Raw genomic sequence first — 57,447 nt, forward strand, 5'->3', positions numbered from 1 at the left:
GCCGTGGACTTCTGCGAGCGCCGCGGCATCCGCACCGGCACCGTCGAGCAGGTCCTCGAGCTGTGGGGCCGCACGCTGGACTCGATCGAGTCCGAGGACCTCGACCGGATCGGCACCGAGATCGACTGGGTGATGAAGTACAAGCTCATCGAGCGGTACCGCGCCAAGCACAACATGACGATGTCGCATCCGCGGGTCGCGCAGATAGACCTCGCGTATCACGACATCCACCGTCGTCGAGGGCTGTACTACCTGCTGGAGAAGAAGGGGCAGGCCGCCCGGATCTGCAATGACCTGAAGATCTTCGAGGGCAAGTCCGTGCCGCCGCAGACCACCCGGGCGCGGTTGCGCGGCGACTTCATCCGGCGGGCGCAGGAGCAGCGGCGGGACTTCACCGTCGACTGGGTCCATCTCAAGCTGAACGACCAGGCGCAGCGCACGGTGTTGTGCAAGGACCCGTTCCGTTCCGTCGACGATCGAGTGGAGAAGCTCATCGCCGGAATGTGAGCTGTCAGTTCCGGACGTTTTTGCGGAACGCAACACAGGGCGCCGTACGTTCTTCGTACGGCGCCCTGCTCACGCCGTAGAGTTGCGCGCACGCCAACCGCAAGATCGACCGATACGAGGCCCCCACCGTGCGCCGACGCTCACTTCTGATTGCCGCTCCTGCCGGACTGCTCACGCTCGCCGGCTGCGGTGGCGACGACACGGCCGACAAGGACAAGGCCAGCAGCAGTACGTCCCCCTCGGCGTCTCCGTCGGCCAGTGCGCCCCCACCGCCGAAGCTCGTCGACGGGCCGCTGCCGGCCGTCACCGCCGGTGCCAAGTTCGGCGAGAAGCCGACCGTGGCCAAGGGCAGCGGTGATCCTTCGAAGGACCTCGCGGTCAAGACGGTCGTCGCGGGCAACGGCAAGACGCTGGCCGAGGGCGACTTTGTCAAGGTGAACTATCTGGCTCAGGTCTGGACGACGGCGAAGGTCTTCGACAACTCCTACGACCGTAAGACGCCCATCGTCATCCAGCTCGCCCAGGGCCAGGTCATGGACGGCTGGCGCTACGCCCTGATGGGCAAGAAGGCCGGCAGCCGCGTTCTGATGGCCGTGCCGCCGGCCTGGGGCTTCGGTGAGCAGGGGAACGCCCAGGCGGGCGTCAAGGGCACCGACACGCTGGTCTGTGTCCTCGACGCCGAGGACACGTTCAACGCGAAGAGCTCCGCCAAGGGCTCCGAGGTCGCGCAGGACAACATCGATCTGCCCAAGGTCGGCACCAACACCGACGGCAAGGCTCCCTCCATCGAGGTGCCGAAGGGGGACCCGCCGACGAAGCTCGTCGCGAACTACATCCTGGAGGGGGACGGCGAGGAGGTCGCGGCGAGCGACAGCGTCCTCGTGCAGTACAAGGGGGTGCTCTGGGCCGACGGCAAGGAGTTCGACTCCACGTACAGCAGGCAGCAGCTCACCTCGTTCTCGCTGCAGCAGGTCGTCAAGGGCTGGGCGCAGGGCCTGACCGGGAAGAAGGTCGGCAGCCGCGTACTCATCGTCGTCCCGCCGAAGCTCGGGTACGGCGACAGCCCGCCGCAGGGCAGCACCATCAAGAAGGACTCGGTGCTGGTGTTCACGGTCGACATCCTCGCGAAGATGTGAGGCGTGCGGGGATGTAAGACTGTCGGGGTTGTCCCAGTTGCCTTTCGCACACAGCAGGAGCCGAACGTGAGCATCGAGAAGCCGGAGATCGACTTCCCCGAAGGCCCGCCGCCCGCGGACCTCGAGATCAAGGAGATCTGGGAGGGCGAGGGGCCGGTCGCGAAGGCCGGCGACTTCGTGAAGGTCCACTATGTGGGCGTGGCCTACTCCAGCGGCGAGGAGTTCGACGCCTCCTGGAACCGTGGTACGCCGCTGGAGTTCCAGCTCGGCGTCGGCCAGGTCATCTCCGGCTGGGACCAGGGTGTGCAGGGCATGAAGGTCGGCGGGCGCCGTCAGCTGACGATCCCCGCCCACCTCGCGTACGGCGACCGCGGTGCCGGCGGTGGCCGTATCGCGCCGGGCGAGACGCTGATCTTCGTCTGCGACCTGGTCGCGGTCTGATCTTCGCGGGGTCCGTCCGCGAGTGACTCGCGACCCGGTCTTCGTACGCCGTGTGATCTGGTCCGACCGGACCCGATCAGCTGGGGCCCATGCCTGTCGGGCATGGGCCCTCGGCTTTTGCCACGACACTGCGGAGCGGTACGGTCATCGATCGGAAGCACCATAGGGAAGGGCGTCGATGGCCATTGCCAAGGCCGAGCGGCTGATGAACCTGGCGCTGTGTCTGCTCGGGACGCGGCGGCCGCTCAGCAAGCGCGAGCTGCGCGACTCCATCGAGGCTTACGTCGAGGCCTTCAGGCCGGGAAGTGGTGCAGTCGGCTCGGACGATTCCTTCAACCGGATGTTCGAGCGCGACAAGGACGATCTGCGCGAGCTCGGCCTGGTCATCGAGACGGTGGAGAGTCTGGACGGCGAGGTCGGCTATCTCGCCCGCCGGGACAGCAACCGTCTACCGCCCATCGCGCTCGACGCCGAGGAGGCCGCCGCCCTGGGCCTGGTCGCCAAGGTCTGGCAGCAGGCCCGCCTCGCGGGCGCGGCGAGCGGCGCCCTGCAGAAGCTGCGCGCGGCCGGACTGCCCGAGGACGTCGACCCGTACGAGGCCCATGGCGCCCTGGAGCCGCACATCCCCGTGCACGAGGCGGCCTTCGAACCGCTGATGCTCGCCTGCCGTGACCGCCGCCCCGTCGCCTTCGACTACCGCAAGGCCACCGCCGCCCACCCCGAGCCCCGCATCGTGGAGCCCTGGGCGCTGGAGTGCTGGCGCGGCCACTGGTACCTGGCCGGCTGGGACCGCGACCGGGGCGCCGAGCGGGTGTTCAGGCTGTCGCGGATCACCGGCAAGGTCCGTACCCGGAGCGGGAAGTTCACGGCCGAGGTGCCCGATGTCGTCACCGTGCGGGAGACCGTCGCGAGCTGGGCCGGAGAGACCGCCGACCGCTCCGCGCTGATACGGCTGCGCACCGGGGCGGGCTATCCACTGCGCGCCAAGGCCGTGTCCGTACAGGAACTGGGCGACGGTTGGGACGAGTTGGAGATTCCGTACGGACATGGCCTGGACGCCTGGCTCGTCGAGTTCGGGCCCGATGTGGTGGTCCTGGAGCCCGCCGAGCTGCGGGCCGATGTCGTGGACCGGCTGCGCGCCGTGGCCAAGGGCTGAGGGGGCGTAGGAGAAGTGGCGGGAAAACCGGTCAGGCCCGTGAGTGCCATCGACCAGACGCGGCGGATGCTGTCCCTGGTGACGTATCTGCGGGAGCGCCCCGGTGCGCGCGTCAGTGATGTCGCGCGGGCCTTCGGGATCACCGAGGACGAGCTGATCTCCGACCTCGATGTGCTGCCGCTGTGCGGGACCAGTTTCCGCGGCGGCGATCTGCTGGACATCGACACCGACGGCGACCGGATCTGGTGGCGCAACCCGGGCGCCCTTGGTGCGGAGGCGGCCGAGCCGCTGCGGATCGCCGCCGACGAGGCGACCGCGCTGCTGGTGGCAGCCAGGGCCGTGGCGACGCTGCCGGGGCTGCGTGAGGGCGACCGGCAGGCGCTTCTGCGGGCCACCGCCAAGGTGGAGGCCGCGGCGGGCGAGGCGGCGGGTGCCAGTGCCCGGCTGTCGGTGACGTTCGAGTCGGAGGGCGGGGTCTTCGCGGACGTCGACCGGGCGATCTCCGAGCGGCGCCGACTGTGGATCCGCTACTACTCGCCCGGCCGTGACGAGCTCACCGAGCGCGAGATCGACCCGATCCGCCTGGTCAGCGTCGGCCACACCTACGTGGAGGCCTGGTGCCGCCGCTCCGAGGCGCGGCGCACCTTCCGGCTCGACCGGGTCGCGGAGATCCGCATCCTGGACGAGCCGTCCGCGCCGCCCGAGGTCGAACTGCGCGACCTCTCCGAAGGGCTGGTGCAGCCCGCCGCCGAGGATCCCGAGGTGGTCGTCGAGGTCGCCCCGGGCGGGCGCTGGGTCGCCGAGTACTACCCGCACGACAGCGCCGATGAACTGCCCGACGGCGGGCTGCGTATCACCCTGCGTGCCCCCGATCCCGCCTCGCTGCGCCGCCTCGCGCTGCGGCTCGGGCGGGACGGCCGGATCGTCTCACCGCGGGAGGTCGCGGACAGCGCCCGGCAGGCGGCACGCGAGGCGCTCGCGGCGTACGACGTGCCACAGGGCGATGGGGGTCCCCCCGCTCGAGCGGAGCCGAGAGTGGGGGAGGGTCTCCCCGAGGAGCCGCGCGGAGTTCAGGACGGGCTGTACGGCAGGCAGGAGCAAGGGCTGTGAGCAGGTCGGCGATGTCTGGTACGCAGGGAATGTCCGTGACATCCGCTTTCTCGGGCATGACGAGAGTGGATCCCGTGGTTTTCAAGGCCGCCTGCCCCGACTGCCGCGCCCACTTCGAACTCTCCGCGAACGCCCTCCGCCTGGCGATCGGCGCCACCCCGCGGACGACCTTCTATTCCTTCACCTGCCCGGAGTGCGAGGCGGCGGTGCGCAAGCCGGCCGGTGAGCGGATCGTGGAGCTTCTCACCGGCGGGGGAGTGCGGACCCTGCGGCTGCACTCCACCGTCTAGGGGCGGCGCATGTTCTGGCCGATGCTCGCGATCGCTGTGGGTTTCCTGGGAATCGCCGTGCTCGGCGTCCTCGCCGTCAGGGTCTTCCTCGAAGCCGAGCGCCTGGGCAGGCAGGTCACGGACTCCGCACGTCGGATCAGTCGCGCGGCAGAAGACCTGGAGCGGGCCTCCGAGGCCGCGGCGCGCTCTGTGGATGTGCTGTGAGCCGTCCCCGCCGGGCGGTTTGAGTCACTCTGACCTGTCAGCTTCCCAGCATCGCCAGGTACGCTGCTGGACGCGGCCCCGAGAACGAGGCGCGGGCCGCAGACCGGGAGTACGCACAGGGATTGCCTCGCGTTCACCCCTGCGCGTTACGATCGCTGTCAGCACGATCCTCGGACAGGTGTCCGACGGGTCGGACGGCAACCCCGCCCCAGCCGCCTCGGTGAGAAGGTAAAGACATATGTTCGGAAGGCTCGGAGCTCCCGAGATCATTCTCATCCTCGTCGTCATCATCCTGCTGTTCGGCGCGAAGAAGCTTCCGGACATGGCTCGCTCCCTGGGCAAGTCCGCCCGCATCCTCAAGAGCGAGGCCAAGGCGATGAAGACCGAGGGCAAGGACGACAGCGCCACTCCGGCAGGTCCGCCGCACGACGACCAGCAGCCCCCGGCCCAGCGCACCATCCAGGCCGCGCCCGGCGATGTGACCAGCTCCCGCCCGGTCACCGAGCCGACGGACACGACCAAGCGCTGACGCAGGGCCGGTGACCTCCGGCCCGCTGCACGAGATGGGAACGTGGGTTGCTCAAGTCTGCCCGCAAGAAGGAAGAGAAGGATCCCGAGGGGCGGATGCCCCTCGCGGAGCACCTTCGTGAGCTCCGCAACCGGCTCGCGAAGGCGATGCTGGCCATCGTCCTCGTCACGGTCGTCGCCGCCTTCTTCTACAACGACATCATCAACTTTTTCACCGAGCCCATCCTCAAAGAGGTCGGCTGCTCGAAGTCCTTCGAGGAACTGGCGCAGGCGTCCGACGACAGCAACCCCTGCGCGCGGATCACCATCAACGGCCTGATCACGCCCTTCACCCTGGCGCTGAAGGTGTCCCTCATGGCCGGCGTCGTCCTCGCCTCGCCGGTCTGGCTCTACCAGCTCTGGGCGTTCATCGCGCCCGGCCTGCACAAGGGTGAGAAGAAGTACGCCTACGCGTTCGTCGGCTCCGGTGTCCCGCTGTTCCTCATCGGCGCCTTCTTCGCGTACAAGGTGCTCCCCACCACGGCGAAGGTCCTGATCGAGTTCACGCCCTTCGGTGTGGACAACCTGCTGCCGCTGGACGATCTGCTCGACCTCGTCACGCGCATGGTGGTCGTCTTCGGGCTCTCCTTCGAGCTGCCGCTGCTCCTGGTGATGCTCAACATGACCGGGGCGATCTCCGGCAAGCGCATGGCCGGCTGGTGGCGCGGCATGATCATGGGCATCACGCTGTTCGCCGCGATCGCAACGCCCAGCACGGACCCGCTGACGATGATGGCGCTGGCCGCCCCGATCTGGATCCTGTACTTCTTGGCGACCGGATTCTCGCTGCTGAACGACCGTCGCAGGGCCCGCCGCGAGGCCATGGGCCCGGACGACGACGAGGCCTCCGAACTCGACCTGACGCCCGAGGACATCGGCGAGATCGAATCCGTCTCGGCCAGCCGCGCGCTGCCGGCGCAGACGGACACCGACCGCCAGCGCGATCCCGACCGGGTCAACGGCTACGACGACGTGACCTGACAGACGCGCACCGGGACCGGCCCCGCATACCTGAGCTGGGTGGATTCCCGGTGTGCGGGGCCGGATCCGGATATTGATCGTCCTGTTGTCAGTGGCTGACGGTACGCTCGAAAGCACGATGACAGAGGATCTCTCACCGGCCGAGCGGTACGAGGCAGCGCGGCGGCGCGCTGCCGAGCAGGCCACCGCGCTCGCGTCCTTCCGCGAGATGTACGACTTCGGCCTCGACCCCTTCCAGATCGAGGCCTGCCAGGCACTCGAAGCGGGCAAGGGTGTGCTGGTGGCCGCGCCCACCGGCTCGGGCAAGACGATCGTGGGCGAGTTCGCCGTCCACCTCGCCCTCCAGCAGGGCAAGAAGTGCTTCTACACCACGCCCATCAAGGCGCTGTCGAACCAGAAGTACACCGATCTGGCACGGCGTTACGGCGCTGAGAAGGTCGGCCTGCTCACCGGCGACAACAGCGTCAACGCCGATGCCCCGGTGGTCGTGATGACCACTGAGGTCCTGCGCAACATGCTCTACGCGGGCTCGCAGACCCTCCTCGGCCTCGGTTACGTCGTCATGGACGAGGTGCACTACCTCTCCGACCGCTTCCGCGGCGCCGTCTGGGAGGAAGTGATCATCCACCTCCCCGAGTCGGTGACCCTGGTGTCGCTCTCGGCGACGGTGTCGAACGCCGAGGAGTTCGGCGACTGGCTCGACACCGTCCGCGGCGACACCGAAGTGATCGTCGCCGAGCACCGGCCTGTCCCGCTGTTCCAGCACGTACTGGCCGGACGCCGCATCTACGACCTCTTCGAGGAGGGCGAGGGCCACAAGAAGGCCGTCAACCCCGACCTCACCCGCCTGGCCCGTATGGAGGCGACCCGGCCCTCGTACCAGGACCGCAGACGGGGCCGCAATATGCGAGAGGCCGACCGCGAGCGCGAGCGGCGGCAGAGATCGCGCGTGTGGACACCGGGCCGTCCCGAAGTCATCGAACGGCTCGACGCCGAGGGACTGCTGCCCGCCATCACGTTCATCTTCAGCCGCGCCGCCTGCGAGGCCGCCGTCCAGCAGTGCCTGTACGCGGGCCTGAGACTGAACGACGACGAGGCACGCCACAAGGTCCGCGCCCTCGTCGAGGGACGTACGTCCTCGATCCCGGCCGAGGACCTGCACGTCCTGGGCTACTACGAGTGGCTGGAAGGCCTGGAGCGCGGCATCGCGGCCCACCACGCGGGCATGCTGCCGACATTCAAGGAGGTCGTCGAGGAGCTGTTCGTACGCGGCCTGGTCAAGGCTGTGTTCGCCACCGAGACCCTCGCCCTCGGCATCAACATGCCTGCCCGCTCGGTGGTGTTGGAGAAGCTCGTCAAGTGGAACGGCGAGCAGCACGCCGACATCACCCCCGGCGAGTACACGCAGCTGACCGGCCGCGCAGGGCGACGCGGCATCGATGTCGAGGGTCACGCCGTCGTGCTGTGGCAGCGCGGCATGAGCCCGGAGCACCTCGCGGGCCTCGCGGGTACGCGCACGTACCCGCTGCGCTCCAGCTTCAAGCCGTCGTACAACATGGCGGTGAACCTCGTCGAGCAGTTCGGCCGGCACCGCTCGCGCGAACTCCTGGAGACGTCCTTCGCACAGTTCCAGGCCGACAAGTCGGTCGTCGGGATCTCCCGCCAGGTGCAGCGCAACGAAGAGGGCCTTGAGGGCTACAAGGCCTCCATGACCTGCCACCTGGGCGACTTCGAGGAGTACGCGCGACTGCGTCGCGAACTCAAGGACCGCGAGACCGAGCTGGCCAAGCAGGGCGCGGCGCAGCGGCGTGCGGAAGCGGCCGTGGCGCTGGAGAAGCTCAAGCCCGGCGATGTGATCCACGTGCCGACGGGCAAGTTCGCGGGACTTGCTCTGGTGCTGGACCCCGGGCTGCCCGCCGGGCGGTCCAACGGCCACCGCGGCTTCGAGCACCACGACGGGCCGCGGCCCCTCGTCCTCACCGCCGAGCGGCAGGTCAAGCGCCTCGCGTCGATCGACTTCCCGGTGCCCGTCGAGGCGCTGGAACGGATGCGCATCCCGAAGTCGTTCAACGCGCGCTCGCCGCAGTCGCGCCGCGATCTCGCGTCCGCGCTGCGGACGAAGGCCGGGCACATCGTTCCCGACCGGCACCGCAAGCGGCGCTCCGATGCCGTCGACGACCGGGAGATCGCCCGGCTGCGCACCGCCCTGCGCGCCCACCCCTGCCATGGGTGCAACGACCGCGAGGACCACGCCCGTTGGGCCGAGCGCTACCACCGGCTGGTGCGCGACACCTCGCAGCTGGAGCGGCGCATCGAAGGGCGGACGAACACCATCGCCCGTACCTTCGACCGCATCGTCAAGCTCCTGACCGAGCTCGACTATCTGCGCGGCGACGAGGTCACCGAGCACGGCAAGCGGCTTGCCCGGCTCTACGGAGAGCTGGACCTGCTCGCCAGCGAATGCCTGCGCGCCGGCGTCTGGGAGGGCCTCGCCCCGGCCGAACTGGCCGCATGCGTCTCGGCGTTGGTGTACGAGGCCCGCGTCGGCGACGACGCGCTGGCACCGAAGCTGCCGTCCGGCAAGGCCAAGGCCGCACTCGGTGAGATGGTCCGCATCTGGGGCCGCCTGGACGCCCTGGAGGAGGAGTTCCGGATCAGCCAGACCGAGGGCGTCGGCCAGCGCGAGCCGGACCTGGGCTTCGCCTGGGCCGCGTACGAATGGGCCTCCGGCAAGGGACTCGACGAGGTCCTCCGCGAGGCGGAGATGCCCGCCGGTGACTTTGTGCGCTGGTGCAAGCAGGTCATCGACGTACTCGGCCAGATATCGGCGGCGGCGCCGGTGTCCGGCACCAAGGACTCCACCGTGGCGAAGAACGCGCGGAAGGCTGTGGACGGGCTGCTGAGGGGGGTCGTCGCCTACTCGTCGGTGGGGTGAGCGGGCGTTCGTCTGAGGGCGCCGGCCTCTCTCGTGTCAGTCACTGAGCGACTTCAGGTACGCGCGCCAGCCCCCGTACTCCGTGATGTCCCGTGCATCGTCGAGCGCGCCCGGCTCGCACAGGAATCCCGGTACGTCGCTGCCGTCGGCCAGCGTCACCCGGCCCAGCGTCATCGGCCGGGGCAGCTCGGCGATGAGGCGGCCGAGACCCTCGGCGGGCAGTCGCCAGACCTCGGCCTCGATCGCGGCTCCGTTCGCGCCGACGTGGACCAGGCCCGGCTTGGGCGGGTCGGTGGTCAGGGCATGCAGCCGGTAGACGGGGGCGGTTCGGGTCGTACGCTCCAACCGGGCGCCCAACGCGAGAAGTTGGCCGTTCAGGGGCTGGTCCGACAGGTGCGCGCCGAGCACGGCGAGCCGGACGGGCGGCACTTCCAGGGTTCTGGCGATGCGAGCGAGACGTTCGTCGGTGAACGCGGGGCCGATCAGCATGACGCCGAAGGGAAGCCCCGCCACCTCGCCCGCCGGGACGGCGACTGCCGCAAGGTCGAAGAGGTTGGTGGAGTTGGTGAAGCGCCCGAGGCGGGCGTTCGTGCCCAGTGGGTCGGCGGCTACCTCGGCGAGGGTGGGATGGCCGGGCGTGGTCGGCAGAAGCAGGGCGTCCGCGTCGCCGAGTGACTCCAGCGCGCGGGTGCGCAGGGCTGCCAGGCGGTCCTGGTCGGCGAAGAGCTGGTGCGCCGGGAGGTCCCGGGCCCGGGTGATGATTCCGGCGACCGTGGGATCGAGGCCGTCGCCGCCCTCGGAGAGCAACTTGTCGACGAAGCTCCCCACGGCTGTGTAGCGCTCGGCCACGAAGGCGCCTTCGTACAGCATCGTGGCGGCCTCCGTGAAGGCGGCGAGGTCCATGGTGCGCAACTCGGCGCCTGCGGCACTCAGTCGGGTCACGGCTGCCTCGTATGCCCTGAGCCAGCCCTCGTCCATTTCGCCGAGCTGGTCCCGGGGAGGGACGGCTATGCGCCAGGGGCCCGGGGCGCGCTGGGGGAGTGCGGGGAGTTCTCGGGCGGGTGGAGAGGTCATGTGGGTGAGGGCCTCCTCCGCCTCCGGGAGGGTGCGGGCGAAGACCGTTACGCAGTCCAGGGAGGCGCAGGCCGGGACCACGCCTTGCGCGGGGACGAGGCCTCGGGTGGGTTTCAGGCCGACGATTCCGTTGAATGCGGCGGGGACGCGTCCGCTGCCCGCGGTGTCCGTGCCCAGCGCGAAGTCGACGATGCCGCACGCCACCGCTACGGCTGAGCCGGAGCTGGAGCCGCCGCTGATTCTCTGCGGATCGATGGCGTTACGCACGGCGCCGTGGGGAGAGCGGGTGCCGACGAGGCCTGTGGCGAACTGGTCCAGGTTCGTGGTGCCGAGGGCGATCGCGCCTGCCGCGCGGAGGCGGGCGACTGCCGGGGCGTCGGCCTCCGGCCGGTACGCGTAGGAAGGGCAGCCGGCGGTTGTGGGCAGGCCCGCTACGTCGATGTTGCCCTTCGCTGCGAACAGTCGCCCTGCGAGGGGGAGGTGTTCGCCTGCGGCCACCCGTGCGTCGATCGCGCGGGCCTCCGTCTCGACCTCCGCCTTTGGGCGCAGGTCGATCCAGACCTCGGGGCGGTCCACGGCCTCTATGCGGGCGTAGGCCATCTGGACTCGGGTCAGGGTCAGGGTCTGGGACCGGGGCGACATCGGTGCTCCTTGCGCTGGGGTTTCGTAGTCGGGTGCGGCCTGGTGGCCGTCTGTGCCCACCCGTTCCGCCCTGCGGAACGCCTGCCCACAGACGGGCGGGACGCCTGCCCGCAGACAGCTGGCCGGAGTCAGCTCGGCGGTGCGAGCACCATCAGCGCCGTGCCCGGTTCCACCTGGGCGCCCGGTCTGGTGAGGATCTGCGCCACGACGCCGTTCATCGGTGCGTGCACCCTTGACTCCATCTTCATGGCTTCCAGGGCGAGGAGGGGCTGGCCGGTGGTGACCTCGTCGCCCTGGGCGACGTTCAGCTGCCAGACCGACGCGGCGAATTCGGCCTCGACCAGGTGGCCGCCCGGTGGGACCGTCGCCGCCGGTGCTGCTGGTGCCGGAGCCGAGGCCGTCTCCGCCCTGGTGAACTCGCCCGATGCCTCCCAGGCGTCCCGTTCCGCCGCGAAGGCGGCGCCCTGGCGGGTCCTGAACTCGGCGATCGAGTCGGCGTTCTCGGTCAGGAACGCCTCATGCTCTGCGAATGAGAAGACGCCCTCCTCGATCTGGGGAACGAAACGGCCCGAGATGATGTCGGCCCGTAGCTCCAGCAGTTCGTCCGGGGTCACCGGATACCACTTGATGCGGTCGAAGAAGCGCAGCAGCCAGGGGGAGCCGGGTTCGAAGGCGCCGCGTTGCTGCCAGCCGGACCAGACCTGGGTCGTGCGGCCGACGAACTGGTATCCGCCGGGGCCCTCCATGCCGTAGACGCAGAGGTACGCGCCGCCGATGCCGACCGAGTTCTCGGCGGTCCAGGTGCGGGCCGGGTTGTACTTCGTCGTGACCAGGCGGTGGCGGGGGTCCAGGGGTGTGGCCACCGGGGCGCCCAGGTACACATCGCCCAGGCCGAGGACCAGGTACTCGGCGTCGAAGACCGTCCGGTACACGTCCTCCACCGAGTCCAGGCCGTTGACCCGGCGGATGAACTCGATGTTCCAGGGGCACCAGGGCGCGTCGTCCCGGACACCCGCCATATAGCGGGCGATCGCCTCGCGGGTCGCCGGGTCGTCCCAGGAGAGGGGGAGGTGGACGGTGCGGGACGGCACGACCAGCTGGTCCGTCGAGGGCAGCGTGGCCACCAACGACCGTACCGCCGTGAGGAGTTGGTGCTGGGGGAGGCGGCCCGGATCCGTCTGGATCTGGAGGGAACGGATGCCCGGCGTGAGGTCGGTGACTCCGTCGAGGCAGGCCTTTGCCACCGCCTCCATCAGGGCGTGCACCCGCATACGCAGCGCCAGGTCCAGCTGCATGGGACCGAATTCGACCAGCAGATGGTCGTCGCCGCTGCGCCGGTACGTCACGTCACCGTCCCGCGCCAGCACGCCACCGTCCACGATCGCGGGGCGTGCCACACCCTCCCCCACTCTCGGCTTCGCTCGAGCGGGGGGACCCCCATGAGCGGGGGGACCCCCATCGGCCACCGGCATGAAGCGCACCGTATCCCCGGGACGGAGCTGGCCGAGCTTCCAGCGCTCCGCGCTGAGGACGGTCGCCGGGCACACGAACCCGCCGAGCGAGGGGCCGTCGGGACCGAGCAGGACCGGCATGTCGCCCGTGTAGTCGACGGCGCCGACCGAGTACGGGGTGTCGTGGATGTTGGAGGGGTGCAGTCCCGCCTCGCCGCCGTCGGTGCGGGCCCAGCGGGGCTTCGGACCGACCAGCCGTACGCCCGTGCGTGCCGAGTTGAAGTGCACCTTCCAGTCGGCCGCGTAGAAGTCGTGGATGTCCTCCTCGGTGAAGAACTCCGGTGCGGCGTGCGGGCCTTCGAGCGCGCCCACATGCCATACGGCGCCGAACACCGGCCGCTCGCCCTCCGGCACCGCCGCCCCCGAGGACGCGACCGCGCCCCCGTGCAGCACATCCCCCGTCCGCAGCGCCCGCCCGCCGTGCCCGCCGAACCGGCCCAGCGTGAAGGTCGCCGCGCTGCCCAGGAACTCGGGTATGTCCAGACCGCCCATGAAGAGCACGTAGGTGCGCAGGCCGTGCTCACGCGGTGCCCCGATCTCCAGTACGCCCCCTGCCGGAACTGTCACCGGCTCCCACTGCGAGACCGCCCCGCCGTCGACCGTCACCGCCGCCGGAGCACCCGTGACACACACCGTCGTCGCGTGCGTGAACCTCAACGACGGTCCACGCAAGGTGCATTCGAGGCCGGGCGCCCCCTCGTCGTTGCCCAGCGCCCGGTTGGCGAGCCGGAACGACAGGTCGTCCATCGGCCCGCACGGCGGCACACCCACCTGCCAGTAGCCGGTACGCCCCGGCCAGTCCTGGACCGTCGTCAGCGTCCCGCCGGAGACGACCTCGATACGCGGCGTGGGATCGCTCACGCCCGCGAGCGTCGCCGTCGAGTGCGAGGCTGTCCGGAAGTCGTCCGACGCGAGCGCCGCCCGCACCAGCCCCAGATTCGTCTCGATGCCGTCGACGCGGGTCCCGGCCAGCGCCTCGTCCAGCCGTGCCAGCGCCCGAGCACGGTCGGAGCCGTACGCGACGATCTTCGCGAGCATGGGGTCGTACGACGTGGTGACCTCGGTGCCCGTCTCGACCCAGCCGTCCACGCGTACGCCCGGCGGGAATTCGACCCGCGTCAACAGGCCCGCGCTGGGCCGGTGTTCACGCGAGGGATCCTCGGCATACACGCGGGCCTCGACGGCATGACCGCGCGGCGCCCCAGGGTCTCGTACGACATCGAAGTCCCCGCGCGCCAGACGCAGCATCCACGCGACGAGGTCGACGCCATAGATCTCCTCGGTGACCGGATGCTCCACCTGGAGCCGGGTGTTGACCTCCAGGAAGTACGCCTCCTCGTGCACCGCGTCGTACACGAACTCGACGGTTCCGGCGGAGCGGTAGTCGACAGAGGCGCACAAGTTGCGGGCAGTGGTGGCCAGTTGCTCGCGTATGTGCGCGGGGAGCCCGGGTGCGGGTGCCTCCTCCACCACCTTCTGGTTGCGGCGCTGGAGCGAGCAGTCGCGGTCGCCGAAGGTGACGACGCGGCCCGCGCCGTCGCCGAAGATCTGCACCTCGACATGACGGGCGTGCTCGACGAGCCGCTCCAGGAACACCCCGGCCAAGGAGAACGAGGCCGCGGCGACGCGCTGCACCCGGTCCCAGGCCTCGGTCAACTCATCGGCGGAGCGACATGCCGACATACCGATACCGCCCCCGCCCCCCGTCGCCTTGAGCATCACCGGATAGCCGATGCGGTCCGCGGCCACCAGAGCCTCGTCCACCGAGGCAAGCAGGCCCGTGCCCGGAGCGAGCGGCACCCCGGCCGCCTCCGCCGCCGCCCGGGCCGTGTGCTTCGCCCCGAACAACTCCAGCTGCTCCGGCGTCGGGCCCACGAACGCGATTCCGGCGTCCTCGCAGCGTCGCGCGAACGCCGCGTCCTCGGAGAGAAAGCCGTAGCCCGGGTGGATCGCTCCGGCACCCGTGTCCTTCGCCGCCTTCAGGACGAGATCGGCGTCGAGATATGACTCCTTGGCGGGCGCCGGGCCCAGACGGACCGCTTTGTCGGCCAGGCGCACATGGGGTGCCGATCGATCGGCGTCGGAGTACACCGCGACCGTACGCAGGCCCAACTCCCGTGCCGTACGCAGGATCCGGACCGCGATCTCGCCCCGGTTGGCGACGAGGAGCGTGTCGAAGGCCGTTCCCCCGTCACTCATCGATCGCCCGCCTCGGCGATGGTCATCTCCACGGCCGTCGGCTCGAAGCCGTTGCAAGGGTTGTTGATCTGCGGGCAGTTGGAGACCAGGACGAGTACGTCCCGCTCGGCGCGCAGCGTCAGCTTCAGGCCCGGGGCGGAGAGACCGTCGACGATGCCGAGGGTGCCGTCCTTCTCGACCGGCACGTTCATGTACCAGTTGATGTTCGAGACGAGATCGCGCTTGCCGAGGCCGTACTTGGCGCCCTCCGCGAGGAAGTTGTCCACGCACGCGTGCTGGGACCAGGTGTGGTGGCCGTAGCGCAGGGTGTTCGACTCCTTGGAGCAGGCGCCGCCCACCGTGTCGTGCCGGCCGACCTCGTCCTCGACCACGGTCATCAGCGGGGTGTGCTCGTTGGACATGAGCACGCTGCCGGTGGTCAGGAAGATGTTGCCCTGGGCGTGGATCGTGTCGGGCGCGCTGTAGCGGACGGCCGTGTCATGGGCGTCGTACGCGAGGAAGTCGACGGCCTGGTTGCCGTGCAGGTCGGTGATGGTGAGCGTCTCGCCCGTCCGCACCAGGGCGGACCAGGCGGAGCGGGCCGGGACCACGGTCGTGGTGACGGTCATGCGAGCCCCCTCGCGGCAAGGAATTCGGCGGTGTTGAGGAAGGCGCGGCGGCCCTCGGGGGAGGCCTCCCACAGCGGGGCGCCGGGTGGGGTGGCCTCGGCGCGCCAGGCCAGCACCTCCAGCGGGGTGCTCGTGTAGTCGGCGCGCGGGTCGGCCGGGTGGGGCACGTTGGCGAGCAGCACCGTGACGTCCTGCTCGGCCCGGAGCGTCACGCTCGCGCCCGGTCCGGCCGAGCCGGTGAATTCGAGGGCGCCGTCGTCGCGTACCTCCACGCCCTGGAAGAAGGACAGGGACGGAGGGAGATCCCGGGGCGCGAGACCGTTCTTCGCGGCGGCCAGCTTGAACAGCTCGCGGCCGGCCGGGGACGCGGACTGCGGCGTTCCGTCTCCGTACCGCTGCGTGTTCCGTACGAGGGTGGAGGTGCCGCACAGCGCGTCGTGCCGACCGGAGGTGTCGGCGATCACCGAGGCGAGGACCCGGCCCTGGTCGGAGAGGAGCAGCCGGTCCTCGCCGACGTAGGCGTTCCACTGGATCTTGACCGTGTCCGCCACGTTCAGGCGCTCCCACGGGCGGTCGGCGGCGAACAGGAGCAGATGCGCGCAGGCGTCGCCCCTGAGGTCGGTCAGCCGCAGTTCCGTGCCGCGGGCCAGCACCCTGTGCGTGTAGTTGCCGCCCGCCACCGTCTCCGCCCACACCAGATGCCCCGCCGCGCAGGGCGGCGAGGGCCAGGCGCTCGCCGGGACGACCGGCATCGCCTCGGCGCGGGCGCCTTCTTGTGCACGGGCGTGCGCCCGGGCTCCGTACGTGGTCGCTGTCGCCATCGCGGGACCTCCGGCTCGGCAGGGGCGGTCATGTCCGTACGTCATGTACGAACGTCATTTCTGTCGCCCGACAGAAATTAGGAGCCGGGCGGGTCGGCGCCGTTGCCCGCGCGTTGCCGCCCGGTTACCGATGTCTCACCGAGATCGCCGTACGGCCCCGTGTGCGACGATCGAAGGCATGGGCACCAGCGGACGACGAGTGGGCAGGCCACGGGCCGAGCGGCGACCGGACAGCGGTCTCTCGGCGCGTGACGAACTGCTCGCCGCCGCCGCGGAGTTGTTCACGACGCGTGGGTACGCGGCCACGACCACCCGGGCCGTCGCCGAGCGGGCGGGTATGCGCCAGGCGTCCATGTACCACTACGTCTCCGGCAAGGAGGAACTGCTCGCCGAGCTCCTGGAGTCCACCGTCACGCCGTCGCTGGCCTTCGCCCGGGAGCTCCTCGCCGAGGACATGACTCCGGCCCAGGACCGGCTGTGGGACCTGTGCCGCACGGATGTCCAGCTGCTCTGCGGCGGTCCGCACAACCTCGGCGGGCTCTATCTGCTGCCCGAGGTGCGCGCCGAACGCTTTGCCGGCTTCCATGCCGTACGGGCCGAACTCAAGGACACCTACCGGCAGTTGATCGCCGCGACCGAGGCGGGCGGCGCGCTCGCCAAGAGTGAGCTGGATCTGCGCACGGATCTGGTGTTCGGGCTGATCGAGGGCGTCATTCTGGTCCACTGCTCCGACCCCGACCGGCCCGCCTCGGCCTTCGCCGAAGCCACCGCGGATGCGGCGCTGCGAATCGTGGGAATCTGAGCCGGAATTCGCCTCGGCGGGCTGGGTCTCACCCCTTCTGATGGGGGCTTTCGTGCACCCGTGCGCAGTGACACTTGGTGTTCGAATGGTGTCCGAGCGTATAAATGGGGCCGAGCGTACTCCTGCCGCGCGGGCGATTTCAGGCGCTTGCCGAATATGACTTGGCGATGATCCGGTCGGACTAAGCTCGCCCGCGGCGCACCGAGTTGCGGTGTATTCGTGCGCTTGTTCCCCAATGTTCTGAAGATCCCGAGAATTCCCCCCCCAGATCCCCAGCCGATTTGTCTTAGAGGGCATACATGGTGAGTGTTCAATCGCCTCTCGCTGGCCGTGAACTTCCTTACGCCCGCGTGCTGTTGCTGCCGGCCATACTGATGGCCGCGGCATCCGGAGCCGCCGTCGCCGTTGTCACGGAACCGGCCCGGGTCGCCGTCGGCTGGTGCGGAGGCGTCGCGACGCTCCTGGTGATCGCGACCGTGGCCGAAGCCGTCCGCCGCGGGCGCCTCGTTCGAGCCGGCCGCGCCGAACTCGCACGCCGTACGGCCTACTTGGAACAGCGCATCGCCGCCCAGGACGACGAGATCTTCCACCTCGGCAAGGAGCTGCTGCCCGCCGCGCTGTACCGGCTGCGCAGTGGAGATTCCCCCGATGTGGCGATTCGCAAAACCGCCGAGGCGGACCCGGCCGTCCGGGAACTCCCCGAATCCCAGCGCGAGTTGCTGCGGATCCTGCTGCGCATCGTGGACCACGAGGAAGCGATGCGCGACTCCTCGCAGCGCGCCTTCGTCAATATCGCCCGGCGCGTCCAGGCGATCGTCCACCAGCAGAACAAGGAACTGCGCGAGATGGAGGAGGACCACGGGCGCAACCCCGAGGTCTTCGACGACCTGCTGCGCATCGACCACGGCACCGCGCTGATCGGCCGCCTCGCCGACTCCATCGCCGTACTCGGCGGCTCCCGCCCGGGCCGCGTATGGCCCAAGCCCGTACCGCTCTACAGCGTGCTGCGCGGTGCCATGTCCAGGATTCTGGAGTACCGGCGCATCGAGCTGCACTCCATCGCCAAGGTCAACGTCAACGGCCCGTCGGTGGAACCGGTCATCCACGCCGCCGCCGAACTCCTCGACAACGCCACGCGCTACTCGCCGCCGCAGACCAAGGTGCACGTCACCGCCGTCGAGGTGCAGACCGGTGTCGCCATCGAGATCGAGGACGCCGGCGTCAGCCTCAGTGAGGAGGCGCGCCGCCGGGCCGAGGGCATGCTCGAGAAGGCCCAGGTCGGCATCGACCTCAACGACCTCGGCGAGAGCCCGCGGCTCGGCATGGCCGTCGTGGGCCGCCTCACGCAGATGTACAAGATGCAGGTCTCGCTGCGGCAGTCCGCGTACGGCGGTGTCCGCGCCGTGATCGTCGTACCCCGCGACATGCTCACCGAGGAATCCGCCCCCGGCCTCGCCCACGGCATCGGCGCCTCCTCCGTGCCCAAGGTGGACTTCGGCGGTGTCGAGGGACCGGAGCGCAAGCCCAAGCGGCGCCGTCCCACCACCGGCCCCCGCATCCCCGACTCGGTGGCCGCCATGGAGGACGACGTCCCAGAGGTGACCGAGTGGACGGCGAACGGCCTGCCGCAGCGCCGCAGCCGCGTCAAGATCCCGTACAGCCAGCGGATCGCCGAGGCCCGGGCGGCCGAGGCGGAGGCGGAGGCCGCGCGCAAGGAAGGCCGCCCCGTCATCGACTGGTCCCGTTCCTCCACCGCGGCGCAGCCCGAGCCGAAGAAGGACGAACCCGAACCCGGCCTGTGGGTCGAGGCGTTCATGGCCGGACTCAAGGGCGGGCCCGCTGACCAGGACGGCCAGGACAAGACACCAGGTGCGACGAACATTCCGGCCACTGCCGAGGCCGACGACGAGGGGGACCTCAAGTGATCCAGCAGCGAGCCAACTTCGACTGGATGCTCAAGGAGCTGTCCGACGGGGTGCACGGGACCCGGCAGGTCGTCGTGCTCTCTGCCGACGGCCTGCGCATCGCCCGGTACGGGGGTGATCCCGACGCCGCCGACCGCATCGCCGCGGCCTGCGCCGGACTGCAGAGTCTCGCCGCGGCCGTCGCCACCGAGATCCCGGACACCGACGGCCGGATGCGGATGGTGATCATCGAGATCCACGGCGGCTACTTCTACATGATGGCCGCGGGCCCGGGCGCCTATCTCGCCGTCCTCGCCGACGAGACCGTTGACGCCGGGCTCATGAGCAACCGCATGCGCGACCTCGTCGTACGGATCGGTGCCCACCTGACGAGTCCGCCCCGGCGGAACGGGACGGCCGTATGATTCCTCCGCAACGACGACGGCGCTTCCCCAAGGAGCCGCCGGAGCACAGTCCCGAGAAGATCCCGGAGCCGGCAGCAGGAGACGGGCAGGGCGAGGCGAACCCGGGGAGGCTGTACATCCTCACCGGCCAGGTCGAGGACGGCGATCGTGCCGCGCTCGACCTGGTGACCCTGATCGTGGCGAGTGACGACGCGCCGCCGCCCACCGCCCAGCCGGAGCAGTCGGCCCTGCTGCGGCTCTGCAGGACCCCTCTGTCCGTGGCCGAGCTCTCGGCCTATCTCAATCTGCCGTTCAGCGTGGTGACCGTACTGCTGACGGAGTTGCTGACGGCAGAACTGGTACAGGCGCGCGCCCCGATCGTCCGCTCGGAGCTGCCCGACCGTTCCCTTCTCGAAGCGGTGATGCATGGACTTCAAAAGCTCTGACACCATCACGGGCCCTCGCGCCGAGGATCATCTCCCGCACACGGCGCAGGCAGCCGTGAAGATCGTGATCGTGGGTGGTTTCGGCGTCGGCAAGACGACCATGGTGGGCTCCGTCAGCGAGATCAGGCCGCTGACCACGGAAGAGACCATGACGCAGGCCGGCGTCGGAGTCGACGACAACTACGGCTCGGACAGCAAGACGGCCACCACCGTGGCCATGGACTTCGGCCGCATCAGCATCACCGAACAGCTGGTGCTGTACCTGTTCGGCACCCCCGGCCAGGAGCGCTTCTGGTTCCTGTGGAACGGGCTGTTCGAGGGCGCCCTGGGAGCGGTCGTACTGATCGACACCCGGCGCCTGGAAGTCAGCTTCGACGTCATCGGCCGCCTGGAGGAGCGCGGGGTCCCGTTCGTCGTCGCCGTCAACGACTTCCCGGACGCGCCCCGTTACCCCATGGAGGACCTGCGCGCCGCGCTCGACCTTCCCGAGGAGATCCCCATCGTGAAGTGCGACGCGCGCCGCAGGGCGTCCAGCCGTGACGTGCTGATGACTCTGATGCGCTTCCTGCACTCGATCGCCATGGCCTCCGCGTCCGCCTGACGTCCCGTCAACTGACGTGGCAACGGCCCCGCTTCAGCTTGACCCACAGCTTCGAATCGACCCCGGCCTCGAATTCGACCCCAGCTTCGAAAGCGACCACCGTGACGCCTGAATTCCACTCCCGAACCGGTATGGACGACCCCGGTATGCACGACCCCACGCCTGGCCCGCCGCCGGGCTGCCCGGCCCACGGCATGAGCCCCGGCGGACTGCGCCGCCTGTACGGCCCCGAGGCGGAGGACCTGGGAGCCCTGTACGAGAAACTCCGCGCCGAACACGGCAACGTCGCCCCCGCGCTGCTCCACAACGACGTGCCGATCTGGGTGGTGCTCGGCCACACCGAGAACCTGCACATGATCCGCACCCCCTCGCAGTACACCCGCGACACCCGCATCTGGAACCCCCTCCGGGACGGCACAGCAGGCCCGGACCACCCGCTCATGCCCCTCTTCGCCTGGCAGCCCATCTGCGCCATGGCCGAGGGCGACGAACACCTGCGGCTGCGCGGGGCGGTCGTTGGCGCCATGTCGACGATCGACCACCGCGGCATCCGCCGCTACATCAACCGCTCGACGCAGCGTCTGGTCAACCGCTTCTGCGAGGAGGGCAGCGCCGACCTGGTCAGCCAGTTCGCCGAGCACCTCCCGATGGCCGTGCTGTGCGAGATCCTCGGCATGCCCGAGGAGTACAACGACCGCATGGTGCACGCCGCCCGCGACATGATCAGGGGCACTGAGACCGCGATCGCCAGCAACGAGTACGTCATGGGCGCGTTGAACCGGCTCACCATCCGCCGTCGTGCCCAGCCCCAGGACGACTTCACCAGCCACCTCATCAGGCACCCGGCAGGGCTCACCGACGACGAGGTGGCGCAGCACCTGCGCCTCGTACTGATCGCCGCGTACGAGGCGACCACCAACCTCATCGCCAACGTGCTGCGCATGGTGCTCACCGACCCGCGTTTCCGCGCCCAGCTCAACGGCGGCCAGATGACGGTGCCCGAGGCGGTCGAGCAGTCCCTGTGGGACGAGCCGCCGTTCAGCGCCGTCCTGGGCTACTTCGCCAAGCAGGAAACCGAGTTGGGCGGTCAGCGCATCCGCAAGGGCGACGGGCTGCTGCTCGGGATCGCACCGGGCAACGTCGACCCGCGCGTCCGCCCCGACCTCACGGCGAACATGCAGGGCAACCGCTCACACCTCGCCTTCGGCGGCGGCCCGCACGAATGCCCCGGCCAGGACATCGGCCGCGCCATCGCCGACGTCGGCGTCGACGCGCTCCTGATGCGGCTGCCGGACATCCAACTCGCCTGCGAGGAACACGAGTTGCGCTGGACGGCGTCCATCTCCTCCCGGCACCTGGTGGAGCTCCCGGTGACGTTCATGGCGAAGCTGCCGCAGCACGACATGGAACAGCCCGACGCACATTCCGCCGAGCAGCAGCCGAGTGCGGACTGGCAGGTCACCACGCCCGCCCCGACGCCCGAACCCGCCCCGGCAGCGCAGCCCGCGACTCCCCGGCCCGAGTCCGTGACTCCGCCCGCGGAACCCGAGCGCCGCCTCGGCGCCTGGCAGCGCTTCGTCCGTTGGTGGCGCGGCTACTGACGGGGCGTCACTGCGCCGCCCAGTTCTCGTACGCGGACCACGCCCCCAACGTCCGGCCGCTCATGAACGAGTGGCTGTGCCCCGTGACCGGATCGGTGAACTCCAGCACCCGCGCCAGCAGTTGGAGCGGGCGCCGGAAGTCACCGGTCGGCACGGGGCCGGTCACCACCGGGTAGAGCGGGTCGCCGAGGATCGGCACGCCCAGCGCGTTCATATGCACCCGCAGCTGGTGGGTCTGCCCGGTGCGGGGCAGCAGCCGGTAGCGCGCGCGTCCGTCCCGGTGCTCGACCAGCTCGACCCGGGTCTCGGCGTTCGGCTCGCCCGGCACCTCGCGGGCGGCCATCACCCCGCGCTCCTTCTCGATCCGGCTGCGCACGGTCAGGGGCAGCACGAGGGACTCCCGGTACGGCGCCACCGCCTCGTACTCCTTGCGTACGAGGCGGTCGCGGAACAGCGACTGATAGGCGCCGCGTTCACCGGGCCGCACAGTGAACAGCACCAAGCCGGCCGTGAGCCGGTCGAGCCGGTGCGCCGCCGTGAGCGGCGCAATGCCCAACTCCCGCCTCAGCCGCGCGAGAGCCGTTTCGGCGACATGGCTGCCGCGCGGCGTCGTGGCCAGGAAGTGCGGCTTGTCGGCCACGACGATGTGCTCGTCGCGATACACCACATCGAGATCGAACGGCACCGGCACCTCGTCGGGCAGCTCCCGGTGGAACCACACGAACATCCCCGGCACATACGCCGCGTCTGCCGACACCGGCCGCCCGTCCGCCCCGACGATCAGCCCCGCGTCGAGCATCCCGTCGATCACCCCGGCCCCCGCCGCGAGCCGCTCCACCAGATGCTCCCGCACGGTGCGCCACGCCCCCTCGACCGGCAACCGCACCCGCACCGGATCCACCCCCGCACGCTGCGGCAGGGGAGCAGACGGAATCCGTTTCCTACGTCTCACCTGGTCAAGCGTACGCAGCGGCCTCCGCGACCGTCGTACGCGCCCTGTACACGCGATACGCGCCACCGAGGACGAGCGTCACGCCGAGGAACAGCACGGTGAACCACTGGAAGTACCAGTGCCCGCCCGCCGGGTCGTACACCTCCGCGCGGGGCCAGGCGAGGTTGACCGTCATGAACAGGCCGTAGAGCAGGGCGAGTGCGTTGACGGGGACGCCCCAGCGGCCGAGGGAGAAGTACGGGCGGCCCGTCTCGTCGGTGCCTGCGGCTCCTTCGGCGGCGAAGTTGCCACGCAGGCGTTGCCAGAGCAGCGGTCCGGTCACCATCGCGTACGCGAGGTAGAGCATCACGATGCAGGTGGTGCCGATGGCGAGGAACGCCTCCGGCGAGGCGAAGTTGAGGAGAAGGAGGGCCGCGGCGAGGACACCGACGACCAGGGCGGGCGCGCTCGGCATTCCGGTGCGCGGGTTGACCTTCGCGAGCCATCGAGAGAACGGCAGCTGGCCGTCGCGGGCCATCGAGAAGAGCATGCGGCAGGCCGCCGTCTGGATCGCGAGGGTCGCCACCGCGATGGCCACCACCACGTCGGCGAGCAGCAGACGGCCCACCCCGTCGCCCAGGCTGCTGGTCAGGACGTAACTCAGGCCCTCGACGCCGAGCCGGCCGTCGGTCAGGCTGGGCGCGGCCAGCAGACCGCCGAGGATGATCAGGCCGCCGAGCAGGCCTGCCGCACCGAGCGCGGTGAGGATCGTACGGGGTGCGGTACGTCGCGGATGGTGTGTCTCCTCGCTCATCTCGCCCGCGCTGTCGAAGCCGATCATCACGTACGCCGCCGCGAACGAACCCACCAGCAGCGCCCCGAACAGGCCCGACTCGGCGGCCGTTCCGGTGTGGAAGGTGATGCCGGGGGAGCGCTCGGAGTGGGTGAGCAGGAGCACGATGATCAGGACGGCGCCGATGATCTCGGCGGTGACGCCTACGCGGTTGATGAGGGACATCACGCGGATGTCGATGACGTTCACGAAGGTCGTCAGGACCAGCAGGAGCACCCCGAACAGCGCCGCGTTGGCCGCGCCGCTCGCGGAGGTCGGCGCCGGGTCGTCGCCGATCAGCTGGAAGCCGGACCAGATCGCGGGCAGCACCATCTGCAGGGCGAGTGCGGCTGCGGCGACCACCACGATCTGCCCGATCACCATGATCCAGCCGGCGAACCAGCCGAAGGTGAGGTTGGAGAGGCGGGACGACCACTGGTAGATGGCGCCGGAGATCGGATAGCGCGCGGCGAGTTCCGCGAAGCAGGCGGCGACCAGCAACTGGCCGATCAGCACGGCCGGCCAGGCCCAGAAGAACACCGGGCCGCCGAAGGTGTAGCCGAAGGCGAAGAACTGGAAGACGGTCGTCAGCACCGAGATGAAGGAGAACCCGGCGGCGAACGAGGCATAGCGGCCCAGGCTGCGATGCAGTTCCTGGCGGTAGCCGAACTCGGCGAGAGAGCCGTCGTCGGGGGAGTCCGGTGGCTCGGAGTGGACGTCGGACGGGGCGGTTGTCGTCACGGTGGCACCTGCCTTCGGCACAGGGGAGCGGAATGGGGGCGGAAGGGGCGGACGGAACGGGGCTGCGGAATTCCTGTCGAGCGACAGAAATTAGGGAGCGGCTGTTTCGCTCGCATGACGCGGCCATGTCTGCCACGAGCCGAAGTCCTCACGCCCTTGCGGATGGCGGCGAATCGCGATACATCGTGTGTGTTGACGCTCGCCCTGACTCGCGATATGTTCGGTTGCGGATATTCGGTGACGAGGTGGGTTGGGTGAGTCGGGTGGCGACCAAGCGCAGGAAGCTCGGCAATCCGCTGGCGCTCGCCGTGCTGGCGACGCTCTGGCAGAAGCCGATGCATCCGTACGAGATCGCCCAGACCCTGCGCCGCCAGGGCAAGGACACCAGTACGAAGATCAACTACGGCTCGCTCTACACGGTCGTGCAGAACCTGCAGAAGCACGGCTTCGTCGAGGTCACCGATGTGCAGCGGCAGGGCAACCGCCCCGAGCGCACCATCTACGGGCTCACCGAGGCCGGGCGCGAGGAGATGACCGAGTGGATGTCGGACCTGGTGGCGGTCCCGGCGCGCGAGTACCCGATCTTCGAGACCGCGCTCTCACTGATGGGGGTGCTGCACCCCGACGAAGTGACGCGGCTGCTGGAGGAGCGGCTCAAGTCGCTCGAGGTGCAGGCCGCCAGCGGTCGGGGAGCGCTGGAGAAGCTCTACGAGTCCCTGCCGCGGATCTTCCTGGTGGAGACCGAGTACCAACTGCACATGGTCGAGGCGCAGGCCGAGTGGGTCCGTGGCTTCCTCGCGGAGCTGAAGGACGGCTCCCTGCCCGGGGTGAAGGAGTGGCGGACCCTCCACGAGACGGGGGAGATACCGCCGGAATTCCAGGACATTCCGCAGGAATTGGATGACCGCGAGGACCTGGCTGACCGCGACGACTTGGAGGACCGCGACCTCGACAAGTGATCCAGACGTGAAACAGACCCCGGCAGGACTGTTGCAGCAGCCCCGCCAGGGTCTCCAACCCCGAACTGACTCCGCCGTGAGGCACGCCAGGTGATCGAGGTGCGGCACACCCAGGATAGCCCGGCGCTCTTCACGCGGATCAGTCGTCATCCGCTCATGCGGATCCGTCCGCATCCGCTCATTCAGGAGAGCAGTCGTCATGAACACGCATGCGCCCGCAGTGGAGGCGCGCCAACTCATCAAGAACTACCCCGGTGAGGTCACCGCCCTGAGCGGCATGGACATCACCGTCGAGCCGGGCACGGTCTTCGGCCTTCTCGGCCCGAACGGTGCCGGCAAGTCGACCACCGTCAAGATCCTCACCACGCTGGCGCGCCCCGACTCGGGCACCGCCACCGTCGCGGGCCACGACGTGCTTCGCCACCCGGACCGGGTGCGCCGCGCGATCGGTGTGGTCGCGCAGAAGTCCGGCGCCGACCCGGTGGCCACCGGCCGCGAGAACCTCCAACTCCAGGGCAGGCTCTACGGATTGCGGGGCCGTTCGCTGAACAACCGCGTCGACGAACTGCTGGCCCGCTTCCACCTCGCGGGTGCGGCGGGCCGCCGGGTCAAGGGCTACTCCGGAGGTATGCAGCGCCGGCTCGACGTGGCGCTCGGTCTGGTCCACCGGCCCGAGGTGCTGTTCCTCGACGAGCCGACGACCGGCCTCGACCCCGAGGCACGTACGGCGATGTGGGACGAGATCGCCCGCCTCGCCGGTGACGAGGGCCTGACCATCCTGCTCACCACGCACTACCTCGAAGAGGCCGACCGGCTCGCCGAGCGCATCGCCATCGTCGACCGCGGCCGTGTCGTCGTCGAGGGCACCCCGGACGTCCTCAAGGGCGAACTCCGCGGCGATGCCGTCCACTTGGAGGTGCGCGAAGCGGTCGGCGAAGCCGGTCGTACGCTCCTGACGGGCGCCCTGACCGCACTGCCCGGTGTGCACGAGGTGCTGTTCGACGGCCGCCGGATCAGCGTCCGCGCCGCCGATGGGGCGGCCGCCGTACCTGCCCTGCTCGCCACCCTGGAGCGCATCGGAGTCGGCGTCGCCGCCGCCACCGTGGCCCGCCCCTCGCTCGACGACGTCTACCTGCGCTACGCGGGCCGCCGTTACGCGGAGGCCGAAGCCGCCGCGGACACCACCGACCGCCTCGTCCTCACCGGAGGTGCCCGATGAGCACCGAAGCCCTCACTCAGACGTGGTATATGACGCAGCGTCAGCTGATGTCGGTGCTCCGCCAGCCCGCGTACGTCGTCTTCATGCTGATCCAGCCGGCGATCTGGCTGTTCCTGTTCGGAAATCTCTTCAAGAAGGTCGTCGAACTCGGCGGCTTCGGCACGACCACGTATCTCGACTATCTCGTGCCGGGCATCGTCGTGATGAGCGCGCTCAGCTCCAACATGTGGGCGGGCATGGGCACGTTGGAGGAGATCGAGCGCGGCACGCTCAACCGGTTCCTGACCACTCCGGTGAGCCGCGGCGCCCTGATGAACGCCAACGTCGTACAGCAGGGGCTGACCACGGCCGTGCAGTCCGTGCTGATCATCCTCCTCGGGAAGCTCGGCGGCGCAGACTATCCGGGCGGCGCCGCGGGCCTGGTCGTGCTCGTGGTCGCGGCCTCGCTACTGGGCACGGTCTTCGGCGCGCTCTCCAACGCCGTGGGCATGCTGGTGCGCGAGCGGGAGTCGATCATCGGCATCAACACGTTCCTGCTGCTACCGCTGACGTTCCTTTCCTCGGCCTTCATGGCGCCCTCGCAGATGCCCGGCTGGATGCGACGCATCGCAGACTTCAATCCGCTCGACTGGGCGATGGTGGCGGGCCGTTCGGCCATGGCGGAGAACCCGGACTGGGGCGATGTACTCACCCGGGGCGGGGCGCTCCTCGCACTGGCGGTGGCGACGGTGTGGCTGTCGACCCGAACGTTCCGGGCGTATCAGCGCTCGGTCTAGCGGGTCTCGAGTTCAGGAGCCATGCGCTCAGCGGGTCACGTATGCGGGAAACTCAGGAGGCTGCCGACGCGGCAGTCTCCTGCTCCGCCTCCACCCGTGCGTTCCAGTCCCTCTTTGCCGCCTGCCAGCCGTCCTCGTTGTGGCCGAGGCGCCAGTAGCCGGAGATCGACAGGTGCTCGCGCGGGATCTGGTGCTCGACGCGCAGCAGCCGGCGCAGTTCCTTCACGAAGCCGGCCTCGCCGTGCACGAACGCGCACACCCGGCCCTCCGGGAACTCCAGCGCCCGTACGGCTTCGACGAGCGCCTCGCCGATCGGCCGGTCGCCGCGGTGCAGCCAGACGACCTCCACGTCGGAGGCGATCTTCTGCTCCTCCTCTGGGCCCTCGACCTCGACGAAGGCGTACACCTTGGCGCCGTCGGGCATCGCCTCCACGGAGGCGGCGATCGCGGGCAGCGCGCTCTCGTCCCCGGCCAGCAGATGCCAGTCGGCCTCGGCATCGGGCGCGTACGCCCCGCCGGGACCCAGGAACCGTACGATCTCGCCCTGCTGCACCCGCGTGGCCCACGGCCCGGCCAGGCCCTCGTCGCCATGGATGACGAAGTCGAGCGTCAGCTCGCGCAGTTCGGGGTCCCAGGCGCGCACCGTGTACGTACGCGTCACGGGCCACTGCTCGCGCGGGAACTCCTCGCGGATCCGGGCGATGTCGAAGGGCTCCGGATAGGTCACGCCCTCCGCTCCGAACAGCAGCTTGACGTAATGGTCGGTGCTGCTGCCCGCGGAGAATTCGGCGAGGCCCTCACCGCCGAGAACCACGCGCTGCATATGCGGGGTGAGCCGCTCCGTGCGGATCACCCGCGCGGAGTGGGGCTTCGGAGCCCTGCGTGCCGGACGCTCTGCCATGACGGCCTCCCGAAATGTTACTAAGGCTTACCTAAGTTAGCACCTCTCTCTAGTTAACACCTCTTGCTCGATAAGTCGATGACCACGCTTGGGGTGTTGATGACCACATCTTTGAACTGACGAAAGATCCGGCCGGGGTGTGAAGTGCGGGGTGTGACGGATCAGGATCCGAGTGTCACCAACAGCCGCTGCAGTGAGCCGCCCAGACCCCAGCGCGCCGCCAGCTCCTCCAGGGCCGCCGGGTCGCGCGGCGCGCTCGGCAGCGCCGTGTCCACCACCGGCAGCGGCACGTCGTCGGCCACCTTGATGACCTTGGGGGCGACAGCCACGTACGGCCGCGCCTCGTCGAGGCGCCTGCGCTGCGAGGGCGTGAGCTTCGCCTTCGGGTCGTCGACCGCCGCCATGATCCCGGCCAGGTCGCCGAACTCGGCCAGCAACTTGGCGGCCGTCTTCTCGCCGATGCCGGGCACCCCCGGCAGCCCGTCGCTCGGGTCGCCGCGCAGCAGCGCCAGGTCCGCGTACCCCGGACCGTCCACCCCGTACTTCTCGCGCAGCAGTGCCTCGTCCGTGAGCTGCATGCTGCCCACGCCCTTGAGCGGATACAGCACCCGCACCTGCCGCTTGTCGTCGACCAGTTGGAACAGGTCGCGGTCGCCGGTGACGATGTCGACCGGTCCGGTGGCGCGGGCCGTGAACGTGCCGATCACATCGTCCGCCTCGTACTGCTCGACCCCCACGCGCGCGATGCCCAGTGCGTCCAGCACCTCCTCGATGACCGGCACCTGGGGCGAGAGCTTGTCGGGCACCTCCTCCTCGTCCGGGCCGGTCTCGCGCTCCTCCGCGACGCGGTGCGCCTTGTAGGAGGGGATCAGATCGACGCGCCACTGGGGCCGCCAGTCCGCGTCCATGCACGCGACGAGATCGTCCGGGTGGCGGTCCCGCACGAGGCGGTCGATGAATTCGAGCAGGCCCCGCACCGCGTTCACCGGTGTGCCGTCCGGAGCCTTCACGGAATCCGGGACCCCGAAATAGGCGCGGAAGTACAGCGAGGCGGTGTCAAGCAGAAGAAGTTTTCTCGTGCTGATCGGCATGCGGACAGCATGCCACTGAGGGGCCCGACGCCCCAGCTCGACGGTGACCCCGTGGGCACGCCGCTCGAGCGGGGGGGGAGGAGCCCGAGAGTGGGGGAGCGACCAGCTACAACGAACCCGCACACCCCCTCAACGGCCGGAGGCAACCGTCAGCGACAAAAGGTCCCGCGCCGGCCCCGCAGGCCGATGCCCCACCGGCCACACCGCACGAAGCGCCCGGCTGAGGCGCACGTCCGCCACAGGGATCGAGACGAGGCGGTGAGCCGACAACTCCTCGCCGAGAGCCAGCTCGCTCAGAACCGCCGGCCCCGCTCCACTGACCACGGAGGCCTTCACCGCCGTCGTGGACGACAGCTCGATCAACGGCCTGGCCAGCCCGCCGAGGGCCGCGTCCAGGACCTGACGCGTACCGGAACCCTTCTCTCGAAGGATCAGCGGAGTCGCCGCGAGCTCCGTCGCCTCGAGCGGCCGACGCCGTCGCGCCCACGGATGCCCGGGCGCCGTCACCACGATCAGCCGGTCGTGGGCGATGACCGCCGAGTCGAGCCCGGTCGGTACGGACAGCCCCTCCACGAAGCCGAGGTCGGCCTCGTCGGCGAGGAGCCGCTCGGCCACGGCAGCGGAGTTCCCGGCGAGCAGCGACACGGCCGTGTCCGGACGCTGGGCGCGCAGCGCGATCAGCCACCCCGGCAGCAGATACTCGGCGATCGTCATGCTCGCGGCGACCCGCAACCTGGAGTCACGCCGGTCGCGCAAGGCCTGCGCCCCGGCATCGAAGGCTTCCGCCGCTTCCACGATCCGCTGCGCCCAGTCCGTCACCAGCGCACCGGCGTCCGTGAGCCGCGACCCCGTCGGCGAACGGTCCACCAGAGCCACCCCCAACTGCCGCTCCATCGACCGAATCCGGCTGCTGGCCGCCGGCTGCGTGATCCCCAATTCCCGAGCCGCCCGCCCCAGACTCCCCAGCCGCGCCACAGCTAGCAGCAACTCCAACGCTCCAAGCTCGGGCACCCGCCGCCCAAGCCCTCCGGAGAACCCGGGAAACTCTTGTTCAGCCACGCTCATAAGCCCACTCTATGTGGGAGCGCCAAGCCCCTGGGGCTCGCACCTGGCCTCCGGCGGTTGGGCGGGGCTCGTGGGGGTTTCGGGTTCGCTGCCGGGTGCGGGTTCGTTGTGGCTGGTCGCGCAGTTCCCCGCGCCCCTGGGGTCCGTGGGTGGGTCGGGGCCGTGGGCCGGTGCGTCAGCCCGTCGCAGGGTGGGCATACGGCCCTGGCCTTACACAGGGTGCGGGTGACCTGAGACAGAACCTACGCGACGGGCATACGACGCACCGGCCCACGTCCCCTCCCGCCGGTGGGAGGCTGCGGGTGCGTGGGGGTGCGGGCTCCTCGGGAACCTGCTCAACCGACGGAGTCGCCAAGCACACCCGGCGCCTCCACCAACGAAGGCCCGTACCAAGTGAGATGCCGCCCGCTGACCAATGCGCAGGGCCGGCCCTCGAACGCCTCAGGGCCGTCCTCGGCCGTGAACCGGTATGGCTCGTCCGGCAGTACGACGTACTCCGCGGACCTCAACTCCTCGATGGGCACACGCGGATAGCGTTCCGTATGCGTCGCGTACACGTTGTCCACGCCCAGCCGCGCCAGTACGTCACCCGCGAAGGTGTCCCGCCCGAGCACCATCCACGGCCGCCGCCAGATCGGCACGACGGCACGGCGGCGACGCGACGGCACCGGCAGGTCCGCCCACACCGCCTCCGCCTCGTCCAGCCACCGTGGCCGGCCCCGGACCCCACAGGCCCCAAGGACCCGCTCCAGCTCCCGAAACGCCTGCGGCACGGTCCGCACCTCGGTCACCAGCACCTCGAGCCCCGCTTCCCGCAGGGCGGTCAGATCCGGCTCCCGGTTCTCCTCCTCGTTGGCGATCACCAGGTCGGGCGCGAGCCGCACGATCCGCTCGACGTCCGGGTTCTTCGTGCCACCGATCCGTACGACATCGAGACCGGCGGGATGGCTGCACCAGTCCGTCGCTCCGGCCAGCGCGCCCGGCGCCGAGGCGGCCACCGCCTCCGTGAGGGACGGCACCAGGGACACCACCCTCATCGCGGTGCGTCCTCCGCCGCCTCGATGTGGTCCGCGACCGCCACGACCAGTACGCGGGTGTCCGGCACGGTCGCCCGCCAGCGGTGCCGTACGCCACCAGTCATGTACAGCGTGTCGCCGCGCCCCAGCCGGTACGCGCGGCCTTCCGCCTCGACCTCGACGGCGCCGTCCGCGACGTACATCAACTCGTCGTTGCGGTGCTGGAATTCGCGGCCCGCGTCGTGGTCCCCGCTGAACTCCATGGCGTGCAGCTGGTGGTGACCGCGCACCAGGGGGCGCACGAGGGGCTCGTGGGTGAACTCGGAGTCGTGGGAGCGCACGACGTCGACGCTGCGCGCCGGGTCGGCGGCGGCGAAGAGTTCGACGCAGGTCGTCCCCAGGGCGTCGGCGACGCGCTGGAGGGAGCGCATGCTCGGCCGGGCGCGTTCGTTCTCGACCTGGCTCAGGAAGGGCACCGACAGTCCGCTGCGCTCGGCGACGACGGCGAGGGTGAGCTCCAGTGCCCGGCGCCGCCGCCGGACGGCCGCGCCCACCCGAAGGGCATCTTTGTTGTCGTCCATCGCTTCGGCTCCCTCCTGTGCGTCGTCGGTGCGGGGTCGGTGCGGGGTCGGTGCGGGCGGCTCGGTGACGGCCCGGTCTTCGTACGTATGGGGTACTACATACGAAGGACGTACGAGCCAATGTCTCCCGATGTTTTGTTTGCACCCTACGCACGTTCGGCAAACCGTTTCATGCGCCCGTCACAACGCCGTAAACACGAGGGGCAGGCTCCGCCCCACCGGAACCGCACGGTCCCGCGGGCGAAGCCCACCCCTCAGCGGACTGCTCGAGCCCGCTAGGGAGTCATCCGGCTCACCATGTCCGGGTGCTCCTCGAGCCACGCTTCGACGGCTTCCTCCTCGTTGCCCTGGCCGCGGTCCTTGATCTCTGCCTCCAGGGTGCCGAGTTCCTCCTCACTCATCCTGAAGTTCTTGATCCACTTCGTGAGCTGCGGGTACTGGCCCGGGAACGCCTTGTTGGTGATCGTGCGGATCGTGTTCCCCTCGCCGAACAGCTTCTTCTCGTCCGACAGCTTGGTGAGCTCGTACTCGCTGTAGGCCCAGTGCGGGGACCACAGGACGGCGATGATCGGCTCCTTCTTGGCGTACGCGCGCTTCAGCTCGGCCAGCATGGCGGGCGTGGAGCCGTCGACGACCTCGTACTCCTTGTCCAGGCCATAGCCCGGCAGGACGTCCTTCTTGAGCAGGTTCATCTCGCCGGTGCCCGGCTCAATGCCGATGATCTTGCCGCCGAAGGTGTCCGCCTTGCCCTTGAGGTCCGCGAGGGACTTGACGTCCTTCACGTACGAAGGCACGGCGAGTTCCAGCGAGGTCGGCTGGTACCAGGTGCCCAGGTCTCTCAGGTTGGCCTTGTTCTTCTCCCAGTAGTTGGACTGGGCGTACGGCAGCCACGCGTCGAAGTTGACGTCGATGTCGCCGGTGGCCAGGCCCGTGTAGACGGGGCCGACGTCCATCTGCTTGAGGTTCAGCGTGTAGCCGCGGCGGGCCAGGACGTTCTTCCACAGGTAGGTGACGGCTACGTTCTCGTCCCAGGGGAAGAAGGCGACGTCCACCGGACGCTTGGCCTCCGCCAGGTCTCCGCCCGTGGACTTCTCGACCGGGGCCAGCTTGTCGACGACGCCGGGGTTCGACTTGAGCCAGGCCTTCACGGCCTGCGGCTGCTTGCCGTCGCCCGCCTTGTTGATCTCGGCCTCGAGGCTGGTGAGCTGCTTCTCGGTCATCTTGAAGTTCTTGAGCCACTGGCCGACGGCCGGGTTGTCCTCGGCGAAGCCCTTGCGCGAGACGGTGTGGACGTCGTCGCCCTTGCCCCAGGCGCCCTTCGGGTCCTTGAGCTTGGTGAGCTTGTAGTCGTTGTACGCCCAGTGCGGCGACCACAGCGTGACGACGATGGGCTCCTGCTTGGCGTACGCGCGCTTCAGCTCGGCCAGCATGGCGGGCGTGGAGCTGTCGACGACCTTGTACTCCTTGTCGAGGCCGTACTCCGCCAGGACCTTGTCCTTGAGCAGGCTCATCATGCCGGCGCTCGACTCGATACCGGTGACCTTGCCGCCGAACTCGGAGGCCTTGCCCTTGAGGTCCTCCAGGGAGTCGATGCCCTTCATGTAGGAGGGCACGCTCAGCTCCAGGGACGTCGGTCCGTACCAGGAACCCAGGTCCTCGATCTGCTTGCCGTACTTCTTCCAGTACTGCTCGTGGGTGGTCGGCAGCCAGGCGTCCGTCTGGAAGTCGATGTCGCCGGCGGCGAGAGAGGTGTACATCGGGCCGGCCTCGAGCTGCTTCGTCTCGACCTCGTAGCCGCGCTCCTGAAGGATCTCCTTCCACAGGAAGGTGGAGGCGACGCCCTCGTCCCACGGGATGTAGCCGATGGTGATCTTCTTGCCCTGGCCGACGTTCGAGGAGTCGGCGGCGGTGGTCTCGGAGTTCGTACCGCCGAAGACGCCCATGCCACCTGCGACCAGCGCGAGCACGACCACACCGATCATGGCCACGGCGGGCCGGGGGCGGTAGGACCAGATATTCAGGCCCTGCGCGGCGCGCAGCCGGGCGAGGGCGCGGCGGCCGAGCGGCGAGACCTGGGTGCCGAGCGAGCTGGTCATACGGTCCAGGTAGATCGCCAGGATGACGATGGCGACGCCGGCCTCGGAGCCCAGGCCCACGTTCAGCTGGCCGAGGGCCTCGTTCACGTCGCCGCCGAGTCCGCCGGCGCCGACCATGCCCGCGATGGCGGCCATGGACAGGCCCAGCATGATGACCTGGTTGACGCCGGCCATGACCGTGGGCAGCGCCAGCGGCAGCTGGATGCGCAGCAGGGTGTTCCCGGGGGTGGTGCCGAACGCGTCGGCGGCCTCGACGAGTTCCTTGTCGACCTGGCGGATGCCCAGTTCCGTCATGCGGACACCGGGTGCCAGCGCGAAGATCATGGTGGCCACGATGCCGGCGGGGGCGCCGGTGCCGAAGAACAGGATCGCCGGGATGAGGTAGATCATCGCGGGCAGCGTCTGCATGAAGTCGAGCACCGGCCGGACCGTGTTGCTCACCCGGTCGGAGCGCGCCGCCCAGATGCCCACGGGTACCGCGACGGCGAGCGCGATGATCGTCGCCACGAGGACGAGCGACAGGGTCACCATCGCGTCTTCCCACAGTTCGACGGAGTCGATGAAGGCGAACCCGAGGAAGGTGAGGACGCCGGCGGACGTGCCGCGCAGCCAGAACGCGATCACGGCGAAGATGCCCGCGAGGAGCAGCGGCTCCGGAGCCTGGAGGACGGCGTTGATTCCGTCGTACGTGCCCTCGAAGATCGCCTTGAAGAAGTCGAAGAGCCACGCCATGTGTTCGAGCAGCCAGTCGACCGTGTCGTTGACCCAGTCGCCGAACGGGATCCTAGGCATCGGCCTTCACCGCCTTGACAACCTTGTCACGCGGCGCGTCGCAGGGCCTGGGCTCGCCCTCTTCGTCCCCGAGGAAGCCGATCAGGCGCTGGCGCGGTACGACTCCGACGAGTTTCTGCGCCTTGTCGAGCACCGCGACCGAGTGCGGCACGCGGGCGCTGATCGCGCAGAGGTCCACGAAGGAGCTGTCGGGCCGCGCGGTCTCGCAGCCGCAGTCCGCCTCGTCGCCCCGTACGTCCGTGTCCATGACAGCGTCGGCCGTAAGCACCCGGGAGCGGTCGACGTCCTTGGTGAAGGAGGCGACGTAATCGTTTGCGGGGCGGATCAGGATGTCCTCGGCGGTGCCGATCTGGACGATGCGGCCGTCGCGCATCACGGCGATACGGTCGCCCAGGCGCATGGCCTCGTTGAGGTCGTGCGTGATGAAGACGATGGTCTTCTGGAGCTTCTTCTGGAGCTCGATCAGCTGGTCCTGCATATCACGGCGGATCAGCGGGTCGAGTGCGCTGAAGGACTCGTCCATCAGGAGCAGATCGGCGTCGGTGGCCAGAGCACGGGCCAGGCCCACGCGCTGCTGCATACCGCCGGACAGCTCGTCGGGCCAGGACTTCTCCCAGCCGGCCAGGCCGCACATCGCGAGGGCGTCGGTGGCGCGCGTCTCGCGCTCGGCGCGCGGCACGCCCTGCACCTCCAGGCCGTACGCGGCGTTCTCGAGGACGCTGCGGTGCGGAAAGAGCGCGAAGTGCTGGAAGACCATGCTGATCTTCTTCGAGCGGACCTGGCGCAGTTCGTGGTCGCTCAGGGCGGTCAGGTCCTGGCCGTCGAAGAGCACTTGTCCCGCGGTGGGCTCCAGCAGTCCGTTGAGCATGCGCAGCAGGGTGGACTTGCCGGATCCGGACAGGCCCATGACCACGAAGGTCTGGCCGGGTTCGACCGTGAAGGACGCGTCGATCACCGCGGCGGTGGAGCCGTCGGCGCGCAGTGCCTCACGGTCACGTCCTTCGCGTAGTTGCTCCACCGCTTTCTCGGGTCGTCTGCCGAACATCTTGTAAAGGTGTTCGGCTTGCAGCCTGGATGACACTTGCACCTCTCAGGTCGAACGAAGACGGCCCGCCTCCCCGCCGACGGGCCGTGGAGCGACGCGGGGTCCGCCCGCACGTCCGGTCTCCCCTACTCCCCATTTGTCAGGTGTAGTTGAAAACGGGACCGGCTTCACTCCGGATCGGCGCCTGCCCTCACTTGTCTGGACCAAACGCAGGAGTGCCCCAGTTCACAGGCTGTTTACGTTTAGCGAGTAGCGCCGTTCCATTTCGCCGACAGTGTCAGGCGCTGGCGTGGACAAGTCCGCGCATCACCCGCACGTCGTCCCCCATCTCCGGATGCCACTGAACGCCCAGCACCCACCCCGGACCCGAGAGTTCCAGCGCCTCCACCGTCCCGTCCGCCGCGTGGGCCGAAGCCGTGAGGCCGGAGCCGAGGTGGTCCACGGACTGGTGGTGGTAGGTGGGGACGGAGGTCTCCTCGGGTACCAGGCCGGCGTAGAGAGAGCCGGGTACCGGCTTCACGGTGTGGTGGCCGAAGACGCCCACCACCTCGGCATGCCCCTCGATGTGCTGCACGAGCGTCCCCCCGAGGGCGACGTTCAGGAGCTGCATCCCCCGGCAGATCCCGAGCAGGGGAGTGCCGGAGGCCAACGCGGCGTCGATCAGGGCGAGTTCCCAACTGTCCCGCTCACGGGCCTCGGGCCCCGTACGGGGCTCGCGCACGGCGCCGTACCGTGCCGGATCCACATCCGGGCCGCCCGCGATCACGAGCCCGTCGAGCCGGGCCACGGCCGCGGCGGCGTGCGCGGGATCGTCAGGGGGCAGCATCGCGGCGAGCCCGCCCGCGTTCCGCACAAGCCGCGGATACCCGAAGGGCAGCAGCGCCGCCTCCAGCTCCCACACACCCCAGCGCGCGGACTCCAGATACGTACTGACTCCGATCAGCGGCCTGCCGCCCACCATGAACCCCTTTTCGTGGTCTCCTGGATCAGTTCCGCTCCAACTCTGCCTCGGCGGCCGCCAGCGCCGCGAATTCCTCCTCCGGTGCCTTCGCCACCAGGTGCTTGCGGCTGTAGAGGCCGAAGTAGGCCACCGCCACCACGTAGACCGCGAGCGCGATGACCGCCGCCGTCACGTCCACCAGGAACGTCGCCACCAGCGCGGAGCACGCCAGCACCAGTGCCACCGAGGACGTCAGCACACCGCCCGGCGTACGGTACGGCCGCTCAAGGCCCGGCTCGCGGCGGCGCAGCACGATGTGCGAGAGCGACATCAACGCGTACGAGATGGTGGCGCCGAAGACCGCCACGTTGAGCATGCGCGCGCCATTGCCCGTGGCCGCGGCCAGTGCGAAGCCGATCGCGCCCGGCACCAGCAGGCCCAGGTAGGGGGCCTTGCGGCTGCTCGTCAGGGACAGGAAGCGGGGCAGGTAGCCGGCCCGCGAGAGCGCGAAGAGCTGACGCGAGCCGGCGTAGATCAGGGAGAAGAATGACGCGACCAGGCCCGCGAGACCCGCGTAGTTGACGATCCGGCTCAGCGTCGTCGCCTCACCGTCGGGCTGGAGCGCCTCGACGAGGGGGTTGCCCGCTTCCTGGATGGCATCCGAGCCTCGCGCCCCTGCGGAGGCGAAGAAGGTGAGCAGCGCCAGGACCACCAGGATGCCCATCGACCAGCGGATCGCCTTCGGCAGCGTACGTGCCGGGTCCTTGGTCTCCTCGGCCGCGAGCGGCACGCCCTCGACCCCGAGGAAGAACCACATGCCGAACGGGAAGGCGGCCCAGATGCCCAGCAGCCCCATGGGCAGCCAGGAGCTGGACCCGAAGGCACTCTCGTCCACCGCGATGTCGTCGAGGTTCGAGGCGTCGAAGTCCGGGAACGCGCCGACCGCGAACACCAGCAGTGCCACCACCGCGATCCCCGTGACGACGAAGCTGAAGCGCAGCGCCTCACCGACACCCCACAGGTGGATGCCGATGAAGATCACGAAGCAGGCCAGGTACACCGGCCAGCCGGAGGTGAGCCCGAACAGGCCCAGCGACTCGACGTAGTCGCCGATGAAGATGGAGATGGCGGCGGGCGCGAGGACGTACTCGATGAGGATCGCCGTGCCGGTCAGGAAGCCGCCCCAGGGCCCGAGCGCCCGGCGCGCGAAGCCGTAGCCGCCGCCCGCCGTCGGCAGGATGGAGGACAGCTCGGCGAGTGCGAAGACCATGCATATGTACATCAGGCCCATGAGGACCATGGCGATCGCGAGGCCGCCGAAGCCGCCCTCGGCGAGTCCGAAGTTCCAGCCGGAGTAGTCGCCGGAGACGACGTACGCGACACCGAGTCCGGTGAGCAGCAGCCAGCCGGCGCTGCCCCGGCGCAGGCTCCTGCGCTCCAGATAGTCGTCCGCCTCCGGGGCGGCGGGTGGCTTGGTGGAATCGATGGACATGGGCGGGCTCCCCAAAGGGCGGTGGACGCTCGGGTGAAAGGGGCCCCGAGGCACATGAGGGGACCCCCGCGGCGCAGCGAAGCGCAATGGAACGGATCCATACCTTTGCGGGCCACGCGGCCAGAAAGCAAGAGGCGTGCGTTACGTGCCCGTTAATCGGGTCTCGTGTGGGAAGCCGCGGCACGTCATGTGAGGAAGCCGCGCAGCAGGGCGGCGGTTCCCGCGCAGTGCTCGCGCATCATCTCCCGCGCCCCGTCGGCGTCCCCGTCGAGCACGGCCTCCACCAGGGCGGTGTGCTGCTGCTGTGAGTGCTCCAGGTTCCGGACCAGCAGGGGAATGCAGTCCAGCAGGTCGTTCACGGTTGCTCGTACGGCCGCGTACTGGGCGGTGAGGGTCGGCGAACCGCACAGTTCGGCAAGCGTGAGGTGCAGCAGCGTATCCAGGCGGCGGTATTCGGTGAGCGGCGCGTCGTGGGTGCGTGCGAGGGCGTCCCGCAGTCGTGCCGCCTGCTTCTCGTCCAGCCCGTGCTGGGCGCACAGGCCGGCCGCGCCCACCTCCAGGACTTCTCGGAAACGCAGGACGTCCTCGATGTCGGTCCCCTCGATCCGGCGGCGCAGCTCGTCCTGGCCGGGCGCTTCGGTTCTGGGCCGGACGAACGTGCCTCCGTACCGCCCACGCCGCGACTCGACCAGACCCTGGTCCTGGAGCACCTTCAGCACCTCGCGCAGCGTCACCCGGCTGATCCCGAGCCGGTCCGCCAACTCCCGTTCGGCGGGCAGCCGTTCACCACCGGGCACCAGACCGAGGCGTACCACCTGGAGGATCTGCTCCAGTGCCTCCTCGAAGCCGTTGCCCGCGCGGACCGGGCGCAGGACGGGTGCCAGCTGATCGCCCGGCCGCTCGTTCACGCCGTGCGAATCCTGTTGCGTCATATGGCCGTGCCCCCTTCCCAAGCAATGGTTCTCGGCAATACCTTATGGCTCTCGGCTGACCGAAGGAGGCCTTTCCCGTGGCCCACCGCACACCACCGCTCAGCGTGGAGGAGCTGCACGCTCTCGTCGCGAGCGGCGAGATCGACACCGTCGTCCTGGCCTTCCCCGACATGCAGGGGCGGCTTCAGGGCAAGCGGTTCGCCGCGCGCTTCTTCCTGGATGAGGTCCTCCACCACGGTACGGAGGGCTGCAACTACCTCCTCGCGGTCGACACCGACATGAACACGGTCGACGGCTACGAGATGTCCTCCTGGGACCGCGGCTACGGCGACTTCGCCATGCGCCCGGACCTCAGCACCCTCCGCAAGGTCCCCTGGAACGCCGGGACGGCCATGCTCATCGCCGACCTGGCCTGGAACAACGACGCGCCCGTCGTCGCCGCGCCCCGCCAGATACTCCGCCGCCAACTGGAGCGCCTCGCCGAGCACGGCTACACCGCGCAGGTCGGCACCGAGCTGGAGTTCATCGTCTTCAAGGACACGTACGAGCAGGCCTGGGACGCCAACTACCGAGGGCTGACCCCGGCGAACCAGTACAACATCGACTACTCCGTACTGGGCACGGGCCGTATCGAGCCCCTGCTGCGGCGCATCCGGAACGAGATGCAGGCCGCCGGGCTGACCGTCGAGTCCGCCAAGGGCGAGTGCAATCCCGGGCAGCACGAGATCGCGTTCAAGTACGACGAGGCCCTGGTCACCTGTGATCAGCACGCCATCTACAAGACCGGCGCCAAGGAGATCGCCTCCCAGGAGGGCGTCTCGCTCACCTTCATGGCGAAGTACAACGAGCGCGAGGGCAACTCCTGTCACATCCACCTCTCGCTCGCCGACAAGGACGGCCGGAACGCCATGGCCGGGGACGGGCCCGGCGGCATGTCCGACGTCATGCGGCACTTCCTCGCCGGACAGCTGGCCGCACTCAGGGACTTCTCCCTGCTGTACGCGCCCAACATCAACTCGTACAAGAGATTCCAGCCCGGCTCCTTCGCGCCGACCGCCGTCGCCTGGGGCTACGACAACCGCACCTGCTCTCTGCGCGTGGTCGGCCACGGCCGCTCGATGCGCTTCGAGAACCGGCTCCCCGGCGGCGACGTCAATCCGTACCTGGCCGTCGCGGGACTCGTCGCGGCCGGTCTGTACGGCATCGAGCAGAAACTGGAGCTGCCGGAGGCGTGCGCGGGCAACGCGTACACCGCCGAGTACGAGCACGTCCCCACCACCCTGCGCGAGGCCGCCGAACTCTGGGAGAACAGCCCAATCGCCAAAGCCGCCTTCGGGGACGAGGTCGTCGCCCACTACCGCAACATGGCGCGCGTCGAGCTCGACGCCTTCGACGCCGCGGTGACCGACTGGGAGCTGCGCCGCTCCTTCGAACGCATGTGAAAGGTCCGTCCGTGTCGTACGAGCATCAGCTCCAAGTCCTCAATCCGGCGACGGAGGAGGTCATCGCCACCGTCCCGGCCGCCGGCGCCGAGGACGTCGACTCCGCCGTCGTACGGGCGGCGAAGGCGCAGTCCCGGTGGGCTGCTCTGACGCCCGGCGAGCGGGCCCGGCTGCTGCGCCGCTTCGCCGTCATCGTCGACGAACACGTCGAGGAACTGGCCCAGTTGGAGGTGCGGGAGGCCGGGCACACCATCGGCAACGCCCGCTGGGAAGCGGGCAACGTACGCGATCTGCTCGACTACGCGGCCGGGGGAGTGGAGCGGCTGACCGGGCGGCAGATCCCGGTGCCGGGCGGTCTCGACGTGACGATCCTCGAACCGCTCGGCGTCGTGGGCGTGATCGCGCCCTGGAACTTCCCGATGCCCATCGCCGCCTGGGGCACCGCTCCTGCACTCGCGGCAGGCAACGCCGTCATCCTCAAGCCCGCCGAGACGACACCCCTGACGGCGCTGCGGCTGGCCGAACTCGCCCTGGAGGCCGGGCTGCCGGAAGGGCTCTTCCAGGTGCTGCCGGGCGAAGGGCCCGTCGCGGGCAACGCACTCGTCGAGCACCCCGGCGTCGCGAAGATCGTGTTCACCGGGTCCACGCCCGTGGGCAAACAGGTGCTGGCGAAAGGCTCGTCGCTCCTCAAGCCCGTCACCCTCGAACTCGGCGGCAAGAGCCCGAACATCGTCTTCGCCGACGCCGACATCGAAGCCGCCGCCGCGGCCACCCCCATGTCCTTCCTCGACAACTCCGGCCAGGACTGCTGCGCCCGCACCCGCATCCTCGTCCAGCGCACGGCGTACGACCGCTTCCTCGAAGTCCTCGCCCCCGCCGTCGAGTCCGTCCTCGTCGGCGACCCGGCCGACGAGAAGACCGCGATGGGCCCGCTGATCTCCAAGGTCCAGCTGGAGCGCGTACGTTCGTACGTCACCGACGATCTGCAAGGCATCCGCGGCACCGCCCCCGAAGGCCCCGGCTTCTGGTTCCCGCCCACCGTCCTGACCGGAATCGAGCCCCACGCGCGCGTGGCCGTCGAGGAGATCTTCGGCCCGGTCGCCGTCGTGCTGCCCTTCGAGGACGAGGCGGACGCGATCCGGCTCGCCAACGACACCGAGTACGGACTGTCCGGATCCATCTGGACCCGCGACGTCGGCCGGGCGCTGCGCGTGTCCCAGGCCGTGCGTGCCGGGAACCTGTCCGTCAACTCCCATGCCAGCGTCCGCTATTGGACCCCGTTCGGCGGTTACAAGCAGTCCGGGCTCGGCCGTGAACTCGGCCCGGACGCGCTCACCGCTTTCACCGAGACCAAGAACGTCTTCATCAGCACGGAGGGTCCCGCACAGTGACCGAAGAGAGCATCTGCCGCCGCCTCGTCGGCCGCACCGCCGTCATCACCGGTGCCGGCAGCGGCATCGGCCTCGCCGCCGCGCGCCGCCTCGCCTCCGAGGGCGCCCATGTCGTCTGCGGCGACGTGGACGAACAGCGCGGCAAGGGAGCCGCCGAGGAGCTGGGCGGCATCTTCGTGAAGGTCGACGTCACCGACGCCGAACAGGTCGAGGCGCTGTTCCAGACGGCGTACGACACCTATGGCTCGGTCGACATCGCCTTCAACAACGCGGGCATCTCGCCGCCCGACGACGACTCCATCCTGGAGACGGGCCTCGAGGCCTGGAAGCGGGTCCAGGAGGTCAACCTCACCTCCGTCTACCTGTGTTGCAAGGCCGCGATCCCCTACATGCGGCGCCAGGGCAAGGGGTCCATCATCAACACCGCGTCGTTCGTGGCCCGGATGGGCGCGGCGACCTCCCAGATCTCGTACACCGCCTCCAAGGGCGGCGTCCTCGCCATGTCCCGCGAACTGGGCGTGCAGTTCGCCCGCGAGGGCATCCGCGTCAACGCCCTGTGCCCCGGCCCCGTCAACACCCCGCTCCTCCAGGAGCTGTTCGCCAAGGACCCGGAGCGGGCCGCGCGCCGTCTCGTGCACATCCCGCTCGGGCGGTTCGCGGAGGCCGAGGAGATCGCCGCGGCGGTCGCCTTCCTCGCCAGCGACGACTCCTCGTTCGTGAACGCGACCGACTTCCTTGTGGACGGCGGGATTTCGGGCGCATATGTCACTCCTCTGTAGACCGCCGTGTACTGACGGTTCAGGGGCGCTTACAGTGCCGGAATGAGCATGACGCCCTCGCCCGGCTGGTACCGCGATCCCTCGGCGCCGCATGTCGAACGCTGGTGGGACGGGACCAGGTGGACCGAGCACATGCGGGCCCCCGAGGCGCCCCAACAGCCCTTGGCGCAGCCTGGGTTCGCCCCCGCGCCCGGGGGCCCCGGCGGCGGCTCCGGTCGTGCGAAGGTCATCGCCCTGGTCGCCGCGGCAGCCGTCCTGGTCGCCGCGATCGTCACCGGAGCCGTCGTCCTGAACCGGGACGACGGCTCCACAGAGGCGAACACCACCCCGGCGCCCGAATCCTCCGCGCCCGCGAGCGACCCGCCCTCGCCCACGCCCTCGGAATCCACCTCCGAACCGTCGGCCGACGACCCCTCCACGGTCGTGGACGAGCTCAACGGCATCACCTTTCCGCTCCTCGACGGCTGGGTCAGACCCCAGTACGTCGCCGAGGACTACGTCGTGATGACCACGCCCGACACCTACACCTGCCCCGGCGACGACGGACTGTGCCGCCACGGCAGGGTCATCTCGCGCACGGTGACCGCGAACGACGAGAAGTCCCCCGAGGCGCTCGCCAAGGCCGACATCTCGGAGGCGGCGGACGAGGCCTACGACGTCGACCGGCTTGACCGCCGCCCCTACGGCGGCATCACGTCCAAGAAGCTGGTCAAGCAGGGGCCGGTCGCGGTCGCGGGCCGCACCGGGTACTTCGTGCGCTGGCAGGTCAAGACCGAGAAAGGGCCAGGGGGTTACGTCCAGTCGCTTGCGTTCCCGTCCAGCGTCGGCTCCGGGGCACCGGTCATGGTGCGGTTCGTGTTCGACGCCGGTCAGGACGGGCCGCCGCTGACCGACATGGACGAGATCACCAAGGGGATCCGGCCGGTGGGGGACGCGGACACGGGCGGAGGTGTGGGCAGCAGCGTCGGTCCCACTCAGTAGCGCGTACGGCACATGGCGAATACGCCTACAGGAAGGTGTGGCCTTCCCCTCGATACGTCGGGACCGTCGCCGTGACCGTCTCGCCCTCCACGAGATGCAGGACGTCGAACCGCTCGCACAGTTCACCTGCCTTGGCGTGCCGGAACCACACCTTGTCGCCGATCAGCAGATCGTCGGCGGGGGAGCCGAGCAGCGGTGTCTGCACCTCGCCGGCCCCCTCCTGGGGGTCGTACCGCAGCCCCTCGGGGAGGTACGGCTCGGGCAGCCGGTCGACTCCCGCCGCACCCGAGGCCGGGTAGCCGCCGCCGAGGACGGTCACGACGCCCAAGCCCGGCCTGCGGACGACCGGCTGGGCGAAGAGCGCGGCCGGACGCCCGCTGAACGAGGTGTAGTTGTCGAAGAGACGCGGGACGTAGAGCCCGGATCCGGCCGCGATCTCGGTGACGGAGTCCTCGGCGGCGGTGTGCTGGACGCTGCCCGTGCCGCCGCCGTTGACGAACTCGAGGTCCGGCGCCACGGCCCGTACCGCACGCACGACCTCGCTGCGCCGCTGGGCCAGCTCCCTGCGGGCGGCGGCCTGCATCAGCCGGATGGCACGCGACCTCAGCGGCCGTCCGCGCAGGGCGTCGCCGACACCGGCGACATGCCCCTCGTACGCCATGATCCCCACCAGCCGGAAGCCGGGCCGCCGGGCCACCGCGCGGGCCATCTCGGCGACTTGGGTGGGGGAGTGCAGCGGCGAACGACGGGCGCCGACACGCACCCGCCCGCCGAGCAGCTTGAGCGAGGTGTCCAACTCCAGGCAGACGCGCACTACTTCGCGCCCGCCGTCCCGGGCGTCGTCGATCAGCTTCAGTTGCGCCGGGTCGTCGACCATGACGGTGACGGAGGCCGCGAGTTTGGGGTCGCTCGCCAGTTCCGCGTACGCCTTCCGGTCCGCGGACGGGTAGGCGAGCAGTACGTCCTCGAATCCGGAGCGGGCCAGCCACAGCGACTCGTCCAGCGTGAACGACATGATCCCGGCGAAGCCGTCCCGGGCCAGGACGCGTTCGAGAAGGGCCCGGCAGCGTACGGATTTGCTCGCGACGCGTACGGGCTTGCCGGCTGCCCTTCGTTCGAGGTCCTCCGCGTTGGCGTCGAAGGCCTCCAGGTCCACGATCGCGACGGGGGCGTCGAGGTCAGCGGTGGCCCGGTCGTAGCGGGCCCGGTCTGCGGCGCGGCCAGTCATGCCACGAAGCCTGCCAGACGTGATTACCGCAGGGTAGGGGGACGTTCCGGGCAGATGCCGCGGGCCACCGTACTGGTTCCCACTCGCACAGTGTCAGCCCGTAGAGTGACGCGCACGCAGGAAGGGAACGGTCCGGAGGAGTTCCTTTGGCGGGCCGGTTGCCCGAGCACGAGGAAACGGGGGGTGCATTGAGCACGGAAGCGCGTCGCACCCCCGTCCCCCCACGCCCGCCTACTCCGCCGGGCGGGGCGCCGAGCGCGCAGGACCAGCCTTCCGAGACCGCCCCTCAGAGCGCCGAAACGACGGGTCCGCTGCCGAGACGCGATCCCGACACCACGCCGCGAAGGCCCGGCATCGCGGGCGCGCTGTCCGGGACTGCCGGTGCGGGCGGACCGGCCCCGGCACGCGGCTTCGACGTGGACGACCCCCGGGCCTTCGAGGGGGACGACGGTGGCGAGCCCTCACCGGTCGGGCCACTGCGTTTCCCCGACCTCCGACCCACCGGCGGCCAGACGCGCTCACCCGTGCCCCCACCGCCTCCGCCCGCCTCGGCCCGCTTCCCGGACACGCCACCTCCGGCGACGGGGGCCCTGCCACGCGTCGAGGGGCCGGGCGTCCCGCCGCGTGCGGCGGCCGAGTGGGGTCCGACTCCGCGGAGCGCTGACGGCCCGGCGTCCGAGGGGCGCCCGGCTTCGCGTAACGCCGACGGTTCAGTTGTACCGCCGCGTCCGGCCACGGAGCCGCGGGGAGCGGCTGAGCGGGGTCCGGCCGCGCGGAGCGCCGATGGCCCGGAGGCCGAGCGGCGCTCGGCTTCGAGGGGCGCCGAGGGTTCGGTCGTTCCGCCGCGTCCGGCCACGGAGCCGCGGGGAGCGGCTGAGCGGGGTCCGGCCGCGCGGAACGTCGACGGCTCGGTGGCCGAGCCGCGCTCCAGCACGAGCTACGCCGAGGGCTCAATCGTGACGCCGCGTCGGGCGGTTGAGCCGGGGACGACTGTGGGGGGCGGCGAGCGCTCGGGCGTCCCGTCGGGTGCGGCGGCCGAGTGGCCTCCGGCGTCGCGGAGCGCTGACGGCTCGGTGGGCGGGGCATGCACGACCACGAAGAACGCCGATGGTTCAGTCGTACCGCCGCGCCCCGCGGCTGAGCCGCGCTCGACTGCTCGGGACGCCGTCGGCTCACCCATGCCGCCGCCCCCCGTAACCGAGCCGAAGCCGACCGTCGCCCCCCAGCGGGCAGCCGTCAGCTTTCCCCAGCGGCCCTTTGCGCCGCCGAGGCCGAGTGCCCCGGCGCCGCCGGTCGTCCCGCCTCCGCGTGCGCACGCGCCGGAGGAAACCTTCAGCGAGACCACGCGACGGCTCCGGCCCATTCCCGCCGACCCGCCCGTCGAGCCCCCGGCGAACCCGGACCCGGCTCCGGCCGGCGTTCCCGCCGGGCGCCCCTTCATCTCGCTCGCGCCCCCGGACACGTACGACGACGACACCGCGCGGCTGCGGCCCGTGGGGCCCCGGATCCGGCCCCGGGTCGCGGCTGCGGCGGCCTGCGTTGTGCTGGGGCTCGGGCTCATCGGGGGTGCGGTGACCGGGAGTTGGCTGACCGGGGACAGCGGAGGGGACGCAGGGTCGCGGGACTCGTTCACGGCGGCCGGGGATCTCTGGCACAGCGTCCCCGTGGACGAGCTCTTTCCGCCGACCGTGGAGGGGGAGGGGGCGGGGCCCGGCGGAGCCGACCGTACCTGGACCCGTATCGCCGTCGCCCCGGACAGCGGCTGCGCGGACGCCTTCGACCCGCTCCTGCGCAAGGCCCTCGCCCCGGCCGGCTGCCTGCGCCTCCTTCGCGCGACGTACACGGACGCGACCCGTAGTCATGTCACCACCGTCGGGCTCCTGTTCACCAAGGCGGACTCCGCGGCCATGGGTGCGCTGAGCAGCCAGTTCGAGGACGAGGGGCTCGATGGGCGGCGTGACCTGATGCCACGCACGTACGCCGCGAAGGGCACCGTCGCAGCCGGTTTCGGTGACGACCAGCGCGCGTCCTGGACGGTGTCGGTGCTGACCGACGCCCCCGTGGTCGTCTACGCCGTCTCCGGCTTCGCCGACGGCCGCGCCGTCACCGAGCCGCAGTCCTCCGAGGACGCCATGAAGACCGACGCCACCACACCGTCCGCCCAGGCGGGCCTCGGCCACGACGCACAAGGCCTCGCCGACCGCATCGAGCGCGGTCTCCGCAAAACCGTCAACTCGGCCACGGAGCAGCCGTCATGACCCGCAAGGCCATACGCACGGGAGGTGCCCGCAGGACCGGAGTCCTCGCCACTCTCCTGGCCGCCTCGCTCGCCCTCGTCCCGCCCACCATCGCCCACGCCGACGGGATACGCGTCCAGCAGTGGCCCCTGGAAGCGATGCGCGCCAAGGAGGCCTGGCAGACGACCAAGGGCGAGGGCATCACCGTCGCCGTCCTCGACACGGGCGTCGACGCCCAGCACCCGGACCTCGCCGGCAACGTCCTCACCGGCAAGGACATGGTCGGCTTCGGCGCCGACCGGGGCGACCGCGCCTGGGCACGCCACGGCACCGCGATGGCGGGCATCATCGCCGGCCACGGACACGGCCCCGGCAACGCCGACGGAGTCATGGGCATCGCCCCCGAGGCCAAGATCCTCCCGGTCCGCGTCATCCTCGAAGACGGCGACTCGGCCCGCGGCAAGGCCCGCAACACCCGCGGCAACGCCCTCGCCGAAGGCATCCGATGGGCCGCCGACCACGGCGCCGACGTCATCAACCTCTCCCTGGGCGACGACTCCAAGTCAGCCCACCCCGAGGCCACCGAGGACGCCGCCGTGCAGTACGCCCTGAAGAAGGGCGCCGTCGTCGTCGCCTCGGCCGGCAACGGTGGCGAGAAGGGCGACCACATCTCGTACCCCGCGGCCTACCCGGGCGTCATCGCCGTGACCGCCGTCGACCGCTACGGCACCCGCGCCTCGTTCTCCACCCGCCGCTGGTACGCCACCGTCAGCGCACCCGGCGTCGACGTCGTCATCGCCGACCCGGACCGCAAGTACTACGAGGGCTGGGGCACCAGCGCCGCCTCGGCCTTCGTCTCCGGCGCCGTCGCCCTCGTCCGCGCCGCCCACCCGAACCTGGCCCCGGCCCAGATCAAGGAGCTCCTGGAGGACACGGCCCGCAACGCCCCGAGCGGCGGCCGGGACGACTCCCGCGGCTTCGGCTTCGTCGACCCCGCGGCCGCCATCAAGCAGGGCGGCAAGCTCAAGCCGGAAGGGCTGCGTTCGGCCGCGTACGGCGAGAAGTACTTCGGCTCGGGCCCGGACACCGCGGACGACGACTCCTCGAACGGCTGGGCGGGGCCCATCGCGGGCGGCCTCGGCGGCGTACTCCTGATCGGAGCGGTCGTGCTCTGGCGAGGTCGCCGCGAACCACGCCAAACGCCCGCCGGCGACCCCGACTACTAGACGTCCGCATCCCGCAGCGACGACACCGCTGCCCTCGCCGCAGCCTCCACCAGCGAAATCCCCTTCGCCTTCGTGGAGTTGCCCTGCGACAGCGCCGCGACGAGATGCGCGTGCCCGTCCACCGTCACCCGCCCGATGCTGTTGATGACCCACAGCCCGGTCCGACTGCGCGGCAACCACCCGTTTTTCAGGGCGAATTGGGACCCGGCGGTCCCGTCAGTCGCGTCTTCGGCTTGTTCGGATCCGACGGCCGACACTCCCCAGTCCTGGCCCACCGCGATGTCCCCCATGAGCCCCCGCAGATACGCCCGCGACGCCTCGCTCAACTCCGACTCGTCCCCGAAAACCTGCCCAAGCAGGGTGAGTTGATCGGCCGCAGTCGTCTGCGTCAGCCCCCACAGCGCCCCGTTCCCGCCCTCGGTACCGCTGAGCCCGAACCGCTCGTTCGCCGCCGCCAGACCCTCCGCCCGTCCGATCGCGTTCCACAGCTCGCTCGCCGACACATTGTCGCTGTTCTTGATCATCACGGTGGCGTACGACTTCTCCGACGCCGTCAACTCCCGCCCTTCATCCTGTGCCTGGAGCAACAGCGCCGCCAGGATGTCGACCTTGACGATGCTCGCGGTGTCGAACGACCCGTCCCCGTACACCGCGCTGTGCCCGGACTCCGGATCCAGCACCGCCACCGACACCCGTGCGCCGTTCTCCACGACCACGGACTCCATCGCCTTGGCGAGCAGCGCGTCCCGGTCCACCGCGGGAACCGTAGGAGTCGGGCTCGCGGTCGCCGCCACGGATTCCACTGTCGCCTCCGGGCTCTGAGATACGTCCGCTGCCTGCGCGCCCGCGCTGGGCGCCGCCGAGGACGATACGAGACCGGTGCCGCCGCGCGCCTGCGCCTTCACGTGCGTGGTCCCGGAAGCCGTGACGCCGACGAGCACGACGGAGGCCACCGCGGTGTGGAGGAGAGGCCCGCACCAGGACGGGCGGGCGCCGGGCCGACGAGCTTTCTGCGGGTCCATCCCGCGATGCTGGGGCCCCGCGCTGTGCCTACGGTTAGCCGCACGTCAGAAGCGTGTAAGCGTTCGCTGAGAAAACCCTCAATCACGTGAACGCCATGTTTCCGGGGCCGCGGGAAGCATGCGAGCGAGACCCGCATAGAGTCGGTGACTGTGGCGAACAAGAACATTCCCGACTCCGGCTTCTCCGACGACGACGGCTCCGCCGACCCCCGGCTGAGCGCCGCGCTCGCGGCCTGGGCCGAGGACCGGTCCGCACACGCACCGGTCCTTGAGGCGCTCAAGGGCGCTCGGCTCCTCGTACCCGTCGTGGCCGTCCTCGGGGAGACGGAGGAGGACAATCAGGAGGGGCGCGAAGCTCCCAAGAAGGGCGGTGGTGGGAGACGGGAGGGCGGACTGCGCCACGAGAAGACCAGCGACATGGCCGTCCCCACGCTCAAGGCCGGCACCCGGACCGCCCTGCCCGCCTTCACGTCCACCGAGTCTCTCGCCCGCTGGGACCCGGCGGCCCGCCCCGTCGCCGTACCCCTGCACCAGGCCCTGCAGGCCGCCGCCCATGAGAAGGCCGACACGATCGTGCTCGACCTCGCAGGACCCGTGCCGTACGAACTCGCCGGCCCCGCCCTGCTCGCCCTCGCCGAGGGCCGCACCAGCACGGACCCGCTCGCCGACCCCGCCGTGACCGACGCCGTACGCGCCGCCGTCGCCGCCGAGCCCGCCGTACTCCGCGCCCACCTCGGCCCGGGCCAGGCCGACGGCACCCTCGCCCTCGTACTGGACCCCTCCGCCACCCCTGCCGAGACCGCCCGCTCCGTCGCCCGCCGCCTGGCCGCCGACGACACACTGAGGGCCCGCCTGGTACGCGGCCTCGACCTGGCACTCCTGCCGACCGAGGCGACACCACCGGGCGAGCCCCTTTACGTACGGACCTGAAGTCTCGTACGTCTCTCGTACCGTCTTCGGTACGTCTCCGGAGGCGGCCTCAGCCGAAGACCGGACCCGTGTACTTCTCGCCCGGCCCCTGGCCCGGCTCGTCCGGGACGGACGACGCCTCGCGGAACGCCAGCTGGAGCGACTTCAGGCCGTCGCGCAGCGGTGCCGCGTGGAAGGAGCTGATCTCGGTCGCGCTCGCGTCCAGCAGCCCGGCCAGCGCGTGCACCAGCTTGCGCGCCTCGTCCAGGTCCTTGTGCTTCTCGCCCTCCTCGGTCAGACCGAGCTTCACGGCGGCGGCGCTCATCAGGTTGACGGCGACCGTCACGATCACCTCGACCGCCGGGACCTCGGCGATGTCGCGGGTCATGGCGTCGAAGTCGGGGGTCTCAGGAGGGGTGTCACTCATGCCCCACACGATAGGGCCAGGTGCGCGCCCACTTGACAGCAGGAGGCACCGGACACCTGGTTAGCGCACGCCTCCAGGAGCTGCTAACCTTGTGTAACGACCGGTCGGATGCGCCCAGACACATGTCAGCGTGTTCGACCCGCAAGTGGAGGCTCCGATCTCCCACCTGGCTGTCCTTCGGGACGGCGGGTCACCCGGTCAGGCGGCCACCATCGTTCCGTACGGACGATGGAGCCGCAGGATATGCGCCCCGCGGGCCACCGCGGCGGTGCTCCGGTAGTCATTGGAGCCCCGCCTGCGTCCCGTCCGGGGCATTTTTCGTGGCTCCCGGTGGTTGGTCCCAGTTGAAGAGACGTACGCGAGCTGTCTGCCAGACAGCCGTGTGGTGCTAACCGAGGAGGATCCATCAGCGCCGAGCCCCGCATCAACGACCGGATTCGCGTTCCCGAGGTGCGACTTGTCGGTCCCAGCGGCGAGCAGGTCGGGATTGTTCCGCTTGCCAAGGCCCTGGAGCTTGCGCAGGAGTACGACCTCGACCTGGTCGAGGTGGCTGCGAACGCACGTCCGCCGGTCTGCAAGCTCATGGACTACGGGAAGTTCAAGTACGAGTCGGCCATGAAGGCCCGTGAGGCGCGCAAGAACCAGGCGCACACGGTCATCAAGGAAATGAAGCTCCGGCCGAAGATCGACCCGCACGACTATGACACCAAGAAGGGTCACGTCGTCCGGTTCCTCAAGCAGGGCGACAAGGTCAAGATCACGATCATGTTCCGTGGTCGCGAGCAGTCCCGGCCGGAGCTTGGCTACCGACTGCTGCAGCGTCTCGCGGAGGACGTCCAGGACCTCGGTTTCGTGGAGTCGAACCCGAAGCAGGACGGCCGGAACATGATCATGGTTCTCGGTCCGCACAAGAAGAAGACCGAGGCGATGGCCGAGGCCCGCCAGGCGCAGGAAGCCCGGAAGGCGGAAGCGAAGGCCAATCCTGGCAAGTCGCAGAACGTCGCCGAGGAAGCTCCGGCCGAGGCTTCCGCCGACGCCTGATTCCAGGGCGCAGGTCCTGGGGTCCAGGTTCCTGGACGAGAGTCCGGGGATGCCAGCCAATACATCTGACGTTCCGCCGTGCCCGGTTTCACGACCGGGCATCGGAACGCCACTGACGAGGAGAGAACGGCGCTATGCCGAAGAACAAGTCGCACAGCGGTGCCCGCAAGCGCTTCAAGGTCACCGGCTCCGGCAAGGTGCTCCGTGAGCGCGCCGGCAAGCGCCACCTGCTCGAGCACAAGTCGTCCCGTCTGACGCGTCGCCTCACCGGTAACGCCGAGATGGCCCCGGGCGACGCCAAGAAGATCAAGAAGCTTCTCGGCAAGTGACGTCGGGAACGCATCGCGTACCTGATCTCTGACCGGGACCCAATCGATTTCGGGTCGTGTGAGTCCAACCACGGCCCCGCTACAAGGAGTTAATCAAGTGGCACGCGTCAAGCGGGCAGTCAACGCCCACAAGAAGCGCCGGGCGATCCTCGAGCAGGCCTCCGGCTACCGCGGTCAGCGTTCGCGCCTGTACCGCAAGGCCAAGGAGCAGGTCACCCACTCGCTGGTCTACAACTACAACGACCGCAAGAAGCGCAAGGGTGACTTCCGGCAGCTGTGGATCCAGCGCATCAATGCTGCTGCCCGCGCCAACGGCATCACCTACAACCGCTTCATCCAGGGCCTGAAGGCCGCGAACGTCGAGGTCGACCGCAAGATCCTCGCGGAGCTCGCCGTCAACGACGCCAACGCGTTCGCCGCGCTCGTCGAGGTAGCGCAGAAGGCGCTGCCGTCGGACGTGAACGCGCCGAAGGCGGCGTGACGCCGGCGCCGGCTTCAGCCGCGTCCCTGACGTGACCCGGACCCGCAGGCTGTGCGCTGCCTGCGGGTCCGGGTGCGTCCGGGGTGGGCGGGTTTTTTCGCCCCCGCCGCCCCTACTCGACCCATCCCGGGGCCAGGCCCCGGGCCCCCACCAGGGGCTCCGCCCTTGGACCCTGCTTCGGGGCTCCGCCCCAGGACCCCATCAGGGGCGCTGCGCCTGGACTCCGCTCGGGGCTCCGCCCCGGACCCCGTTTCGGGGCCCAGCCCCCGGGCCCCCGCTCCTCAATCGCCGGAGGGGCTGATTTTTCGTGGCCGAACTTTGTCAGCGCAGGCCCGCATCCATCAGCCCGTCCGGCGTTTGAGGACGAGGCCGTTCAGGCCGATGGGGGTCTGGGGGCGCAGCCCTCAGCGGGGTCCAGGGGCGGAGCGCCTGGTGGGGTCAAGGGGCGAAGCCCCTGCGATGGGACGGGTAGGGGCGGCGGGGGCGAGAAACCGCACGTACCCCCCTCCGCCGTCCCACCGAAGGTGAACCCATGCCACCCGCCCCCGAGTTGATCTCCCCGCGCTCGTCCCGCGTCACCGCCGCTCGGCGGCTGGCCAAGCGGAACTTCCGGGTCAAGGAACGGCTGTTCCTTGCCGAGGGGCCGCAGGCCGTGCGGGAGGCGGCCGGGCATCGGGGCGAGGACGGGCCCACGCTCGTCGAGCTGTTCGTGACGCTCGACGCCGCGGAGCGGTACGCCGACATCGTGGGCGAGGCCCGGGCGGCGGGCGCGCGCGTGCACCTCGCCGCCGAGGACGTGATCGCCGGCATCTCGACGACCGTCACCCCGCAGGGTCTTGTCGGGATCTGCCGGTTCCTGGACACGCCGTTCGAGGAGATCGTCGAGGCCGGGCCCAGGCTGGTCGCCGTACTGGCGCATGTGCGGGACCCCGGGAACGCAGGAACCGTGCTGCGGTGCGCGGACGCCGCGGGAGCGGACGCAGTCGTCCTCACCGACGCGTCCGTGGACGTCTACAACCCCAAGGCGGTGCGGGCGTCGGTCGGTTCGCTGTTCCATCTGCCGGTCGCCGTGGGGGTGTCCGTGGCGGACGCCGTCGCGGGGCTCAAGGGCGCCGGCGTACGCGTACTGGCCGCCGATGGGGCCGGTGAGCACGACCTGGACGACGAACTCGACCGGGGCACCATGGGCGGGCCCACCGCCTGGGTGTTCGGGAACGAGGCGTGGGGACTGCCGGAGGAGACGCGTGCGCTGGCGGACGCCGTGGTGCGCGTACCCATTCACGGAAAGGCCGAGAGCCTGAACCTCGCGACCGCTGCTGCCGTATGTCTCTACGCGTCCGCCCGTGCGCAGCGCACCCGCGGTGCACGGGCCTGAGGGGGTCCGTTCCGTCACTGACAGCTAGTAGGGTGACGGACTCGGGGGCCCACTCGCCAGGTCCGAGAGGTGCGGGGATGAGTGTCGGAACGAGCGGTGCGAAAAGGGCACTGGGAGCACGGGACGTGCACAGCGCAGCCGCGGCCCTGCGCGGTGATCTCACCGACCTCGGCATCGACCCCGACGACCTGCCCGACGGACTGGTGATCGCCGACGAGTACGGCCGCGTGATCTGCTTCAACGCCGCCGCGGCCCGGATCACCGCCGTTCCCGCCGCCGACGCGCTCGGCCGGCAGCTGGAGTGGGCGCTCCCGTTAGAAGACCTGGAAGGCCGCCGCTGGTGGCAGCTGACCGACCCGTACGGCGGTCTCGCGATCCGTGTCGGGCAGCCCGAGCGCAACCTGCTCCTTCCCGGAGGCCGCGAGGTCCTGGTCTCCGCGCGCTACGTACGCACCGCACCCACCGGCCCCGTCCGCCGCGTCGTCGTCTCGCTGCGCGATACCGAGGCCCGCCGCCGCACCGAGCGCAGTCACGCCGAGCTGATCGCCACGGTCGCCCATGAACTCCGCTCGCCGCTCACCTCCGTGAAGGGCTTCACGGCGACGCTGCTCGCCAAGTGGGAACGGTTCACCGACGACCAGAAGAAGCTCATGCTGGAGACCGTCGACGCCGACGCGAACCGCGTCACGCGTCTGATCGCCGAGCTGCTCGACATCTCCCGCATCGACTCCGGGCGCCTCGAACTGCGCCGCCAGCCCGTCGACCTGGGCGTCGCCGTCGGCCGGCACATCCAGGCGTACGTCGCCTCCGGCCAGTCCGCCGACCGCTTCCTGCTCCGCATCGGCCAGCCGCTGCCCGACCTGTGGGCCGACCCCGACAAGGTCGACCAGGTGCTCAGCAACCTGCTGGAAAATGCCGTGCGGCACGGCGAGGGAACCGTCACCATCGACGTAGAGCCCGCGCCGTCGCCCCGCGAACGGGAATGCGCCGGTACGTCGGTCACGGTGAGCGACGAGGGCCCCGGCATCCCGGAGGAGTCCATGAACCGCGTCTTCACCCGCTTCTGGCGGGGCAGCAAGCGCGGCGGCACCGGCCTCGGGCTGTACATCGTCAAGGGCATCGTCGAAGCCCACGGCGGCACCATCACGGTCGGCCGCGCCCCCGGCGGCGGCGCGCAGTTCCGATTTACGTTGCCCGTGGGCACCCCGGCGTATCTGCAGTAACGCCGACGAGGCCCCACGGGCGCATTCGCACACCTCAGCCCCGTTAGACTCGGCCTTTGGCACCTTGCGTCCTGATCCGTGGACGATTCGCCTCCGAGTCGTAGCGGGGACCTTCAGCCAGCCAACCGGAAGCACGGGAAGAGATGTCGGCACCGAACAAGTCGTACGACCCTGTAGAGGTCGAGGCACTGAAACCGGAACAGATCGAGCGCATGCGGGACGAGGCGCTCGCCGCCTTCGCCGCCGCGGACTCGCTCGACGCGCTCCACGAGGCCAAGGTCGCCCACACCGGCCCCGCCTCGCCGCTGGCGCTCGCCAACCGCGAGATCGGCGCCCTGCCCCCGCACGCCAAGGCCGACGCCGGCAAGCGTGTCGGCCAGGCCCGTGGCGCGGTGAACAAGGGGCTCGCCGCTCGCCAGGCCGAGCTGGAGGCGGAGCGCGACGCACGAGTGCTGGTCGAGGAGGCCGTGGACGTCACGCTGCCGTACGACCGCGTCCCGGCCGGAGCCCGGCACCCGCTGACCACGATGATGGAGCGGGTCGCGGACGTCTTCGTGTCCATGGGATACGAGATCGCGGAGGGCCCCGAGGTCGAGGCCGAGTGGTTCAACTTCGACGCCTTGAACTTCGGCCCGGACCACCCGGCCCGGCAGATGCAGGACACCTTCTTCGTCCAGGGCCCCAAGGGTGCTGACAGCGACGGCGAGTCCGGAGTCGTACTCCGGACCCACACCTCGCCCGTGCAGGCCCGCGCCATGCTGGACCGCGAGCCGCCGGTCTACGTCGTCTGCCCCGGCCGGGTGTTCCGCACGGACGAGCTGGACGCCACGCACACCCCTGTCTTCCACCAGATCGAGCTGCTGGCCGTCGACGAGGGCCTGACCATGGCCGACCTCAAGGGCACCCTCGACCACATGGTCCAGTCGCTCTTCGGCGCCGACATGAAGACGCGGCTGCGCCCGAACTACTTCCCGTTCACCGAGCCGTCCGCCGAGATGGACATGCTCTGCTACGTCTGCAAGGGCGAGTCCGTCGGCAACCCCGACCGCCCCTGCCGCACCTGCTCCAGCGAGGGCTGGATCGAGCTCGGCGGCTGCGGAATGGTCAACCCGCGGGTGCTGACCGCCTGCGGCGTGGACCCGGAGAAGTACAGCGGATTCGCCTTCGGGTTCGGGATCGAGCGGATGCTGATGTTCCGCCACAACGTCGAAGACATGCGAGACATGGTCGAGGGTGACGTCCGGTTCACCCGGCCGTTCGGGATGGAGATCTGATGCGGGTCCCGCTTTCTTGGCTGCGGGAGTACGTCGACCTGCCGGCAACTCAGACCGGGCGCGACGTCCAGGCCAAGCTCATTTCGGCCGGTCTCGAGGTCGAGACCGTCGAGCAGCTCGGCGACGGCCTCAAGGGGCCGCTCGTCGTCGGCAAGGTGCTGACCATCGAGGAGCTGACGGAGTTCAAGAAGCCGATCCGCTTCTGCACCGTCGACGTCGGCCAGGCCAACGGTACGGGTGAGCCCCAGGAGATCGTCTGCGGTGCCCGCAACTTCGCCGTCGGCGACAAGGTCGTCGTGGTCCTCCCGGGCGCCGTGCTGCCCGGCGGCTTCGAGATCTCCGCGCGCAAGACGTACGGCAGGACATCGCACGGCATGATCTGCTCCAGCGACGAGCTGGGCATGGGCGACGACGGCAGCAAGGGCATCATCGTGCTGCCGCCGCAGCACGAGGTCGGCGCCGACGCGATCGAGCTGCTCGAACTCGTCGACGAGGTCCTGGACATCGCGGTCACCCCCGACCGCGGCTACTGCCTCTCGCTGCGCGGTGTCGCCCGCGAGGCCGCCATCGCGTACGGGGTGCCGCTGCGCGACCCGGCCCTGCTCGACGTACCGGCGCCGAACGAATTCGGCTACCCGGTCGAGGTGTCCGACCCGCTCGGCTGCGACCGCTTCACCGCGCGTACGGTCACCGGCCTCGACCCGGAGGCGCGCTCCCCGATCTGGCTGCGGCG

Annotated in this window: 52 protein-coding genes (2 of these 52 only partly in view); 33 read left to right on the forward strand and 19 right to left on the reverse strand. The window is 70.0% G+C overall.

Annotated elements, in window-relative coordinates; all coding sequences use genetic code 11:
* From pafA to ACGFNK_RS30945, 10 genes are all read left to right on the forward strand, one after another.
* A protein-coding gene (gene pafA, locus ACGFNK_RS30900) for a Pup--protein ligase (RefSeq protein ID WP_030955459.1) crosses the window boundary here: on the forward strand, positions 1–507 show its end. Its footprint begins 855 nt before the window's first position; the window shows 507 of its 1,362 coding nt (coding positions 856–1,362); its start codon lies beyond the left edge, outside the window; the stop codon is at positions 505–507.
* Positions 508–635: 128 nt separating this feature from the next.
* Positions 636–1,643 (forward strand): FKBP-type peptidyl-prolyl cis-trans isomerase, encoded by a 1,008-nt coding sequence (locus ACGFNK_RS30905; RefSeq protein WP_393421143.1) that lies wholly within the window; start codon positions 636–638, stop codon positions 1,641–1,643.
* 66 nt (positions 1,644–1,709) lie between these two features.
* The gene (locus ACGFNK_RS30910) at positions 1,710–2,084 is read left to right on the forward strand and encodes an FKBP-type peptidyl-prolyl cis-trans isomerase (RefSeq protein WP_165344548.1); all 375 of its coding nucleotides are present in this window, start codon (positions 1,710–1,712) and stop codon (positions 2,082–2,084) included.
* 178 nt (positions 2,085–2,262) lie between these two features.
* Positions 2,263–3,240 carry a helix-turn-helix transcriptional regulator gene (locus tag ACGFNK_RS30915; RefSeq protein ID WP_393421144.1) on the forward strand — a complete coding sequence of 326 codons (978 nt, stop codon included), beginning with the start codon at positions 2,263–2,265 and terminating at the stop codon, positions 3,238–3,240.
* A gap of 15 nt (positions 3,241–3,255) precedes the next feature.
* Entirely contained in the window at positions 3,256–4,350 is a 1,095-nt protein-coding gene (locus tag ACGFNK_RS30920; protein WP_393421145.1) for a helix-turn-helix transcriptional regulator, read from the forward strand.
* An 11-nt stretch (positions 4,351–4,361) separates the two neighbouring features.
* Positions 4,362–4,640: a hypothetical protein gene (locus tag ACGFNK_RS30925; protein ID WP_386344487.1), complete on the forward strand. Its 279-nt coding sequence runs from the start codon at positions 4,362–4,364 to the stop codon at positions 4,638–4,640.
* Between the two features lie 9 nt (positions 4,641–4,649).
* Positions 4,650–4,844 carry a hypothetical protein gene (locus ACGFNK_RS30930; protein WP_386344489.1) on the forward strand — a complete coding sequence of 65 codons (195 nt, stop codon included), beginning with the start codon at positions 4,650–4,652 and terminating at the stop codon, positions 4,842–4,844.
* 238 nt (positions 4,845–5,082) lie between these two features.
* Entirely contained in the window at positions 5,083–5,373 is a 291-nt protein-coding gene (gene tatA / locus ACGFNK_RS30935; protein WP_165261740.1) for a Sec-independent protein translocase subunit TatA, read from the forward strand.
* Between the two features lie 47 nt (positions 5,374–5,420).
* Positions 5,421–6,392 carry a twin-arginine translocase subunit TatC gene (tatC, locus tag ACGFNK_RS30940; protein ID WP_393421146.1) on the forward strand — a complete coding sequence of 324 codons (972 nt, stop codon included), beginning with the start codon at positions 5,421–5,423 and terminating at the stop codon, positions 6,390–6,392.
* A gap of 73 nt (positions 6,393–6,465) precedes the next feature.
* The gene (locus tag ACGFNK_RS30945; protein ID WP_393421274.1) at positions 6,466–9,327 is read left to right on the forward strand and encodes a DEAD/DEAH box helicase; all 2,862 of its coding nucleotides are present in this window, start codon (positions 6,466–6,468) and stop codon (positions 9,325–9,327) included.
* A 36-nt stretch (positions 9,328–9,363) separates the two neighbouring features.
* On the opposite strand, the gene atzF is transcribed toward ACGFNK_RS30945, so the two are convergent.
* The 4 genes from atzF to ACGFNK_RS30965 form a co-directional block, all read right to left on the reverse strand.
* Entirely contained in the window at positions 9,364–11,043 is a 1,680-nt protein-coding gene (gene atzF, locus ACGFNK_RS30950; protein ID WP_393421148.1) for an allophanate hydrolase, read from the reverse strand.
* 128 nt (positions 11,044–11,171) lie between these two features.
* Complete coding sequence (uca, locus tag ACGFNK_RS30955) at positions 11,172–14,753, reverse strand: urea carboxylase (protein WP_393421150.1); 3,582 nt, start codon at positions 14,751–14,753, stop codon at positions 11,172–11,174.
* Positions 14,750–15,361 (reverse strand): urea amidolyase associated protein UAAP2, encoded by a 612-nt coding sequence (locus ACGFNK_RS30960; protein WP_393421152.1) that lies wholly within the window; start codon positions 15,359–15,361, stop codon positions 14,750–14,752. The genes uca and ACGFNK_RS30960 overlap by 4 nt, the downstream gene beginning before the upstream one ends.
* Entirely contained in the window at positions 15,358–16,182 is an 825-nt protein-coding gene (locus ACGFNK_RS30965) for an urea amidolyase associated protein UAAP1 (RefSeq protein ID WP_393421154.1), read from the reverse strand. Before ACGFNK_RS30965 ends, ACGFNK_RS30960 begins: the two co-directional genes overlap by 4 nt.
* 178 nt (positions 16,183–16,360) lie before the next feature.
* Here ACGFNK_RS30965 and ACGFNK_RS30970 point away from each other — a divergent pair, with 178 nt between their 5' ends.
* The 6 genes from ACGFNK_RS30970 to ACGFNK_RS30995 all read left to right on the forward strand — a co-directional run bounded on the left by ACGFNK_RS30970 (position 16,361) and on the right by ACGFNK_RS30995 (position 21,940).
* Positions 16,361–16,984, forward strand: a complete 624-nt coding sequence (locus ACGFNK_RS30970; RefSeq protein WP_393421156.1) for a TetR/AcrR family transcriptional regulator — start codon at positions 16,361–16,363, stop codon at positions 16,982–16,984.
* 299 nt (positions 16,985–17,283) lie between these two features.
* A complete protein-coding gene (locus ACGFNK_RS30975) occupies positions 17,284–18,909 on the forward strand; it encodes a sensor histidine kinase (protein ID WP_393421158.1) in 1,626 nt (541 codons plus the stop codon).
* Positions 18,906–19,313 carry a roadblock/LC7 domain-containing protein gene (locus ACGFNK_RS30980; RefSeq protein WP_344393515.1) on the forward strand — a complete coding sequence of 136 codons (408 nt, stop codon included), beginning with the start codon at positions 18,906–18,908 and terminating at the stop codon, positions 19,311–19,313. The genes ACGFNK_RS30975 and ACGFNK_RS30980 overlap by 4 nt, the downstream gene beginning before the upstream one ends.
* A complete protein-coding gene (locus tag ACGFNK_RS30985; protein ID WP_386344500.1) occupies positions 19,310–19,738 on the forward strand; it encodes a DUF742 domain-containing protein in 429 nt (142 codons plus the stop codon). The genes ACGFNK_RS30980 and ACGFNK_RS30985 overlap by 4 nt, the downstream gene beginning before the upstream one ends.
* The gene (locus ACGFNK_RS30990; RefSeq protein ID WP_344393517.1) at positions 19,719–20,339 is read left to right on the forward strand and encodes an ATP/GTP-binding protein; all 621 of its coding nucleotides are present in this window, start codon (positions 19,719–19,721) and stop codon (positions 20,337–20,339) included. The genes ACGFNK_RS30985 and ACGFNK_RS30990 overlap by 20 nt, the downstream gene beginning before the upstream one ends.
* 101 nt (positions 20,340–20,440) lie before the next feature.
* Entirely contained in the window at positions 20,441–21,940 is a 1,500-nt protein-coding gene (locus ACGFNK_RS30995) for a cytochrome P450 (RefSeq protein ID WP_393421160.1), read from the forward strand.
* 7 nt (positions 21,941–21,947) lie between these two features.
* Here the strand turns inward: ACGFNK_RS30995 and ACGFNK_RS31000 are convergent, their stop codons facing one another.
* Positions 21,948–22,892: an RluA family pseudouridine synthase gene (locus tag ACGFNK_RS31000; RefSeq protein WP_393421162.1), complete on the reverse strand. Its 945-nt coding sequence runs from the start codon at positions 22,890–22,892 to the stop codon at positions 21,948–21,950.
* A gap of 4 nt (positions 22,893–22,896) precedes the next feature.
* Positions 22,897–24,444 (reverse strand): amino acid permease, encoded by a 1,548-nt coding sequence (locus tag ACGFNK_RS31005; protein ID WP_393421164.1) that lies wholly within the window; start codon positions 24,442–24,444, stop codon positions 22,897–22,899.
* Between the two features lie 263 nt (positions 24,445–24,707).
* On the opposite strand from ACGFNK_RS31005, the gene ACGFNK_RS31010 reads away from it, so the two are divergent.
* The 3 genes from ACGFNK_RS31010 to ACGFNK_RS31020 all read left to right on the forward strand — a co-directional run bounded on the left by ACGFNK_RS31010 (position 24,708) and on the right by ACGFNK_RS31020 (position 27,398).
* Complete coding sequence (locus ACGFNK_RS31010) at positions 24,708–25,403, forward strand: PadR family transcriptional regulator (RefSeq protein ID WP_393421276.1); 696 nt, start codon at positions 24,708–24,710, stop codon at positions 25,401–25,403.
* 199 nt (positions 25,404–25,602) lie between these two features.
* Positions 25,603–26,622 carry an ATP-binding cassette domain-containing protein gene (locus ACGFNK_RS31015; RefSeq protein WP_393421166.1) on the forward strand — a complete coding sequence of 340 codons (1,020 nt, stop codon included), beginning with the start codon at positions 25,603–25,605 and terminating at the stop codon, positions 26,620–26,622.
* Positions 26,619–27,398: an ABC transporter permease gene (locus tag ACGFNK_RS31020; protein ID WP_393421168.1), complete on the forward strand. Its 780-nt coding sequence runs from the start codon at positions 26,619–26,621 to the stop codon at positions 27,396–27,398. Before ACGFNK_RS31015 ends, ACGFNK_RS31020 begins: the two co-directional genes overlap by 4 nt.
* A gap of 52 nt (positions 27,399–27,450) precedes the next feature.
* Here ACGFNK_RS31020 and ACGFNK_RS31025 read toward each other — a convergent pair whose 3' ends face one another.
* The 10 genes from ACGFNK_RS31025 to ACGFNK_RS31070 all read right to left on the reverse strand — a co-directional run bounded on the left by ACGFNK_RS31025 (position 27,451) and on the right by ACGFNK_RS31070 (position 39,349).
* Positions 27,451–28,299 (reverse strand): siderophore-interacting protein, encoded by an 849-nt coding sequence (locus ACGFNK_RS31025; RefSeq protein WP_393421170.1) that lies wholly within the window; start codon positions 28,297–28,299, stop codon positions 27,451–27,453.
* Positions 28,300–28,460: 161 nt separating this feature from the next.
* Positions 28,461–29,390, reverse strand: coding sequence for a 5'-3' exonuclease H3TH domain-containing protein (locus tag ACGFNK_RS31030; RefSeq protein WP_393421172.1), 930 nt, complete (start codon positions 29,388–29,390; stop codon positions 28,461–28,463).
* 129 nt (positions 29,391–29,519) lie between these two features.
* On the reverse strand, positions 29,520–30,455 hold the full coding sequence (locus ACGFNK_RS31035) for a LysR family transcriptional regulator (protein ID WP_393421174.1): 936 nt from the start codon (positions 30,453–30,455) through the stop codon (positions 29,520–29,522).
* Between the two features lie 335 nt (positions 30,456–30,790).
* On the reverse strand, positions 30,791–31,492 hold the full coding sequence (locus tag ACGFNK_RS31040) for a helical backbone metal receptor (RefSeq protein WP_393421175.1): 702 nt from the start codon (positions 31,490–31,492) through the stop codon (positions 30,791–30,793).
* Positions 31,489–32,052: a helix-turn-helix domain-containing protein gene (locus tag ACGFNK_RS31045; protein ID WP_393421177.1), complete on the reverse strand. Its 564-nt coding sequence runs from the start codon at positions 32,050–32,052 to the stop codon at positions 31,489–31,491. Before ACGFNK_RS31045 ends, ACGFNK_RS31040 begins: the two co-directional genes overlap by 4 nt.
* A gap of 275 nt (positions 32,053–32,327) precedes the next feature.
* Positions 32,328–34,940: an ABC transporter permease/substrate binding protein gene (locus ACGFNK_RS31050; RefSeq protein ID WP_393421179.1), complete on the reverse strand. Its 2,613-nt coding sequence runs from the start codon at positions 34,938–34,940 to the stop codon at positions 32,328–32,330.
* Positions 34,933–36,021, reverse strand: coding sequence for a glycine betaine/L-proline ABC transporter ATP-binding protein (locus tag ACGFNK_RS31055; RefSeq protein WP_393421181.1), 1,089 nt, complete (start codon positions 36,019–36,021; stop codon positions 34,933–34,935). The genes ACGFNK_RS31050 and ACGFNK_RS31055 overlap by 8 nt, the downstream gene beginning before the upstream one ends.
* Positions 36,022–36,262: 241 nt before the next feature.
* Entirely contained in the window at positions 36,263–36,946 is a 684-nt protein-coding gene (locus ACGFNK_RS31060; protein WP_393421183.1) for a gamma-glutamyl-gamma-aminobutyrate hydrolase family protein, read from the reverse strand.
* A 25-nt stretch (positions 36,947–36,971) separates the two neighbouring features.
* On the reverse strand, positions 36,972–38,417 hold the full coding sequence (eat, locus tag ACGFNK_RS31065) for an ethanolamine permease (RefSeq protein ID WP_393421185.1): 1,446 nt from the start codon (positions 38,415–38,417) through the stop codon (positions 36,972–36,974).
* A gap of 185 nt (positions 38,418–38,602) precedes the next feature.
* On the reverse strand, positions 38,603–39,349 hold the full coding sequence (locus ACGFNK_RS31070; RefSeq protein WP_393421187.1) for a FadR/GntR family transcriptional regulator: 747 nt from the start codon (positions 39,347–39,349) through the stop codon (positions 38,603–38,605).
* Between the two features lie 77 nt (positions 39,350–39,426).
* On the opposite strand from ACGFNK_RS31070, the gene ACGFNK_RS31075 reads away from it, so the two are divergent.
* From ACGFNK_RS31075 to ACGFNK_RS31090, 4 genes are read left to right on the forward strand one after another with little or no spacing between them, the layout of a single operon-like run.
* A complete protein-coding gene (locus tag ACGFNK_RS31075; RefSeq protein ID WP_393421189.1) occupies positions 39,427–40,791 on the forward strand; it encodes a glutamine synthetase family protein in 1,365 nt (454 codons plus the stop codon).
* A gap of 11 nt (positions 40,792–40,802) precedes the next feature.
* Positions 40,803–42,182 (forward strand): aldehyde dehydrogenase family protein, encoded by a 1,380-nt coding sequence (locus tag ACGFNK_RS31080; protein ID WP_393421191.1) that lies wholly within the window; start codon positions 40,803–40,805, stop codon positions 42,180–42,182.
* Positions 42,179–42,961, forward strand: a complete 783-nt coding sequence (locus ACGFNK_RS31085) for a 3-oxoacyl-ACP reductase (RefSeq protein ID WP_386344527.1) — start codon at positions 42,179–42,181, stop codon at positions 42,959–42,961. Before ACGFNK_RS31080 ends, ACGFNK_RS31085 begins: the two co-directional genes overlap by 4 nt.
* 48 nt (positions 42,962–43,009) lie before the next feature.
* On the forward strand, positions 43,010–43,942 hold the full coding sequence (locus ACGFNK_RS31090; protein ID WP_393421278.1) for a DUF2510 domain-containing protein: 933 nt from the start codon (positions 43,010–43,012) through the stop codon (positions 43,940–43,942).
* 25 nt (positions 43,943–43,967) lie between these two features.
* On the opposite strand, the gene ACGFNK_RS31095 is transcribed toward ACGFNK_RS31090, so the two are convergent.
* The gene (locus tag ACGFNK_RS31095) at positions 43,968–45,170 is read right to left on the reverse strand and encodes an amino acid deaminase/aldolase (protein WP_393421193.1); all 1,203 of its coding nucleotides are present in this window, start codon (positions 45,168–45,170) and stop codon (positions 43,968–43,970) included.
* Positions 45,171–46,348: 1,178 nt separating this feature from the next.
* Between ACGFNK_RS31095 and ACGFNK_RS31100 the strand changes: the two genes are divergently transcribed.
* Both ACGFNK_RS31100 and mycP read left to right on the forward strand, forming a co-directional pair.
* Entirely contained in the window at positions 46,349–47,428 is a 1,080-nt protein-coding gene (locus tag ACGFNK_RS31100) for a hypothetical protein (RefSeq protein ID WP_393421195.1), read from the forward strand.
* Entirely contained in the window at positions 47,425–48,633 is a 1,209-nt protein-coding gene (mycP, locus tag ACGFNK_RS31105; protein ID WP_393421197.1) for a type VII secretion-associated serine protease mycosin, read from the forward strand. Before ACGFNK_RS31100 ends, mycP begins: the two co-directional genes overlap by 4 nt.
* On the opposite strand, the gene ACGFNK_RS31110 is transcribed toward mycP, so the two are convergent.
* Positions 48,630–49,655 carry a serine hydrolase gene (locus ACGFNK_RS31110; RefSeq protein WP_393421199.1) on the reverse strand — a complete coding sequence of 342 codons (1,026 nt, stop codon included), beginning with the start codon at positions 49,653–49,655 and terminating at the stop codon, positions 48,630–48,632. The genes mycP and ACGFNK_RS31110 overlap by 4 nt on opposite strands.
* Before the next feature lie 150 nt (positions 49,656–49,805).
* Between ACGFNK_RS31110 and ACGFNK_RS31115 the strand changes: the two genes are divergently transcribed.
* Entirely contained in the window at positions 49,806–50,585 is a 780-nt protein-coding gene (locus ACGFNK_RS31115) for an SseB family protein (protein WP_393421201.1), read from the forward strand.
* A 49-nt stretch (positions 50,586–50,634) separates the two neighbouring features.
* Here ACGFNK_RS31115 and ACGFNK_RS31120 read toward each other — a convergent pair whose 3' ends face one another.
* Positions 50,635–50,991, reverse strand: a complete 357-nt coding sequence (locus ACGFNK_RS31120) for a DUF1844 domain-containing protein (RefSeq protein WP_165345819.1) — start codon at positions 50,989–50,991, stop codon at positions 50,635–50,637.
* Positions 50,992–51,396: 405 nt separating this feature from the next.
* On the opposite strand from ACGFNK_RS31120, the gene infC reads away from it, so the two are divergent.
* From infC to pheT, 7 genes are all read left to right on the forward strand, one after another.
* Positions 51,397–52,032, forward strand: a complete 636-nt coding sequence (gene infC, locus ACGFNK_RS31125) for a translation initiation factor IF-3 (RefSeq protein ID WP_344393655.1) — start codon at positions 51,397–51,399, stop codon at positions 52,030–52,032.
* 134 nt (positions 52,033–52,166) lie between these two features.
* The gene (gene rpmI, locus ACGFNK_RS31130; RefSeq protein WP_165257477.1) at positions 52,167–52,361 is read left to right on the forward strand and encodes a 50S ribosomal protein L35; all 195 of its coding nucleotides are present in this window, start codon (positions 52,167–52,169) and stop codon (positions 52,359–52,361) included.
* Between the two features lie 97 nt (positions 52,362–52,458).
* Positions 52,459–52,842 carry a 50S ribosomal protein L20 gene (gene rplT, locus ACGFNK_RS31135; RefSeq protein ID WP_006141703.1) on the forward strand — a complete coding sequence of 128 codons (384 nt, stop codon included), beginning with the start codon at positions 52,459–52,461 and terminating at the stop codon, positions 52,840–52,842.
* 532 nt (positions 52,843–53,374) lie between these two features.
* Positions 53,375–54,217: a TrmH family RNA methyltransferase gene (locus ACGFNK_RS31140; protein ID WP_393421204.1), complete on the forward strand. Its 843-nt coding sequence runs from the start codon at positions 53,375–53,377 to the stop codon at positions 54,215–54,217.
* A gap of 77 nt (positions 54,218–54,294) precedes the next feature.
* Positions 54,295–55,440 (forward strand): ATP-binding protein, encoded by a 1,146-nt coding sequence (locus ACGFNK_RS31145; protein ID WP_393421206.1) that lies wholly within the window; start codon positions 54,295–54,297, stop codon positions 55,438–55,440.
* Positions 55,441–55,583: 143 nt separating this feature from the next.
* Entirely contained in the window at positions 55,584–56,714 is a 1,131-nt protein-coding gene (pheS, locus tag ACGFNK_RS31150; RefSeq protein WP_344393554.1) for a phenylalanine--tRNA ligase subunit alpha, read from the forward strand.
* Positions 56,714–57,447, forward strand: the 5' portion of a protein-coding gene (gene pheT / locus ACGFNK_RS31155) for a phenylalanine--tRNA ligase subunit beta (protein ID WP_393421208.1). 1,834 nt of this gene lie beyond the right edge of the window; the window shows 734 of its 2,568 coding nt (coding positions 1–734); the start codon lies at positions 56,714–56,716; the stop codon falls past the right edge of the window. The genes pheS and pheT overlap by 1 nt, the downstream gene beginning before the upstream one ends.

Origin of the sequence: Streptomyces sp. NPDC048825, assembly GCF_043198355.1 — a bacterium.
Classification (GTDB): Bacteria; Actinomycetota; Actinomycetes; order Streptomycetales; family Streptomycetaceae; genus Streptomyces; species Streptomyces xiangluensis.

Coding starts and splice junctions, on each gene's coding strand:
- ACGFNK_RS30915 (WP_393421144.1), top strand. CDS start 2,263: ATGGCCATTGCCAAGGCCGAGCGGCTGATGAACCTGGCGCTGTGTCTG.
- ACGFNK_RS30925 (WP_386344487.1), top strand. CDS start 4,362: ATGTCTGGTACGCAGGGAATGTCCGTGACATCCGCTTTCTCGGGCATG.
- ACGFNK_RS30930 (WP_386344489.1), top strand. CDS start 4,650: ATGTTCTGGCCGATGCTCGCGATCGCTGTGGGTTTCCTGGGAATCGCC.
- tatA (WP_165261740.1), top strand. CDS start 5,083: ATGTTCGGAAGGCTCGGAGCTCCCGAGATCATTCTCATCCTCGTCGTC.
- atzF (WP_393421148.1), bottom strand. CDS start 11,043: ATGTCGCCCCGGTCCCAGACCCTGACCCTGACCCGAGTCCAGATGGCC.
- uca (WP_393421150.1), bottom strand. CDS start 14,753: ATGAGTGACGGGGGAACGGCCTTCGACACGCTCCTCGTCGCCAACCGG.
- ACGFNK_RS30960 (WP_393421152.1), bottom strand. CDS start 15,361: ATGACCGTCACCACGACCGTGGTCCCGGCCCGCTCCGCCTGGTCCGCC.
- ACGFNK_RS30965 (WP_393421154.1), bottom strand. CDS start 16,182: ATGGCGACAGCGACCACGTACGGAGCCCGGGCGCACGCCCGTGCACAA.
- ACGFNK_RS30970 (WP_393421156.1), top strand. CDS start 16,361: ATGGGCACCAGCGGACGACGAGTGGGCAGGCCACGGGCCGAGCGGCGA.
- ACGFNK_RS30975 (WP_393421158.1), top strand. CDS start 17,284: ATGGTGAGTGTTCAATCGCCTCTCGCTGGCCGTGAACTTCCTTACGCC.
- ACGFNK_RS30985 (WP_386344500.1), top strand. CDS start 19,310: ATGATTCCTCCGCAACGACGACGGCGCTTCCCCAAGGAGCCGCCGGAG.
- ACGFNK_RS30990 (WP_344393517.1), top strand. CDS start 19,719: ATGGACTTCAAAAGCTCTGACACCATCACGGGCCCTCGCGCCGAGGAT.
- ACGFNK_RS31015 (WP_393421166.1), top strand. CDS start 25,603: ATGAACACGCATGCGCCCGCAGTGGAGGCGCGCCAACTCATCAAGAAC.
- ACGFNK_RS31020 (WP_393421168.1), top strand. CDS start 26,619: ATGAGCACCGAAGCCCTCACTCAGACGTGGTATATGACGCAGCGTCAG.
- ACGFNK_RS31025 (WP_393421170.1), bottom strand. CDS start 28,299: ATGGCAGAGCGTCCGGCACGCAGGGCTCCGAAGCCCCACTCCGCGCGG.
- ACGFNK_RS31030 (WP_393421172.1), bottom strand. CDS start 29,390: ATGCCGATCAGCACGAGAAAACTTCTTCTGCTTGACACCGCCTCGCTG.
- ACGFNK_RS31035 (WP_393421174.1), bottom strand. CDS start 30,455: ATGAGCGTGGCTGAACAAGAGTTTCCCGGGTTCTCCGGAGGGCTTGGG.
- ACGFNK_RS31040 (WP_393421175.1), bottom strand. CDS start 31,492: ATGAGGGTGGTGTCCCTGGTGCCGTCCCTCACGGAGGCGGTGGCCGCC.
- ACGFNK_RS31045 (WP_393421177.1), bottom strand. CDS start 32,052: ATGGACGACAACAAAGATGCCCTTCGGGTGGGCGCGGCCGTCCGGCGG.
- ACGFNK_RS31050 (WP_393421179.1), bottom strand. CDS start 34,940: ATGCCTAGGATCCCGTTCGGCGACTGGGTCAACGACACGGTCGACTGG.
- ACGFNK_RS31060 (WP_393421183.1), bottom strand. CDS start 36,946: ATGGTGGGCGGCAGGCCGCTGATCGGAGTCAGTACGTATCTGGAGTCC.
- eat (WP_393421185.1), bottom strand. CDS start 38,417: ATGTCCATCGATTCCACCAAGCCACCCGCCGCCCCGGAGGCGGACGAC.
- ACGFNK_RS31070 (WP_393421187.1), bottom strand. CDS start 39,349: ATGACGCAACAGGATTCGCACGGCGTGAACGAGCGGCCGGGCGATCAG.
- ACGFNK_RS31090 (WP_393421278.1), top strand. CDS start 43,010: ATGACGCCCTCGCCCGGCTGGTACCGCGATCCCTCGGCGCCGCATGTC.
- ACGFNK_RS31095 (WP_393421193.1), bottom strand. CDS start 45,170: ATGACTGGCCGCGCCGCAGACCGGGCCCGCTACGACCGGGCCACCGCT.
- ACGFNK_RS31100 (WP_393421195.1), top strand. CDS start 46,349: ATGCCGCCGCCCCCCGTAACCGAGCCGAAGCCGACCGTCGCCCCCCAG.
- mycP (WP_393421197.1), top strand. CDS start 47,425: ATGACCCGCAAGGCCATACGCACGGGAGGTGCCCGCAGGACCGGAGTC.
- ACGFNK_RS31110 (WP_393421199.1), bottom strand. CDS start 49,655: ATGGACCCGCAGAAAGCTCGTCGGCCCGGCGCCCGCCCGTCCTGGTGC.
- ACGFNK_RS31120 (WP_165345819.1), bottom strand. CDS start 50,991: ATGAGTGACACCCCTCCTGAGACCCCCGACTTCGACGCCATGACCCGC.
- rpmI (WP_165257477.1), top strand. CDS start 52,167: ATGCCGAAGAACAAGTCGCACAGCGGTGCCCGCAAGCGCTTCAAGGTC.
- ACGFNK_RS31140 (WP_393421204.1), top strand. CDS start 53,375: ATGCCACCCGCCCCCGAGTTGATCTCCCCGCGCTCGTCCCGCGTCACC.
- ACGFNK_RS31145 (WP_393421206.1), top strand. CDS start 54,295: ATGAGTGTCGGAACGAGCGGTGCGAAAAGGGCACTGGGAGCACGGGAC.
- pheS (WP_344393554.1), top strand. CDS start 55,584: ATGTCGGCACCGAACAAGTCGTACGACCCTGTAGAGGTCGAGGCACTG.